General features: G+C 66.5%; 49 protein-coding genes and 2 tRNA genes (1 of these 51 cut by a window edge). 27 read left to right on the forward strand and 24 right to left on the reverse strand.

Annotation, left to right across the window (positions count from 1 at the left end):
• Window positions 1-263 precede the first annotated feature (263 nt).
• The 4 genes from ACE3P9_RS09660 (at window position 264) to ACE3P9_RS09675 (ending at window position 5,110) form a co-directional block, all read left to right on the forward strand.
• The gene (locus ACE3P9_RS09660; RefSeq protein WP_374493713.1) at window positions 264-2,165 is read left to right on the forward strand and encodes an ATP-binding cassette domain-containing protein; all 1,902 of its coding nucleotides are present in this window, start codon (window positions 264-266) and stop codon (window positions 2,163-2,165) included.
• A gap of 49 nt (window positions 2,166-2,214) precedes the next feature.
• Complete coding sequence (locus tag ACE3P9_RS09665; RefSeq protein ID WP_374493715.1) at window positions 2,215-3,819, forward strand: phospholipase D family protein; 1,605 nt, start codon at window positions 2,215-2,217, stop codon at window positions 3,817-3,819.
• A 108-nt stretch (window positions 3,820-3,927) separates the two neighbouring features.
• A tRNA-Thr gene (locus ACE3P9_RS09670) sits at window positions 3,928-4,003 on the forward strand.
• A gap of 195 nt (window positions 4,004-4,198) precedes the next feature.
• The gene (locus ACE3P9_RS09675; protein ID WP_374493718.1) at window positions 4,199-5,110 is read left to right on the forward strand and encodes an alpha/beta hydrolase; all 912 of its coding nucleotides are present in this window, start codon (window positions 4,199-4,201) and stop codon (window positions 5,108-5,110) included.
• A gap of 47 nt (window positions 5,111-5,157) precedes the next feature.
• Here ACE3P9_RS09675 and ACE3P9_RS09680 read toward each other — a convergent pair whose 3' ends face one another.
• A complete protein-coding gene (locus tag ACE3P9_RS09680; RefSeq protein WP_374493801.1) occupies window positions 5,158-5,994 on the reverse strand; it encodes a creatininase family protein in 837 nt (278 codons plus the stop codon).
• Window positions 5,995-6,228: 234 nt separating this feature from the next.
• Here ACE3P9_RS09680 and ACE3P9_RS09685 point away from each other — a divergent pair, with 234 nt between their 5' ends.
• The 3 genes from ACE3P9_RS09685 to ACE3P9_RS09695 all read left to right on the forward strand — a co-directional run bounded on the left by ACE3P9_RS09685 (window position 6,229) and on the right by ACE3P9_RS09695 (window position 9,800).
• On the forward strand, window positions 6,229-8,529 hold the full coding sequence (locus ACE3P9_RS09685) for a protein-disulfide reductase DsbD family protein (RefSeq protein WP_374493802.1): 2,301 nt from the start codon (window positions 6,229-6,231) through the stop codon (window positions 8,527-8,529).
• An 84-nt stretch (window positions 8,530-8,613) separates the two neighbouring features.
• A complete protein-coding gene (locus ACE3P9_RS09690) occupies window positions 8,614-9,060 on the forward strand; it encodes a CoA-binding protein (protein WP_374493720.1) in 447 nt (148 codons plus the stop codon).
• 5 nt (window positions 9,061-9,065) lie between these two features.
• Window positions 9,066-9,800 (forward strand): hypothetical protein, encoded by a 735-nt coding sequence (locus ACE3P9_RS09695; protein WP_374493722.1) that lies wholly within the window; start codon window positions 9,066-9,068, stop codon window positions 9,798-9,800.
• A gap of 121 nt (window positions 9,801-9,921) precedes the next feature.
• On the opposite strand, the gene ACE3P9_RS09700 is transcribed toward ACE3P9_RS09695, so the two are convergent.
• Window positions 9,922-10,428 carry a hypothetical protein gene (locus ACE3P9_RS09700; protein WP_374493724.1) on the reverse strand — a complete coding sequence of 169 codons (507 nt, stop codon included), beginning with the start codon at window positions 10,426-10,428 and terminating at the stop codon, window positions 9,922-9,924.
• Between the two features lie 284 nt (window positions 10,429-10,712).
• Between ACE3P9_RS09700 and hemE the strand changes: the two genes are divergently transcribed.
• Complete coding sequence (hemE, locus tag ACE3P9_RS09705) at window positions 10,713-11,852, forward strand: uroporphyrinogen decarboxylase (RefSeq protein ID WP_374493726.1); 1,140 nt, start codon at window positions 10,713-10,715, stop codon at window positions 11,850-11,852.
• A 1,708-nt stretch (window positions 11,853-13,560) separates the two neighbouring features.
• Window positions 13,561-15,762 carry a primosomal protein N' gene (gene priA, locus ACE3P9_RS09710; RefSeq protein ID WP_374493727.1) on the forward strand — a complete coding sequence of 734 codons (2,202 nt, stop codon included), beginning with the start codon at window positions 13,561-13,563 and terminating at the stop codon, window positions 15,760-15,762.
• 22 nt (window positions 15,763-15,784) lie between these two features.
• Here priA and ACE3P9_RS09715 read toward each other — a convergent pair whose 3' ends face one another.
• Entirely contained in the window at window positions 15,785-16,444 is a 660-nt protein-coding gene (locus ACE3P9_RS09715; RefSeq protein ID WP_374493729.1) for a LysE family translocator, read from the reverse strand.
• A gap of 200 nt (window positions 16,445-16,644) precedes the next feature.
• On the opposite strand from ACE3P9_RS09715, the gene ACE3P9_RS09720 reads away from it, so the two are divergent.
• Window positions 16,645-18,189 carry a PLP-dependent aminotransferase family protein gene (locus ACE3P9_RS09720; RefSeq protein WP_374493731.1) on the forward strand — a complete coding sequence of 515 codons (1,545 nt, stop codon included), beginning with the start codon at window positions 16,645-16,647 and terminating at the stop codon, window positions 18,187-18,189.
• Window positions 18,190-18,322: 133 nt separating this feature from the next.
• On the opposite strand, the gene ACE3P9_RS09725 is transcribed toward ACE3P9_RS09720, so the two are convergent.
• The 3 genes from ACE3P9_RS09725 to ACE3P9_RS09735 form a co-directional block, all read right to left on the reverse strand.
• The gene (locus tag ACE3P9_RS09725) at window positions 18,323-19,504 is read right to left on the reverse strand and encodes a PLP-dependent aminotransferase family protein (protein ID WP_374493732.1); all 1,182 of its coding nucleotides are present in this window, start codon (window positions 19,502-19,504) and stop codon (window positions 18,323-18,325) included.
• A 144-nt stretch (window positions 19,505-19,648) separates the two neighbouring features.
• Window positions 19,649-20,299: an SCO family protein gene (locus ACE3P9_RS09730; protein ID WP_374493803.1), complete on the reverse strand. Its 651-nt coding sequence runs from the start codon at window positions 20,297-20,299 to the stop codon at window positions 19,649-19,651.
• 109 nt (window positions 20,300-20,408) lie between these two features.
• Window positions 20,409-21,335 (reverse strand): biotin synthase, encoded by a 927-nt coding sequence (locus tag ACE3P9_RS09735; RefSeq protein WP_374493734.1) that lies wholly within the window; start codon window positions 21,333-21,335, stop codon window positions 20,409-20,411.
• Between the two features lie 121 nt (window positions 21,336-21,456).
• Here ACE3P9_RS09735 and ACE3P9_RS09740 point away from each other — a divergent pair, with 121 nt between their 5' ends.
• Window positions 21,457-22,257, forward strand: a complete 801-nt coding sequence (locus ACE3P9_RS09740) for a ComF family protein (protein ID WP_374493735.1) — start codon at window positions 21,457-21,459, stop codon at window positions 22,255-22,257.
• 15 nt (window positions 22,258-22,272) lie between these two features.
• Window positions 22,273-22,746 carry a tRNA (uridine(34)/cytosine(34)/5-carboxymethylaminomethyluridine(34)-2'-O)-methyltransferase TrmL gene (gene trmL / locus ACE3P9_RS09745; protein WP_374493737.1) on the forward strand — a complete coding sequence of 158 codons (474 nt, stop codon included), beginning with the start codon at window positions 22,273-22,275 and terminating at the stop codon, window positions 22,744-22,746.
• Window positions 22,747-22,798: 52 nt separating this feature from the next.
• Here the strand turns inward: trmL and ACE3P9_RS09750 are convergent, their stop codons facing one another.
• The 3 genes from ACE3P9_RS09750 to ACE3P9_RS09760 all read right to left on the reverse strand — a co-directional run bounded on the left by ACE3P9_RS09750 (window position 22,799) and on the right by ACE3P9_RS09760 (window position 25,173).
• Complete coding sequence (locus ACE3P9_RS09750; protein ID WP_374493738.1) at window positions 22,799-23,710, reverse strand: DUF5672 family protein; 912 nt, start codon at window positions 23,708-23,710, stop codon at window positions 22,799-22,801.
• A 34-nt stretch (window positions 23,711-23,744) separates the two neighbouring features.
• Entirely contained in the window at window positions 23,745-24,341 is a 597-nt protein-coding gene (locus ACE3P9_RS09755; RefSeq protein ID WP_374493740.1) for a malonic semialdehyde reductase, read from the reverse strand.
• 148 nt (window positions 24,342-24,489) lie between these two features.
• Window positions 24,490-25,173, reverse strand: a complete 684-nt coding sequence (locus tag ACE3P9_RS09760; protein WP_374493742.1) for an AAA family ATPase — start codon at window positions 25,171-25,173, stop codon at window positions 24,490-24,492.
• A gap of 154 nt (window positions 25,174-25,327) precedes the next feature.
• Here ACE3P9_RS09760 and ACE3P9_RS09765 point away from each other — a divergent pair, with 154 nt between their 5' ends.
• From ACE3P9_RS09765 to ACE3P9_RS09790, 6 genes are read left to right on the forward strand one after another with little or no spacing between them, the layout of a single operon-like run.
• Entirely contained in the window at window positions 25,328-25,768 is a 441-nt protein-coding gene (locus tag ACE3P9_RS09765) for a DUF1841 family protein (protein WP_374493743.1), read from the forward strand.
• Between the two features lie 44 nt (window positions 25,769-25,812).
• A complete protein-coding gene (locus tag ACE3P9_RS09770) occupies window positions 25,813-26,676 on the forward strand; it encodes a PPK2 family polyphosphate kinase (RefSeq protein ID WP_374493744.1) in 864 nt (287 codons plus the stop codon).
• A 32-nt stretch (window positions 26,677-26,708) separates the two neighbouring features.
• Window positions 26,709-27,569: a hypothetical protein gene (locus ACE3P9_RS09775; RefSeq protein WP_374493746.1), complete on the forward strand. Its 861-nt coding sequence runs from the start codon at window positions 26,709-26,711 to the stop codon at window positions 27,567-27,569.
• Between the two features lie 59 nt (window positions 27,570-27,628).
• Window positions 27,629-28,474, forward strand: a complete 846-nt coding sequence (locus ACE3P9_RS09780; RefSeq protein WP_374493748.1) for an AAA family ATPase — start codon at window positions 27,629-27,631, stop codon at window positions 28,472-28,474.
• Between the two features lie 18 nt (window positions 28,475-28,492).
• The gene (locus tag ACE3P9_RS09785; protein ID WP_374493750.1) at window positions 28,493-29,416 is read left to right on the forward strand and encodes a cation diffusion facilitator family transporter; all 924 of its coding nucleotides are present in this window, start codon (window positions 28,493-28,495) and stop codon (window positions 29,414-29,416) included.
• A 40-nt stretch (window positions 29,417-29,456) separates the two neighbouring features.
• Window positions 29,457-30,074 (forward strand): GNAT family N-acetyltransferase, encoded by a 618-nt coding sequence (locus ACE3P9_RS09790; RefSeq protein ID WP_374493751.1) that lies wholly within the window; start codon window positions 29,457-29,459, stop codon window positions 30,072-30,074.
• A gap of 96 nt (window positions 30,075-30,170) precedes the next feature.
• On the opposite strand, the gene ACE3P9_RS09795 is transcribed toward ACE3P9_RS09790, so the two are convergent.
• The gene (locus tag ACE3P9_RS09795) at window positions 30,171-30,905 is read right to left on the reverse strand and encodes a hypothetical protein (RefSeq protein ID WP_374493752.1); all 735 of its coding nucleotides are present in this window, start codon (window positions 30,903-30,905) and stop codon (window positions 30,171-30,173) included.
• A 185-nt stretch (window positions 30,906-31,090) separates the two neighbouring features.
• On the reverse strand, window positions 31,091-31,657 hold the full coding sequence (locus ACE3P9_RS09800) for a hypothetical protein (protein WP_374493754.1): 567 nt from the start codon (window positions 31,655-31,657) through the stop codon (window positions 31,091-31,093).
• Between the two features lie 300 nt (window positions 31,658-31,957).
• Here ACE3P9_RS09800 and ACE3P9_RS09805 point away from each other — a divergent pair, with 300 nt between their 5' ends.
• The 5 genes from ACE3P9_RS09805 (at window position 31,958) to ACE3P9_RS09825 (ending at window position 40,424) form a co-directional block, all read left to right on the forward strand.
• Window positions 31,958-33,142, forward strand: coding sequence for a VWA domain-containing protein (locus tag ACE3P9_RS09805; RefSeq protein WP_374493756.1), 1,185 nt, complete (start codon window positions 31,958-31,960; stop codon window positions 33,140-33,142).
• 169 nt (window positions 33,143-33,311) lie between these two features.
• Complete coding sequence (locus ACE3P9_RS09810; protein WP_374493758.1) at window positions 33,312-35,384, forward strand: autotransporter assembly complex family protein; 2,073 nt, start codon at window positions 33,312-33,314, stop codon at window positions 35,382-35,384.
• Entirely contained in the window at window positions 35,384-39,757 is a 4,374-nt protein-coding gene (locus ACE3P9_RS09815) for a translocation/assembly module TamB domain-containing protein (RefSeq protein ID WP_374493760.1), read from the forward strand. Before ACE3P9_RS09810 ends, ACE3P9_RS09815 begins: the two co-directional genes overlap by 1 nt.
• Window positions 39,758-39,821: 64 nt before the next feature.
• Window positions 39,822-39,896 (forward strand) — tRNA-Arg (locus tag ACE3P9_RS09820).
• Between the two features lie 252 nt (window positions 39,897-40,148).
• Window positions 40,149-40,424, forward strand: coding sequence for a hypothetical protein (locus ACE3P9_RS09825; protein WP_374493761.1), 276 nt, complete (start codon window positions 40,149-40,151; stop codon window positions 40,422-40,424).
• Between the two features lie 94 nt (window positions 40,425-40,518).
• Here the strand turns inward: ACE3P9_RS09825 and ACE3P9_RS09830 are convergent, their stop codons facing one another.
• Complete coding sequence (locus tag ACE3P9_RS09830) at window positions 40,519-41,172, reverse strand: DUF1345 domain-containing protein (RefSeq protein ID WP_374493763.1); 654 nt, start codon at window positions 41,170-41,172, stop codon at window positions 40,519-40,521.
• A 269-nt stretch (window positions 41,173-41,441) separates the two neighbouring features.
• Between ACE3P9_RS09830 and ACE3P9_RS09835 the strand changes: the two genes are divergently transcribed.
• Window positions 41,442-41,756 (forward strand): PsiF family protein, encoded by a 315-nt coding sequence (locus ACE3P9_RS09835; protein ID WP_374493764.1) that lies wholly within the window; start codon window positions 41,442-41,444, stop codon window positions 41,754-41,756.
• Between the two features lie 160 nt (window positions 41,757-41,916).
• On the opposite strand, the gene ACE3P9_RS09840 is transcribed toward ACE3P9_RS09835, so the two are convergent.
• The 11 genes from ACE3P9_RS09840 to ACE3P9_RS09890 form a co-directional block, all read right to left on the reverse strand.
• Window positions 41,917-42,156, reverse strand: a complete 240-nt coding sequence (locus ACE3P9_RS09840) for a DUF2789 domain-containing protein (RefSeq protein WP_374493765.1) — start codon at window positions 42,154-42,156, stop codon at window positions 41,917-41,919.
• Window positions 42,157-42,230: 74 nt separating this feature from the next.
• Window positions 42,231-43,229: an SAM-dependent methyltransferase gene (locus ACE3P9_RS09845; RefSeq protein ID WP_374493766.1), complete on the reverse strand. Its 999-nt coding sequence runs from the start codon at window positions 43,227-43,229 to the stop codon at window positions 42,231-42,233.
• 4 nt (window positions 43,230-43,233) lie between these two features.
• Window positions 43,234-43,863, reverse strand: a complete 630-nt coding sequence (locus tag ACE3P9_RS09850; protein ID WP_374493768.1) for a DUF1415 domain-containing protein — start codon at window positions 43,861-43,863, stop codon at window positions 43,234-43,236.
• Between the two features lie 30 nt (window positions 43,864-43,893).
• Window positions 43,894-45,087 carry a deoxyguanosinetriphosphate triphosphohydrolase gene (locus tag ACE3P9_RS09855; protein WP_374493769.1) on the reverse strand — a complete coding sequence of 398 codons (1,194 nt, stop codon included), beginning with the start codon at window positions 45,085-45,087 and terminating at the stop codon, window positions 43,894-43,896.
• A gap of 21 nt (window positions 45,088-45,108) precedes the next feature.
• Window positions 45,109-46,305, reverse strand: a complete 1,197-nt coding sequence (gene aroB, locus ACE3P9_RS09860; RefSeq protein WP_374493771.1) for a 3-dehydroquinate synthase — start codon at window positions 46,303-46,305, stop codon at window positions 45,109-45,111.
• Window positions 46,306-46,386: 81 nt separating this feature from the next.
• Window positions 46,387-47,001: a shikimate kinase gene (locus ACE3P9_RS09865; protein ID WP_374493772.1), complete on the reverse strand. Its 615-nt coding sequence runs from the start codon at window positions 46,999-47,001 to the stop codon at window positions 46,387-46,389.
• Window positions 47,002-47,201: 200 nt separating this feature from the next.
• On the reverse strand, window positions 47,202-49,274 hold the full coding sequence (gene pilQ, locus ACE3P9_RS09870; protein WP_374493774.1) for a type IV pilus secretin PilQ: 2,073 nt from the start codon (window positions 49,272-49,274) through the stop codon (window positions 47,202-47,204).
• Window positions 49,275-49,279: 5 nt separating this feature from the next.
• On the reverse strand, window positions 49,280-49,843 hold the full coding sequence (locus ACE3P9_RS09875; protein WP_374493776.1) for a pilus assembly protein PilP: 564 nt from the start codon (window positions 49,841-49,843) through the stop codon (window positions 49,280-49,282).
• Window positions 49,840-50,559: a type 4a pilus biogenesis protein PilO gene (locus tag ACE3P9_RS09880; RefSeq protein ID WP_374493778.1), complete on the reverse strand. Its 720-nt coding sequence runs from the start codon at window positions 50,557-50,559 to the stop codon at window positions 49,840-49,842. The genes ACE3P9_RS09875 and ACE3P9_RS09880 overlap by 4 nt, the downstream gene beginning before the upstream one ends.
• A 3-nt stretch (window positions 50,560-50,562) precedes the next feature.
• Window positions 50,563-51,183 carry a PilN domain-containing protein gene (locus ACE3P9_RS09885; RefSeq protein WP_374493779.1) on the reverse strand — a complete coding sequence of 207 codons (621 nt, stop codon included), beginning with the start codon at window positions 51,181-51,183 and terminating at the stop codon, window positions 50,563-50,565.
• A complete protein-coding gene (locus tag ACE3P9_RS09890) occupies window positions 51,180-52,262 on the reverse strand; it encodes a pilus assembly protein PilM (RefSeq protein WP_374493781.1) in 1,083 nt (360 codons plus the stop codon). The genes ACE3P9_RS09885 and ACE3P9_RS09890 overlap by 4 nt, the downstream gene beginning before the upstream one ends.
• 520 nt (window positions 52,263-52,782) lie before the next feature.
• Between ACE3P9_RS09890 and ACE3P9_RS09895 the strand changes: the two genes are divergently transcribed.
• Window positions 52,783-55,305 carry a penicillin-binding protein 1A gene (locus ACE3P9_RS09895; RefSeq protein WP_374493783.1) on the forward strand — a complete coding sequence of 841 codons (2,523 nt, stop codon included), beginning with the start codon at window positions 52,783-52,785 and terminating at the stop codon, window positions 55,303-55,305.
• A 129-nt stretch (window positions 55,306-55,434) separates the two neighbouring features.
• Here the strand turns inward: ACE3P9_RS09895 and cyaY are convergent, their stop codons facing one another.
• Window positions 55,435-55,761 (reverse strand): iron donor protein CyaY, encoded by a 327-nt coding sequence (gene cyaY, locus ACE3P9_RS09900; RefSeq protein ID WP_374493785.1) that lies wholly within the window; start codon window positions 55,759-55,761, stop codon window positions 55,435-55,437.
• Between the two features lie 23 nt (window positions 55,762-55,784).
• Between cyaY and ACE3P9_RS09905 the strand changes: the two genes are divergently transcribed.
• Entirely contained in the window at window positions 55,785-56,018 is a 234-nt protein-coding gene (locus tag ACE3P9_RS09905) for a lipoprotein (RefSeq protein WP_374493786.1), read from the forward strand.
• A gap of 39 nt (window positions 56,019-56,057) precedes the next feature.
• Window positions 56,058-56,914: the 5' portion of a diaminopimelate decarboxylase gene (lysA, locus tag ACE3P9_RS09910; RefSeq protein ID WP_374493789.1), read on the forward strand. It continues 427 nt past the right edge of the window; the window shows 857 of its 1,284 coding nt (coding positions 1-857); it begins with the start codon at window positions 56,058-56,060; its stop codon lies off the right edge, out of view.

The raw sequence follows: 56,914 nt of genomic DNA on the forward strand, positions 1-56,914 counted from the left end.
AGCCCTCTACTATATCACGCTTTCTTGATCAGTCAAGAACTTTTTGAAGATCTTGTTTTGCTGACTTGCCGCTTCGCTTGGTGCGCTGCGGCATGGGAATGAATTATGCACCTTTTTTGACAATGCGCGAGTCCTGCTCGCACCAAAGCTGGGGGAAACCCTTCTTGTTGCGCGTTGGCAACGATCTGGTTGCACTGCGATCGACAGGCAGGGGCTCCAGACCGGTGCATACAGGAAGTGATTGCCCCACGGATAATGGCGGCATGGCTCTTTTGACTCTTTTGAATGCCCATCTGGCGTATGGGCACGTGGCGCTCCTGGATGGGGCGGATTTTTCACTCGAACTGCAGGAACGGGTGGGATTGATCGGGCGCAATGGCGCGGGCAAGTCTTCCTTGCTGAAGATACTGGCGAGCCTCGAACAGGCTGATGAAGGGACTGTGCTGGTGCAGCAAGGGGTGCGTGTCACCTATGTGGCACAGGAGCCGGTGCTCGATCCGGACTGGAGTGTGTTCGAGGCGGTCAGCCGGGGACTGGAGGAGGTTCTGGCGCTGAGGGAGCGTTTTCTGCACGAGACGGATGCACAGGCTCTGGATGCTCTGCAAGGGAGGATCGAGGCGCTTGATGGGTGGAACTGGGAGCAGAGGGTGACCGAGACGCTGCAGAGGCTGCATCTGGAGCGTGATGTGCGGGTGGGTGGTCTTTCTGGCGGGACCCGCAAGCGCGTGGCGCTGGCACAGGCGCTGGTTGCGCGACCGGATGTGCTGCTGCTGGATGAGCCGACGAACCATCTGGACATGAATTCGATTGTGTGGCTGGAAGATTTGCTCAGGGGGTTCAGGGGGAGTGTGGTGACGATCAGCCATGACCGCGCCTTTCTGGATGCGGTGTGTACCCGGATGGTGGAGCTGGATCGAGGTCGGCTATGGAGCTACCCCGGTAATTTTGCGCAGTATCAGGTGCTCAAGGAAGCACAACTGGCCCAGGAGACCGTGATCCAGGGCAAGGCCGATCGGCTGCTGGCGCAGGAAGAGGTCTGGATACGGAAGGGGGTGGAGGCTCGGCGCACGCGCAGTCAGAGCCGGGTGGTGCGTCTGCAGCGTCTGCGGCAGGCGCGGGCGGAACGTCGCGAGGCGGTGGGCCGCGTGCGCATGGAGGTGGCGAGTGGGCTTCCCAGTGGGAAGATCGTGGCGGAGCTCCAGCATGTGGACAAGCGTTTCGGGGAGAAGGTGGTGGTGCGGGATTTCAGTGCCACGATCCTGCGCGGCGACAAGGTGGGGCTGATCGGGCCGAATGGCGCCGGAAAAACGACTTTGCTGAAGCTGATTCTGGGAGAGCTTGCGCCGGATGCGGGGACGGTGCGACAGGGCGCCAATCTGCAGGTGGCGTATTTCGATCAGATGCGCGAGGCGCTGGATCTGGATGCCACGCTGGAGGATTTCATCAGTCCGGGCAGCGAATGGATCGAGATCGGGCAGCGGCGCCAGCACGTGAAGAGTTACCTGGGGGATTTTCTGTTCAGTCCGGCGCGTGCGGCGTCTCCTGTGCGGAGTCTGAGTGGCGGCGAACGCAACCGGCTGCTGCTGGCCCGCTTGTTTGCGCGTCCGGCCAATGTGCTGGTGCTCGACGAACCGACGAACGATCTGGACATCGACACGCTGGAGCTTCTGGAGGAGTTGCTGCAAAGCTATGAGGGAACGGTGTTTCTGGTGAGTCATGACCGGTCGTTTCTGGATCACGTGGTGACGAGCACGATCGTGAGTGAAGGAGAGGGGCGCTGGCGCGAATACGAAGGCAGCGTGCAGGACTGGTTGACGCAGTCCCAGCGTGCTGCAGAGCTGGTGCGAGAAGACAGGCCCCGCAACGAAAAGACCGATCCTGGGGCGGCATCGGCCACCGAGGCTCGTGCTTCCGGGAAATCGCCGGCACCGCGCCGCAAGCTGAGCTACAAGGATCAGCGCGAACTCGATGCCCTGCCGGGGCGCATCGAGGCCCTGGAAGCGGAGCAGGGGGAGATCCGATCGGCTCTGGCCGATGGGAGTCTGTATTCCAGCGACCTGCAGAAAGCCATTTCGCTGCAGCACCGCGACGAGGCGATCGAGGAGGAGCTGATGCAGGCGCTGGAGCGGTGGGAGCTGCTGTCGAGCACGCAGTCTTCTTCGTGAGATGACCTGCCGGGGGTGCGGGCAAGAGCCGGACAGAGGAAGGAGCAGCATGATGCGACACCGGATGGGCTGGATGTTTCTGGGCTTGGGCATGCTGCTGCTTGCAGGCTGCGCGGGCTTGCCCGACAACCGGGGACGTGAGGCGTCGTTTGCACTTGACGCTGGCGTGGCGACTCCGCTGCGGCGCTGGGAACAGAAGGCCATGCAGGACAGCGGCGGCAGGCAGCCGAGTGCCTTTGTGCTGGTGGACAGTGCGGACGGGGCCCTGGCAAGCCGTCTGGCTCTGATCGAGCAGGCCACCCGCACGCTGGATCTGCAGTATTACGCCATCCACGCCGATGGCAGCACGCGGGTGCTGTTGCAGGCCCTGCGGGCAGCGGCTGCCCGGGGGGTGCGGGTGCGCATTCTGCTGGACGACTTCAATACCCGCGGTGCGGATGCGCAGGTGCTGCAGCTGGCGTTCGTTCCCCACATCGAGATGCGGCTGTTCAATCCGTTGCCCGGGGGGCGCGCTCTGGGAGGATGGCGTGCCATGGTGACGCTGCGGGACTTTTCCCGGCTGCAGCACCGCATGCACAACAAGCTGTTCATCGCAGACAACATCATGGGCATCGTGGGGGGGAGAAATCTGGGAGATGCGTATTTCGGCCAAGCGGAGGACAGCAATTTCATCGACATGGATGTGCTGGCCACAGGGGCCATCGTGCGCCGGATGTCGGACAGCTTTGACAGGTACTGGAACCATCCGCTGGCCTACCCGGTCCAGCGGCTGCTGAGCCGCAGGGAACTCGATCGGCTGCGAACCACCTGGCAGCCGGTTTCGACGCGGCCGTCGTTTCCACCCGCACCAGCAGAGGAGGAGCCGGCGGCGCAGGCCTCCGGCCCTGCGGAGGATGGGCATTACCCGCCCGCCATGGATATCCTGCACGCCTCGTGGATATGGGCTCCCAGCGCCCTGCTGGCCGATGCCCCTGCCAAGCTGGAAGCCGAGGATGCGGATTCCGGAGGGCGCGTCTCCACCGACGACACCGTGGTGCATGGCCTGATGGATCTGATGGGATTCGCGCGACAGCGGGTGCTGATCGTCTCGCCCTACTTTGTGCCGGGCAAGGACATGCTGGCCCGCTTTGCCGCCATGCACCAGCGAGGGGTGCAAGTGGATGTGCTGACGAATTCGCTGGCGTCGACCGATGCGCCTGCCGCACATATCGGCTATGCCCGCCATCGTCGGGAGCTGCTGCGCAGCGGGGTCGCACTGCACGAGATGCGTGCCCTGCAGAAGCAGTCGGCACGCACGGTGTTCGGCTCGGCGGGAAAAGCGGCGCGTGCGAGCCTGCACGCCAAGCTGGTGGTGATCGATGGCCGGATCGTGGCGGTGGGGTCGATGAATCTTGACCAGCGCTCGCACCTGCAGAACAGTGAGGTGGGGCTGCTGATCCGCAGCCGGACGCTGGCGCAGATGATCGAGGAGCGGGTGACTCCGATCGTGCGCGAAAGCGCCTGGACGGTGCATCTGCGCACCGATGGCTCCCTGCTGTGGCAGGCCCCTCCAGAGAGCGGGCTGAACGACCAGACAGAGGAACCGGATGCCAGTCGTCCGCTGCGCTGGATGCTTCGCCTGATGGCCCCCTTTGCGCCAGACGAACTGCTGTGAACCCAAGGCGGCTCGGGGTGCCGCGCGTGGCCCGGGAACGACAAGGCGATGTCCTGCTGGCTGCAGAACCGGGCCAGGTTGGCAAAAATACTTTACAATCCGCGCTGCGCCGACTTAGCTCAGTTGGTAGAGCAACGCACTCGTAACGCGTAGGTCGCCAGTTCGATTCCGGCAGTCGGCACCAACCTCTCTCAGAACCCGCATGGGTCCCACAAGGACTCTGCGGGTTTTGTTTTGTGTGCGCCAGATGGGACGCCCTGGACGTGCGCCGATCGGACAGAGGCCGTCATCGGGCATGATGGTGGGCATGGAGACGGCCTGGCCCCGAGGGACAGGCCGTCATGATCGGCCTTGGCCGCATGTCTGGAGGATTCCCCTCATGAGTCTGCAACGCATCCTTCTCAATGCCTGGCTGCGCCGCATGGTGAAAGGCAGCCCGTCCGTGCCGCTCGATCCCGCCATGGTGCGCCAGCGGGTGCAATGGGTGATGCGCATGGCGCCGCCGCTGCCCCGCACGGTGGTGGTTCATCCAGCACCTCGGAGCGGTCGCCTGTGCCCGGCCGACTGGGTGGAGGGGCCTGTGACCGAACGCACCCTGCTCTACCTGCATGGTGGGGGGTATTTCTTCGGCAGCCCCGAAACGCATCGACAGATTTGCGCGCGGCTCGGGCTGCTGACACGCTCGCGGGTGCTGGTGCCGGATTACCGGCTGGCGCCGGAGCACCCCTTTCCAGCGGCAGTGGACGATGCCCTGTCCTGGTACCGAACGCTTCTGGAACAGGGGGTGAAGCCAGGGCGGCTCCTGGTGGCCGGGGATTCGGCCGGCGGTGGATTGGCGCTGTCCCTGCTAGTGGCCGCTCGCGCGGCAGGCTTGCCGATGCCGGCCTGTGCGGTGGCGTTTTCGCCCTGGACGGATCTGTCGATGAGTGGCAAGAGCGTGCGGGTCTGTGCGGAGAGCGACGTGATGTTCCACGCTCACTGGCTGGAGCAGGCTGCGGCCTGGTATCTGGCTGGACACGATGCCCGGGCGACCCCGCTGGCCTCGCCTCTGTTTGCCGATCTGCAGGGGTTGCCGCCCCTGCTCGTGTTTGCGAGTGCGCACGAGATGCTGCGCGACGATGCCACCCGGCTGGTGACACGAGCACTGGAGGCTGGCGTGGAGGCCACCCTGCATCTGGAGCCCCACATGGTGCATGCGTGGCCGGCCCTGTTTGCCAAGCTGCCGGAATCGAAGCGCACCCTGCGTCAGGCAGCGGACTTCATGATGCGCCACACGCAGGGAGCTCTCTGAGTCGCCCTGCTCCTTGCCTCGTCCGGGAAAGCAGGCGCACAGTGCCCTCAGGCGACGGGAGGCCGCTCGCGCAGGGTGTCGGGAGGCAGCTGGTCGATTTCGATGAGCAGCCGGGCAAGGGCCTGCCCTGCAGCGTCGAGCAGGGCCTGTCCCTTGGCGGCCGTGGCGGCGGCGGCATGGCCGGTGGCGCCTGCAGGGTTGTAATCCTGTGCCTGCCAGGCCAGCTTGGCGCTGCGGCCATTGCCGAGCGTGGGAAAGTGGGCAGCCCGGAACTCGGAGGTGCTGACGAAGTTCTGTGCCCGATCCATGTGCACGAGGCCGGGGGCAATGGCCAGCATGAGGCTGGTTTCGATCTCGCCGCCGTGCACCCCGAAGCGGTGTTCGTGCGCATCGAAGGCGGCATCGGCCTCGCCGAGCGGGAGGTTGAACCAGCTGCAGCCATAGACCAGCATGCCGAGGCGGGTGCGCAGATCGCGTGCCACCACGTCCAGGAGGCCCACATTGCCGCCGTGGGTGTTGAACAGGAGCAGCTTGCGCACTCCGCTGCGGGCCACGCACTCGGCCAGCTCGGTCCACAGCCGCAGCACGGTTTCGGCCGACAGGGTCAGGGTGCCCTCGAAGGCGGTGTGCTCGGTGCTGTAGCCTACGGCCTGCACGGGCAGGAACAGGGCCGGCAGATCGGGGGGCAGATGGGGCAGGCTGGCGGCGATCATGGCTTCGGCCAGCGCTGCATCGACGCGCACAGGAAGGTGCGGACCATGCTGCTCGGTGGCTGCCACGGGCAGAATGGCAATGGCACGACGGCGGTCAATGCGTGCCAGATCGGTGGTGGTCCAATCGGACCAGTAGCGCGACAGGGACGGGGAAGGAGATGCGGCAACCATGGACAGCATGATAGCTGCCGCATCGCTGCCCTACCCGCCCGCGCATAATGCAGAGCCACACAGGCACCCTGCCAGACCAGCCATAGGCATGCTCGCTGGACGGCCGGGCCGAGACGGTGCAGGGCCATACAGGATGCAGGTATGAAGCAAGCAATCAGGGGATTCGCCCGAGCCGTGACCGGCTGGATGCGGATCAGTCGTGGGGGCATGGTGCGGCCCCTGCCACAGGGCCGCATGACGGCTCCGCTGGCAAAGAAGGCATGGCGCAGGAACAGCGCAGGGATGGCCCTGGCCTTGGGGGCCTGCATGGCGGGTGCACCGCTCCAGGCTCAGCAGGTATCTGGCAGCGTGAGCGCCTCTTCTGCGTCGGCCTTTGCTGCTCTGACGACGGACGCCAGCGAGGTGCGCAATGACCAGGTGGATGCACGCCTGCTGGCCTATGCCCCGGAGGGGGTGGCCGCAGGCAAGCCGCTGTGGGTGGGGCTGCAGCTCACCCATCAGCCGCACTGGCACACCTATTGGCGCAATCCCGGTGACAGTGGACAGGCCACCTCCCTGCGCTGGACGCTGCCGGCCGGCATGACTGCCGGCGACGTGCGCTGGCCTGTGCCCACCCGGCTGCCGATTGGACAGCTGGCCAACTACGGTTACGACGGCACCGTGCTGCTGCCGGTGGCGGTACAGGTGGGCCCTGCATGGAAAGCGGGAGCCCCCGTCACTCTCCGGCTGCAAGCACAGTGGTTGGTATGCCGCAAGGAATGCATTCCGCAGCAGGGACAGTTCAGTCTCACGCTGCCGACAGGACAGGCGCAAACCGCCTCGCGCCCGGCCTTCGAGGCGGCCCTGGCCCGGGTACCAGTTGAGGCACTGCCCGGAGCCAAGCCGCCCAGCGCCCATGCCCGTGTCGATGCCACGGCGCATGCGCTGCGCTACGAGGTGCAGGGCCTGCCGGCTGCCTGGCAGGGCAAGGCGCTCAACCTGTATCCCGAAACACCCACCATCACGCCCCCGGCCGATGCGGGCAAGCAAGGATGGTCGGGGGGCACCTGGTGGATGACGCTGCCGCTCGACGAGGCCCAGCGCACCGACAGCCCCGGCGCCCTGCCGATCGTGCTCGCCCTGCGGGGCGAGACGGATGCGGATGGCATCGCGCGCAATGCGGCACAGGTGCCGCCGCTGCGGCTGGTGGCTCCGGTGCAGGGGACCTGGCCGGCGCCTGCCCAGGCGCGGGCCGAGGTGTCTCCTGCCCTGCAGGCTGCCCTGCAATCGGCACAGCAGGCCGCATCCGCGACGCAGGGCCCGGCCGAAAGTGCTCTGGGGCCGGGATGGTGGCTGGCACTCGGGGCCGCGCTGCTGGGGGGGCTGATTCTGAATCTGATGCCCTGTGTCTTTCCCGTGCTGGCGATCAAGATCCTGGCGCTGAGCCGCCACGCCCACGATGCCCGGCAGCAGCGCCTGAGCGGACTGGCCTATTCGGCGGGAGTCATTCTGAGCTTCGTGCTGCTCGCTGGCGGACTGCTGGCGCTGCGCTCCACGGGGCAGCAGCTCGGCTGGGGATTCCAGCTCCAGAATCCCTGGACCGTGGCGGCGCTGGCCACCCTGTTCACGCTGCTGGGTCTGAATCTGGCCGGCCTGTTCGAGGTGGGACATGTCTTGCCGGCCCGCTGGATGCAGGCCACGGCCCGACATCCGGTGACGGATGCCCTGCTGTCGGGAGTGCTGGCCGTGCTGGTAGCCTCGCCCTGCACTGCACCATTCATGGGGGCCTCGCTCGGGCTGGCCATGACCTTGCCGGCCTGGCAGGCTCTGACGATCTTTGCCGCCATGGGTCTGGGACTGGCACTGCCTGTGGGCGTGGGGAGCTTTTTCCCCGGCCTGACGCGCTGGCTGCCCCGGCCGGGGGCCTGGATGCAGACTTTCCGCACCCTGATGGCCTTTCCCATGCTGGGCACGGTGATCTGGCTGGTGTGGGTCCTGGGGCAGCAGAGCGGCATGGATGGCGCCGCCGCCCTGCTGGCGCTGCTGCTGGCGGGCAGCGGGCTGGTATGGACCCTGACGCTGGAAGGCCGGGGACGCTGGGCGCTGCGCGGCCTGTTTGCCGCCGTGCTCATCTGGCTGATGACCGGCTACGCACCGCTGATCGGCAGGAGCTTGCCCGCCGGGGACACTGCACAGGCCACCGAGACTGCTGCCGGGTGGCAGCCATGGTCCGAAGCGCGGGTGCAGCAGGCCCTGGCCGCAGGGCAACCCGTATTCGTGGATTACACCGCAGCCTGGTGTGTGACCTGCCAGGTCAACAAGCACACCGTGCTGGAAACCGAGGACTTCCGCCGCGCCGTGCAGGCACGCCATGTGCTGCTGCTGCGTGCCGACTGGACGCGGGCCGACCCGGCCATTACCGCTTCGCTGGCCCGGCTGGGGCGCAGCGGCGTGCCCGTGTACGTGCTGCATGATCCGCGCCACCCCGACCGGCCCCACGTGCTGGTGGAAGTCCTGCGCTTGAAGAATGTGCAGGAGGCGCTATCTGCGCTGTAGGTGCCGGATGCTGCGCGGCTCTCCATAATGGTCAGTCACGCACCACCCCACCATTGATTTGCTCACCCATCAGGAGACTCTGCCATGCAGGAAAACATCACCCGCCTTCTCGAAAACAGCCATACCGTGGCGGTCGTGGGGCTGTCGGACAATCCGGAGCGCGCAAGCCATGAAGTGGCCCACTATCTGCAGTGCGCCGGCTACCGGGTGGTGGCGGTAAACCCCGTGCTGGCAGCCAAGGGTGCCAAGGTGCTCGGCGAGACTGTCTACCCGGATCTGCCGACTGCAGCCCAGGCCCTCAAGGAGGCGGGCGAGCATCCCATCGACATCGTCGACGTGTTCCGCAAGTCGGAAGATGTGCCTCCCGTGGCTGACCAGGCCATTGCCATCGGTGCACCCGCGCTGTGGCTGCAGCTGGGAGTGCACCATCCCGATGCCGAACACAAGGCCGAGGCGGCAGGGCTCACGGTGGTGCATGACAAGTGCATCAAGATCGAGCTGGGGCACCGCGGCATTGTGCGCCACGCATGATGGCCATGTCTTCCGCCGCCGAACACGCCTCGCCCCATGCCGCTCCCCTGGCGCACCGGGGCAGACGCCTGCTGCGTCACCTGCCCTATCTGGCTGGAGCGGGAGTGGCGTGTGCCCTCACTGCGGGCGTGACCTGGCTGCTCATGGGCGGCCGGATGCAGCAGGCCTATGACGAGGTGCAGACCCTGCAGCGGCAGGTCCAGCAGACCCATGCCGAACTGCTGGGCTATTCGCGCTACAGCACCTACCTGACGGTGGGCAAGCAGTCCCTGGCCGAACACCTCAAGCTTCTGACCGCCACCGTGGTGCGCGAGGAAGGGGTGACCCAGGTCGTGGAGCGCTCGGTACTGGGGTTCTCGTCCACCGGCACGGTCGCCATCTGGTATACGGTGGAGTATCCGGTGGGATATGACCTGCAGCCCGGGAGCTACGACATTCGATCGACTCCGGCCGGCATCGAGATCCGGCTGCACAAACCGGCGCTGGTGGCACAGCCTGCAGTGCGCGATCTGCGCTACAAGATTTTGTCCGGGGGACTCTTTACCGACGAAAAGGCAGCCGTGCTCAAGCTCTATGAGCAGGCATCGGCCCAGGCCGCAGCCACGGGCAAGACCATCGCCTCAGACCCGGCCGTGATGGCGCTGTGCGAGAAGAAACTCACCGAATTCCTCGCCGACTTCCTGCGCAAGCAGCCGGGAGTGACCATGGTCCCGCAGATCCGGGTGGTCTATACCTCCTGATCCGGGAGTGCTTCGGGGCAGGAGCGGCCTTGCCAGAGGCCGTTTCTGCCCCCCTCTGCTACTCGGTGCCCCATCCCTTGCAGAAAAGGGCACACGGCGGACAGAGCAGTGGTGTGTCGACTCAGTGCTTTTCGGAGTACTGCTTCATCTTGATGGCAGCAGCCAGAAGCGCCACGCTGCCCAGAGCCTTGAGCAGGCCCGAATGCTGGGCATAGAAGTCGCTGAGCTGCTGGCTGATTTCGGGCTTTTGCGCCTGAGCGGCATCCACCACCTGCGTGACCTCGGCGGGAGAGAGCTGGGCCACTTCGCTTTCGCTGACCTGCTGGGCACCGGGCTTCATGACCTTCTGCAGAATGCCGCCTGCCAGCGCACCAGCGGCAGCCGGGCCCAGCGCCTGGATGATCTGGTTGACCAGCCCTGCCTGCTGCTGGCTGCTGGACTGCCCGAACATCTGCCCCACCAGATTGCCGATGGACGGTGTGTCGGTGGCATCAAAGGCCGCCCGCAGTCCCTGGGACAGCACATCGGGCGAAGCCTGGTCGACCACCGCATCCACCTGATGCGACTGGGTGCCGCCCTGCTGGGTGGCTGTGGAAACAAGTTGCGTGAGTGCGTCGAGCAGTCCCATGGTTTCTCCTGAAGGTGGAAAAAGGAAAGAAGAAGGCGCCCCCGTGTCTGCAAGGGACACCCTTCGCCCACAGTATCGGGCATGGACAGAGCATGGCAGCCGACGTGTTGGCAACAGCTTGCAACCAAAGTCCACACCAGTGACGCAGATCACGGAGCGTGCTCCGTGCAGAGCAGCGCCGTCCCGCGCTGAGCAACAGAGTCCTGGCAGCCATGCGGGCTCTCGCTGATCCCGCGCAAGTCGGGCAGGGAGTGGAATCAGAATTCCCTGCGACAATAGCCCGCATGACTGAAGCCTCTACTGCACCGATCTCCCCTGCTGGCACGTCCTTTGCGCCTTTGCAGAACGACACTTTCCTGCGGGCCTGCATGGGTCTGGCCACCGACTACACCCCTTTGTGGCTGATGCGACAGGCGGGCCGCTACCTGCCCGAATACCGTGACACCCGCGCCCGCGCCGGGAGCTTCATGGGACTGGCCACGCAGGTGGATTACGCCACCGAGGTGACGCTGCAGCCTCTGGAGCGCTATGCACTGGATGCGGCCATCCTGTTCAGCGACATCCTGACCGTGCCGGATGCCATGGGGCTCGGCCTGAGCTTTCAGCAGGGCGAGGGACCGCGCTTTGCCCGTGCCATCCGGGACGAGGCCGCAGTGGCAGCACTGGCCGTCCCTGATCTGGAGCGCCTGCGCTATGTGTTCGATGCCGTGACCAGCATCCGGCGAGCCCTGCAGGGACGCGTGCCGCTGATCGGATTTTCGGGAAGCCCCTGGACCCTGGCGTGCTACATGGTCGAAGGGGGCAGCAGCGACGATTACCGCACCGTCAAAACCATGCTCTATGCCCGCCCCGACCTGCTGCATCGCATTCTGGAAGTGAACGCGCGCAGCGTGGCGGCCTATCTCAACGCACAGATCGACGCAGGTGCACAGGCCGTGATGGTGTTCGACAGCTGGGGCGGCGTACTGTCGGATGCCGCCTTCCGCTCCTTCAGCCTGGCCTACACGGCGCAGGTGCTGGCCCTGCTCAAGCGCAGCGGCCCCGATGGCCAGCCCGTGCCACGCATCGTGTTCACCAAGGGCGGGGGTCTGTGGCTCGACGCCATGCAGGCGCTGGACTGCGAGGTGCTGGGCGTGGACTGGACCGTCCACCTCGGCCGTGCGCGTGCCCAGCTGTGGGAGCACGGCCAGGGCAAGGCCCTGCAGGGCAACATGGATCCCATGGCCCTCTTCGCGCCGCCCGAGGCCGTGGCCGCAGAAGCGCGCCGGGTTCTGGACAGCTTCGGCGCCCCGCACCAGGGCGTCGGACGCGGCCCCACGCACATCTTCAACCTGGGGCATGGCATCAGCCAGTTCACGCCCCCGGAACATGTGTCGGCCCTGGTCGAAACGGTGCACGCCCACTCCCGCACGCTGCGGGCATAGGCGAGCCGGGCTTCTACAGAAGCCTGAGGCGTCAGCCGCCGTCCGCCCCGCATGCCCCTGCGCAGGTGCACTTGGGGCTGACTGACTCTTTGATGCGCGCCCTGCCCTTGCAGGGCTTTTTCGTTGCGCACACACGCAGGACGCATGCACACGTGCGCAGGAATATTGCGCACCTCAGCTGCAGCGCCGGGCAACGCCCCCTCCGGCAAGTCACGCACCCGAGCACAGGAAGCGTCTCGGGGCGTCACACGCCGGAAAGGCGTGCGACGCCCTGCACTTTTCCCCGATTCTTGCCCATCGGCACAGGACTTGTGCACAGAAATGGGCAAGCGAACAGACCCGCTCCTCAGGCGGCCATGCCTGGCGATGCGCATGGGCATGAAATCGTCAACCTATTGAAAAGATGCATGTTTTTTGCGAATGCCATACGCTTGTCCGTGCCACTCATCCACAGGACACGGCTGGGTTGTCCCGTGCTGTGCAGGCACTATGCACAAAGTTATCCACAGGTTTGACGAGGGGGTAAAAAAGCCTTTGGAAACCGGGGCTTGGCGCCGATCATGCGCGGTCGGGATGAAGAAACGCATGGAAGTGCACCGTCTGCTGGGGCACCTTCCCATGCGTTTCCTGTCGCCAGATCCTTGCGTGACCATTTTTCAGGCATCGTGCTGGAAGCCTTGTGCCATGCGGCTTCCAGCGGTTTCGCACGTGGGACTCCACAGCCTTGTCCCCACGATCCGGGGATGAATTCACCTGCCAGCCCTGCTCACGTGGCGCCAAGTGACACGCGCGGCACCGCAGCGCCCTGTCGGGCCGCCAATCCCGGAAAAATCTGTCCCAGAAGGCTCCAAGAAGGGCTCCAACCCGCCCCTTCTGCCCATACGGCCTCATCTGCCTGTCATTTAGGCATCGCGCTGAAAGCCTTGTGCCATGCGGCTTCCAGCGGTTTCGCACTTCCGGCTCCACACCGTTGTCCACAGAATGGAGGGACATCTGCCATGTAAGGCCTGACACGCCCTGGCACTCCCTGCACCACAGGTGCATCTCCCAGATTGCGCCCCACGATGGACGAGCAGAAAGGGGGAGGTGACAAGGTGCATGCACGCCGGGCCGTTGCCGGGGGACATGTCTGCCCCGCCCAGGGGCGTCACACCGAAACCGCAAGGGCTCACCATGCACGGTTTTTCATATGCCGGGAAGGGGATGCCCATTCCGAAGCGATGGGACTTGTACACAACAAAGGGATTCCAGTGTCAAGTCTTTTTTGGGCGCTCCTGCATGCGACATGAAGATTACACAAAAAATGCAAGTTATTGATTTTATTGATATTGCATGAGATTGCCCGAAATGGGTGCAGGCCAAGCTCCACGTGGCGTGACGCGGGGTTACGCGCTCCGTCCCAAGGTCATGCACAAAGTTATCCACAGGCTCTGTGCATGGAAAATTTCTTTCCGTCCGGCTGACGGCAGCCTCCCTGTCTGGCCCCGACATCGGCAAGGGGAAGCTCCCTGCGCTGCGTGTGCGCCGGACGCCAGGACCTCTCATGAAGGCAAGGAAGAGCTCTGTGCAGGAGCTGCCTATTTACCAGGCAGCATGGTGTGACTCCATACAAATCAAGGAGTTGCGCCTCCCTGTCACGCACGGCCCACACCTTTGTCCACAGGCGGTGGGGACATGCCCACAGACGATTGCGGGTACAGTCGGTGCCATGCAGCTCCCACCTTCCGACGAGGCCCTGTTCCCGGACCTGGAACCGCCCACCCCCTCGCCATCCCCCCCCGCTTTCCCCGGTGCGGGGGTGCGGCTCGACGTGCTGGTAGCCCTGCCGGCCCACAGTCCGCTGTCGATGGCACCGCTGCCCTACCTGCACGACACGGCTCTGCCGCCCGGCACCCTGGTTCGGGTCCCGCTGGGAGCGCGGGAGGTGCTGGGCATCGTCTGGGATGAAGCTGCCGACATGCCCGGCACCGAGGTGGCGCCCGAGGCCATCCGCCCCGTGCGCACAGCCCTCACCGACCTGCCCCCGCTCAATGCGCACTGGCGCCAGCTCATCGCCTTCACGGGGCGCTACTACCAGCGCAGCCCCGGGGAAGTGGCCCTCTCGGCATTGCCTCCGCAGCTGCGCGATCTCGATGCCGTGCAGCTCGGGCGCCGCCTGCGCAAGCTCCAGGCCACCGCCACGGCCCAGCCGCCGGACACGCCCGCCTCTGTGCCGCCTCCCCTTACCCCGCAGCAGCAACAGGCCCTGCAGGCACTCGAAACCTCGGGCGAGGGGGCTGGCGGGCAGGCTCCACGCCCCTGCCTGCTGTTCGGCAGCACGGGCAGCGGCAAGACCGAGGTGTACCTGCACGCCGTGGCACGCGCCCTGGCCGCCACCCCGCAGGCCCAGGTGCTGGTGCTGGTGCCCGAGATCAACCTCACTCCGCAGCTCCAGGCTCGCTTTGCAGACCGCTTCCCGCAGGAACGCATCGCCGCCCTGCACAGCGGCCTCACGCCTGCGCAGCGGCTGCAGCACTGGCTGGCCGCGCATACCGGCGTGGCGCGCATCGTGCTGGGCACGCGCATGGCCGTGCTGGCCTCCATTCCCCACCTGCAGCTGGTGGTGGTGGACGAGGAGCACGACCCCAGCTACAAGCAGCAGGAAGGTGCGCGCTACTCCGCCCGTGATCTGGCCATCTACCGTGCGCACCATCAGCAGGCGCGGGTACTGCTCGGCTCGGCCACCCCCTCGCTGGAGAGCTGGTACCAGAGCCGCCCGGCCGAAGGAGACGAACCGGCAGGACGCTATCTGCGGCTCGCCATGCCGGAGCGCATCGGCGCAGCACCCCTGCCGCGGGTGCGCCTCGTCGACATGGCCCATGCGCCACGGGGAGCCGTGTTCAGCCCGCTGCTGCTCGAAGCCATCGGCACACGTGCCGCCCGGGGAGAACAGACCCTGGTGCTGCTCAACCGGCGCGGCTACGCCCCCGTGCTCCACTGCCCCGACTGCGGCTGGAAAAGCGAATGCCCGCACTGCAGTGCCTATCGGGTGTTTCACAAGGCTGACCGCACCCTGCGCTGCCACCACTGCGGCTACACCGAACGCGTCCCTCGGGCCTGCCCTGTGTGCGGCAATCTCGACATCCGCACCCTGGGCCAGGGCACGGAGCGGCTGGAGGAATCCCTGGCCGAGCACCTGCAGGCCCTGCGGCGCGCCGATGGTGCCCCCCTTGCCATTGCCCGCATCGATGCCGACACCACCCGCCATGCCGGCGCGCTCGAAGCCCAGCTCGCCCGCGTGCACAGCGGCGATGTGGACGTGCTGGTGGGCACCCAGATCATTGCCAAGGGGCACGACTTCCGCCGCGTCACCCTGGTGGCGGCCCTCAACCCCGACGGGGCGCTGTTCAGCAGCGACTTCCGCGCCCCCGAGCGCCTCTTTGCCCTGCTGATGCAGGCGGGCGGACGGGCCGGCCGCGACGCGGCACTGGTGCGGCCCGACACCCCCGCCGAGCTGTGGGTGCAAACCCAGTTCCCCACCCACCCGCTTTTTGCGGCCCTGCGCGCACACGACTACCCGGCCTTTGCGGCCCGGCAGCTGGAGGAGCGGCATGATGCGGGCCTGCCCCCCTACAGCCACCATGCACTCGTGCGCGCCGAAAGCCGCAGCCAGGAGGCCGCCCAGGGCTTTCTGCGGACGGCCGCCGAGGCCTGTGGCGAGCTGGCTGCTGCCACAGGCGTGTACTGCTACCCCGCCGTCCCCATGACGCCCCAGCGCGTGGCCAACCAGGAACGGGCCCAGATGCTGCTCGAAAGCCCGAACCGCGCCGCGCTGCAGCACTTTCTGCACCATTTCTCGCAGATGCTGCACGCCCATCGGGACCGTGCCATCCTGCGCTGGGCCATCGACGTCGATCCTCTGGCCATCTGATCCCTGTCGCTGTGCGCGCGTCTCAATGCATCCAGGCTGGCGCCATCGACGCGAGCAGCAGCACCGCCATGCTCCAGTTGAAGGCCTTCAGCACGCGGGGCTGCCGCAGACTGCGGCGCAGGGCCTGCCCCATGCCGGCCCACACGCTCACGCAGGGCAGATTGATCACTCCGAACAGGGCTGCCGCCCCCAGCACCATCGGCACGCCGCTGCCGGCCGGCACATAGGTGGTGTACAGGCCCAGCGCCATCACCCAGAGCTTGGGATTCACCCACTGAAAAGCCGCCGCCCCCCAGAATCCCAGAGGCTGCGCACGCACTCCCTGCGGGGAGCTGCCCTCGCCTTCATGGCCCTCCCCTGCACGCTCCTCGGCCTCCCGAGGGGCCGGCATGCGCGTGAGCTGCCAGGCCAGCCACAGCAGATAGGCCATGCCCAACCCCTGCAGCACACCATGCAGCACCGGCCAGCGCACGAACAGCTGTGCAAGCCCCAGCCCCGTCAGGGCCACCATCACCGCCGCCCCGATCGAAATGCCCATCACATGCGGCACGCTGCGCCGCACGCCGAAGCGCACACCCGAACTCAGCAGCATGAGGTTGTTGGGCCCCGGGGTGATCGACGTCACCACGGTGTAGAGCACGATCGGGCCAGCCAGCGCCGGCGCCATGGACAGGGCAGTCATGAGGGCATCTCCGCAAAAGACAGGGCACGCGGGGGAGCAGAACAGGGCAACGGCAGAAAGTCTCCCGCTCCAGTCCGGCCAGACCCGCGACAGGACTTCATTGGACACGCCACATCCGATACAGTAGCGACACAGTTGACCGGATCACATAGCTCACTGTACTGCCGGCATCACCTCTACAGTTTCCCGATACAGCCACCATGACACCTGCTGCGCCCCCGCCTTCTTCGGATGAGTCCACAGTCCTGCGCCGCGAGTCCGGCATCGCACTGACCGACCAGCTTGCCGCCCTGTTCGGACAGCGCATCGTGGCCGGGCTGCTGGCCCCCGGCGCTCGCCTGCCCTCGGTGCGCGATGCCGCCACGCGGTATGGCGTGAGCCCCCACACCGTGGTGGCCGCCTACGACCAGCTGCTCGCGCGCGGCCTCATCGAGGCCCGCAGCCAGCGCGGCTTCTATGTGCGCGACCTCCGCACCTCGGCCGCCAGCCAAAGCGCCAGCGCCCCTGCCTCCGAAGCGGTACCGGCTGGCGTGCCCAACGACGTGGGCACGCTCATCCGCACCATGTTTCCCGCAGGGGTGCAGCTCCCCGAGGACGAGCACACGCCCACGGCCATGCATCAGGCGCCCGCCATGTCGAGCCACCACCTCGGCAAGCCCTCTCCCGCCTCGGGCGTGCTGCCACCCGAATGGCTCGATCCCTCGCTGCTCACGCGCGCCCTGCGCCGCGCCGGCAGCCAGGACATCGAGGCCAGCGGCGCCCTGTACGGCAGCCCCAAGGGCGATCCCCTGTTGCGCGCCATGCTGGTGCAGCACGTGGAGGCCTTGGGCTTTCAGGCCAGTGCCGCGCAGATCGTCACCACCACCGGCGCGACCCATGCGCTCGATGTGGTGGCGCGCACCCTGCTGCGCCCCGGCGACTGCGCCCTCGTCGATGCGCCCGGCTGGTCGGTGGAGTACGCCCGTCTGGCACGCATGGGGGTACGGCTCCTGCCGGTGCCCCGCAGCGGCGACGGCATCGACCTGGAGGCGCTCGCCCAGCTGGCGGCACGCCACCGGCCACGCGTGTATTCGCTCGTCTCGGTGCTGCACAACCCCACCGGCCACAGCCTCTCGCCCGTCGAGGCACACCGCATCCTTCAGCTGGCCGAAGCACACGACTTCCTGCTCATCGAGGACGACAGCTACGCGGCTTTTGCGCCTGCGCACAGTCCCCGGCTGGCCGCGCTCGACGGACTGCAGCGCACCTTCTACGTCACCGGCTTTGCCAAGATCGTGGCCCCGGGCTGGCGCGTGGGCTGTGTCATCTGCCCGCCCCGGTGGACCGATGCCGTGCTCGACACCAAGCTCATCGCCGGACTCAACACCCCCACCCCCACGGAGCGTGCCCTTGCGCTGTGCCTGCAGCAGGGCTGGCTCAGGCGCCATGCCGAAGCCACCCGCGCCCGGCTCGATGCCGCCCGCAGCCGCTGTGTGCGCCTGGCCCGCCAGCATGGTCTGCATCTGGCCGCACCGCCAGCAGGCCTATTCGGCTGGATCGAGACGGGCGTGGATACCGAGCGGCTCGGCCAGCGGCTGCTCGACCATGGCTGGCTCATCGCGCCCGGCCACCTCTTCTATCCCGAGCGACGCACCAGCACCTGCATGCGCATCAACTTTGCAGTGTCGCAGGAGGCTGCCTTCTGGCGCTGCCTGGCCGACGAGATCCGGGCCCTGGGAGCGCCCTCTCCCTCGACATCGGCCTGAAGCCCCGAAGCCCCGAAGCCAGACAGCGCGGGACAGCACAAGGGCAGGCACCTGGATGGCTGCCGCCCTGGGCCTGCAAAAAAGCGCCCTCAGCGCCCGGACGGACGAAGGGCTGGAGATGATGGAGTGGTGCTCAGCCTGCGCGGGCAGCGTCGATGGCCTGCGCGAGCAGCTGGATGCCGCGGTCGATCTCCTCGGCCGTGGCCGTGACGAAGCTCAGCCGCAGCGTGCGCATGTCGGGATTGGTGTCGTAGAACGCCGACCCCGGCACATAGGCCACCCCCTTCTGGATCGCCTGCGGCAGCAGCTTGACGCTGTCCATGCCCACAGGCAGGCGCATCCACAGGAACATGCCCCCGGTGGGCGTGTTCCAGGTGACGTCTTCCGGCATGTGGCGCCTGAGCGCGTCCAGCATGGCATGGCACTGCGTGCGATAGAGCTCCCGGATGCGGGCCAGATGCGCGGGCAAGAAGCCCGGCTTGGTCAGCACCTCGGCAGCGAGACGCTGGTTGAGGCTCGGGCTGTGCAGGTCGGATGCCTGCTTGGCCTGCAGCAGCTTGGGGTACACCGCATCGGGAGCCACGATGTAGCCGAGCCGCAGGCCCGGCGATAGCACCTTGGAGAGCGAGCCCAGATACAGGCTGTGCTCGGGGTGCAGGCTGCTGATGGGAGCAGGCGGCGGTGCGTCGAACCACAGCTCGCCGTAGGGATTGTCCTCGACGATGGGCAGCCCCAGGGCCTCGCAGGTCTGCCCCACGGCCTGGCGCTGCTCGGCCGTCATGGTGAGCCCGGTGGGGTTCTGGAAGGTCGGCAGCAGGTACAGAAAGCGCGAGGCATACCGCAGCTGCTCGCGCTCCAGCACATCCAGATTGATGGACCCGCCCGCGTCGTTGGGCACGCTGAAGATTTCCGGCTCGTAGGTCGAGAACGCCTGCAGCGCCCCCAGGTAGGACGGGGTCTGCACCGCCACCCGGCTGCCTTCGTCGAGCAGGATCTTGCCCACCAGATCCAGCGCCTGCTGGGAGCCGGTGGTGATGAGCACCTGGCTCGGCGAAATGTCCCACGGCAGCGATTCGGCCACCCACTCGCGCAGCGGGCCATAGCCCTCGCTGGCCGCGTACTGGAGCGCCGCGCGCGGATGCTCGCGCATCACCTTGGCGTAGGCCTCGTTGAAGGCTTCGACCGGAAAGGCCTCCGGCGAGGGCAGGCCCCCGGCAAAGCTGATGATTTCGGGCTGCTCGGTGACCTTGAGGATCTCGCGGATGACCGACGGGCTCATGGTGGCCGCACGGGTGGCAAACTGCCAGTGTTTCATGAAGGGCTCCGGATGCCGCACCCCCGCTCCGTCCGACACGGGGCGATGGGCGCAGAAGATGTGCCTATTGTGGCGCAACCCGGGCCCTGCGCCCGCACGCGGACACAGTGTCCCCCGCACAGGGCGGGACTTGCCGGCCGCGCCCTACTGCCCCTGCAGCAGGCGCCGGATGTCGGCCGCCATGGCCTCGGGCTTGGAGCCGTAGTTGCTGTGCAGGCGCACATGGCCCTGCGGGTCGAACAGGAGCACGCCGGCGGTATGGTCCATGGTGTAGCTCGTGGGAGTGCTGCCCTCGACCTTGTGGTAGTAGACCTTGAAGTCCGGGGCCACGCGGTCCCTGAGCTCCTGCGGGGTGGGCACCAGTGCGAGAAAGGTCGGATCGAAGTTGGCCATGTACTGCTGCAGCATCTGGGGCGTGTCGCGGGCAGGATCGACCGTGACGAACAGCACCTGCAGCCGGCTGGCATCGGCTCCCAGCAGGCGCTTGACCTGCACCATCTCGGACAGGGTGGTCGGGCACACGTCGGGGCACTGCGTGTAGCCAAAGAACATGGCGACCACCTTGCCGCGGAAGTCCGCCAGCGTGCGCCGCTGGCCGTGCATGTCGGCCAGGGAGAAGTCCTTGGCGTAGTTCGCCCCGCTCACGTCCAAGCTGTTGAAGCTGCCGGCACTGCCCGGCTTGCCCGCCGAGGAAGATCCGGCATCGCAGCCGGCCAGCCCCAGTGCAGCAGCGGCAGCGGCAGCCGCCGCCAGTCCCAGGCCCGGCACCATGCGCAGCACACGGCGGCGCGCCATGGCGGAGGAGGAGAAGGAAGAAAGCGGGTGTTCGCGTGTCATGCCGGCATTGTACGAAGGCCTGCTCGTCCAAGGCCACCCGGCACGTCTGTGGAACATGCAGGGGATGTCAGGGACGGTCGCGGCGCAGCATGCGGCGCATCTGGTCGAGCCCGATGGCGGTCGTGCCGTCGGCCCCCGCTCGGGGCGAGGGCTGCAGGGCATGGCCATAAATGATCTCGAACGTCAGCGCAATGGAGCCGTTGCGCTCCAGGCTGCGCAGCCCCTCGTGCAGCCGGCCCAGCCAGGCGCGGCCATGCGTGACGCCATCGCGGTCCACGGCCAGATTGCGCCCCAGCTCGCGCAGCTCCTGCAGGGCGCGCTCGGGAGTGGCAAAGGTGAGGGTGATGCGTTCCATGTCCATCACCGGCTCGGCAAACCCGGCCCCGACCAGCATGTCGCCCCAGTCGTGCATGTCGGTATAGGTGTGGGTGGGGGCTGGCCAGCCCAGCCGGGCATACAGGTCGCGCAGCTCGCGCAGCGTGTCCGGCCCCAGGGCCGAGAACATCACGAAGCCGTCCACGGCCAGCAGCTCGCGCCAGCGGGCGAGCAGGGCCTGCGGATCGGCGGCCATGTGCAGCGCCATGTTGGCCCACAGCATGTCCATGCTGCCAGGCTGGGGGGCTTCAGTATGGGTGTGCGGCCCGCGCAGACGGCTCCAGGTGCGCTGCAGCCAGCCGGAAGACGCCTCGGCCGCTGCAGCCGGGGCGTCGAGCGCCTCCGCCAGCCCCGCCGCCCGCGCCGGCGGCAGGCCCGGCTCCAGCGCCCAGGCTTCGGCCTGCGGATAGTGCCCGCGCACGAGCGCATGCGCGGCGCGCCCGCCCTTGAGCGGCGCCCAGTGCAGCCACTGCCGGGGCTGCAGGGTGATGACGTCGAGGCGCTCCTGCATGCGGCGCGCCACCTCCTCGTGCAGCCAGGGGCTCTGGGGCAGGACAAGCTGCTGCCAGCGCCGCGCGGCACGGGGATCGATGCTGGGGGGAAGATCCGGGGTACTCACGGGGCCGCAGTATAGTGGCAGCCATGCATCTGCCTGCCCCCTGCCCCTCCATGCCCATGCGCGCCGTCCGTGATCGGAAGGTGCCGCATGCCGTGTGCGGCGGGGCTGACGGAGCCCCTGCATGAGCCTGTTCCCGACCTCGATCTCCCGCAGCACCGCACCCCGTGGCTGGCTGCAGCGGCTCCTGACACCGCGCACCCTGCAGATGCCTTCCGTGTGCAGCATCTGCCATGCGTGGCCCGCCCGGCTGGTGTGCCAGACCTGCGTGGAGCGCTTCGGTGTGCCGGTGCGGCGCTGCCGGGCCTGTGCCCTGCCCCTGCCCGCTTCCGACCCCGATGCCACGCTGTGCGCCAGCTGCCTGACCGCACCGCCTGCCGCACTGGCCGGCTGCCACGCAGCCCTTCCCTATGCATGGCCCTGGAACGGCTGCATCGACCGCTTCAAGTTCCATGCCCAGCCGGGGCTGGCCACCGCCCTGGCCGAGCGCATGGCTGCCCACTCCGGCATCGCGGACGCACTCCGGCAGGTCGATCTGCTCGTGCCGATTCCCCTGTCGGCCGACCGGCTGGCCCAGCGCGGCTACAACCAGTCCTTGCTGCTGGCTCGCGCCCTGCGCCGCCTGTGGCGCCATGACCTCGGCGGGGCAGACGACCGTGCCGTGCTGCGCCCGCAGGCCCTGCAGCGCGTGCGCTCCACCCTGCCCCAGAGCACCCTGAACCCCACCGACCGCCGGCGCAACGTGCGGGGCGCCTTTGCCGTGCCTGCCGGCCACACCGGCGCCGATCTGCAGGGGCGCCATGCCCTGCTGCTCGACGACGTGATGACCACCGGCCACACGCTGCAGGAAGCGGCGCGCGTGCTGCGCCGGGCAGGCTGTGCCTCGGTGCAGGCCGTGGTGCTCGCCCGTGCCGACCGTCCCTGAAGGAAACCGTCCCCCATGTTCCACGTCGTCCTCGTGCATCCCGAGATTCCCCCCAACACCGGCAACATCATCCGCCTGTGCGCCAACACCGGCTGCGACCTGCACCTCATCGAGCCGCTGGGCTTCAGCATGGAAGACAAGCTCATGCGCCGCGCCGGGCTCGACTACCACGAATACGCCGACGTGCGCCGCCATGCCGACTGGGAACAGTTCCTGCGCAGCGCGCACCCGGAGCCCGCCCGCATGTACGCTTTCACCACCCGGGGGGCGCGCCCGGTGCACAGCGCCACCTTTGCCCCGGGAGACTGGTTCGTCTTCGGCTGCGAAACGGCCGGACTGCCCCCCGAGCTGCGCGACCGGTTTGCACCGGAGCAGCGTCTGCGCCTGCCCATGCGTCCCGGGCAGCGCAGCCTCAACCTGAGCAATGCCGTGGCCGTCTCGGTCTACGAGGCCTGGCGCCAGTGTGGCTTCGAAGGCGCCACGGCATGATGTGCCTGCCGGCGTCCCCGGCCCCGCAGCCATTCTCGGGCTGCGGGCCCTGTCAGCCGGCGGAGGCTGCGCCCCCCTCGTCCGCAAAGCCCACCCGATAGCCTCGCCCCTCCAGAAGCGCGACCATGGCCGCCTCGCCATGAATCCGCAGGGCCTGTGCCCGTGTGCAGGCGTAGCGCACCGTGGGCGGCCGCAGGGACACGAGCTTGCGCAGCGGCGCATGCTGCCCGAACAGCCGGCGCACATCCATGCCTGCATGCAGCGCAGGGGCAGCGTATTCGATGGCAAAGTCCCGCGCCAGCTCCAGCGTGGGGTAGCGCAGGCCACAGGCTTCCAGCGCAGGCCGGAGCACGGCGGTGAGCTGCACGTCCTCGTTGAGCGGGTCATGCATCCAGTGCAGCGCCAGCGGCTGGTCTTCTCCGGCACGCCACAACCGGTCCGGCGGGTCGATCGTCACCCGCACGCGGTCCCGGTAGGTGTGCAGCGCACGCAGCATGCGCTGGCTGCGCAGGGAAAATCCCCCATTGAGCACGGGCAGGATGCGCGCGCCGTCGGGCAGCGCCGCCTCGGTCCACTCGAAGCCCCGCATCCACTGCTCGCGGCCTGCCTGCAGCACGCGTGCGAGGTGGATCGGCGCGCCCAGATAGTCGCAGGCATAGAAGGCATCCTGCCAGTTGGCGGCATCGAGCACCCAGCCATCCTGCTGCACGATGAGCGCGAATTCCGTCTGCACCAGCGGGCCGAGCGCATACAGCACAAACCACGAATAGCCCTGGTAGTCCAGCGGCGCCACGGGCACATGGCGAATCGAGGCGGGCAGCTCCGCAGGACGCTGCGGACTGCACAGCAGCGCGGACGCGCCCGGCATCTGCTCCAGGCTCCACACCAGCCCCAGCGCCGTCCCCGCCGCATCGGCTCTGCCATCGACCGCCACCAGCGTGAGGGGCGCAAAGGTGCCGCTCACGGCCGGGCCTCCACCATCGTGTGCACCCCGCGCCTCACAGCACGCGGCAGGCGTCGTCGAACGACAGCCGGTGCTGGCGCGGATGGGTTTTGGCCGGATCGGCGTAGCCCAGATTGAGCAGGAAGTTCGCCTGCCAGCGTCCATCGGGGAAGAACGTGCGGTTCACCCCTTCCGCATCAAAGCCGCTCATGGGACCGCAATCGAGCCCCAGCGCCCGGGCGGCCAGCAGGAACCAGGCGCCTCCCAGGGTGCCGTTGCGGCTGGCCGTGGCCTGTGCCAGGGCCGGCTGGCCGGCGAACAGCTCGCGGGCCGAGACGTCGTGCCACACCTCGGGCAGATGGTCGTAGAACCGGGTATCCGTCGCCACGATCACGCAGACGGGGGCTTCCGTCACCTTGGAGCGGTTGCCCTCCTTGAGATGCGGCAGCAGCCGCTCCCGGCCCTCGGGGGTGGTCAGCATCACGTACCGCGCGGGCTGGGAATTCATGGCCGTGGGGCCCCAGCTCGCCAGCGCGTAAATGCGCCGCAGCATCTCCAGAGAGACGGGCCGGTCGAGAAAGCCACTGGCCGTGCGGGCCTCGGCAAAGAGCTGGGCCAGCGCAGCGGCTTCCAGTGGGGCATGGGTATGCATGGCAATGTCCTTGTGTGAGGGCTGCATCGCCGCATGGCGGTGCAGAAAATGGCAGTGTGCGTGGGGCGCCGGTGGATGCGCCACGCACACCCGCCTGTACACCGCCGCAGAGGCATGGATGGGCATGGATCAGCCCCGATTCCTGGCATCAGTACCAGACTTCGGGTGCCTCGGGCGAAGGGGCTTCCTCCAGGCTCGGCTGCGACGGTGCATCGAGCCAGCGGCACAGCGGCTCCCACTGTGCCAGATCGCGCTCGAACCGCCGTACCGTCCCGGCATCGAACAGCGTCAGCCCCTGCGCGGCCAGATGCACGTAGTTGTGGGTATCCCGGATCACCGCCTGCAGCGGAAACGGCAGATCGGCCACAAAGTCGCGCAGCTGCGCCAGCGCGATCGTGTGCTCCTTCACCCGCATGCCCACCAGCCCCACATCGAGCTGGCGCAGCAGCTTGCGATGCTCGGCGAGCTGCTGCAGAAAGTCGCGCGTGGCCATCATGTCGAACACGCTCGCCTGCAGCGGCACCACCACCTTGGTGGCCATGCGCAGGGCTTCGCGCAGCGGCTTGCCGTCGAAGCCTGCGGGAGTATCGAGCACCACATGCGTCACCCCGCGCGGCACCTTGAGCTTGCGCGCCTCGGGATCGAGCTCCCAGGGCAGGATGGGCGCCGCCGAGGACGGCCGCAGCGCGAGCCACTGGCGCCCCGACTGCTGCCGATCCAGGTCTCCGAGCATCACCGACGCCCCCTGCGAGGCAAAGTACCCCGCCACCTGGGTTGCCAGCGTGGACTTGCCCACGCCTCCCTTGGGATTGATCACGACGATGACCGGCACATCCGCTCCTTCCGCAGGCCGCACAGGCCTCCTGTCCCATATGGGGCCCCGGCACGGGCCGGGACGTGACCGACTGCACGCCGGAACAGCCTGCGGACGGCCACCCTGCACCTCCCGTCGCCCTGCCCGCGCACAGATCGCTTATATTTCTCCCATGTTAATGCAACCCAGCCAGGCCGACGTGCGCCGCTACTTCTGCGCCGTCCACGCCAAATCCCAGACCGGCGCCACGCTCGACCCCATGGAATCCCTGATCGCCGGATGGATCGCGGAACACCCCGAGTTCCATGCAGCGCTCGCCGACACCGACGCAGCCCTCGCCGCCATGCACGTCCCGGACACCGAAGGTGCCACCAACCCCTTCCTGCACCTGTCGATGCACCTCACCATCAGCGAGCAGTGCAGCATCGACCAGCCCCGGGGCATTCGGCAGGCCGTGGAACTGCTCGCCGCCCGCCGCAAGGACCTGCACGAGGCCCACCATGCCGTCATGGACTGTCTGGGACGCATGATCTGGGAGAGCCAGCGCAGCGGACGCCCGCCCGACGGCCAGGCCTACCTCGACTGCGTGCAGCGCAAGGCCACCCGCGACTGACCAGCCGCCCGCTCTCCATTCCGATTCCATTCCGATTCTTCCCCATGTCCAGCACCGCCCACAAGTCCGCCAGCCGCTTCGAGAACTGGCAGCCCCGCACCAGCGAGGCCGACCTCCGCTCCACCAGGTCTTCCCCCATCCGGCTCGACCACTTCGATCCCGATGCGCGTCCGTTCTCGACCGGCGACAAGGCCACCGACCGTGCCGCCCTTGAAGCGCTGGCCGAGGACATCAACTCCCTGCAGGAACTGCTCTACGCCAGCAAGTCGCACAAGGTGCTGGTGGTGCTGCAGGGGCTCGATGCCGCCGGCAAGGACGGCACCCTGCGCGGCGTCTTCAGCCGCACCAGCCCCCTCGGGGTGCGCACCGTCGGCTGGAAGGCTCCCAGCGACCTCGAACGCACCCACGACTACCTCTGGCGCATCCATGCCGCCATGCCGCACGACGGCGAGATCATGCTCTTCAACCGCAGCCATTACGAGGACGTGCTCGTGCCCGTGGTGAACCACCAGATCGACGACAGAACCACCCGCCAGCGCTACGCCCAGATCAACGACTTCGAGCGCATGCTCACCGAGAACGGCACCGTCATCATCAAGTGCATGCTGCTCATCAGCAAGGACGAACAGCGCCAACGCCTGCAGGCCCGCATCGACGACCCCACCAAGAACTGGAAATTCAACGTCGACGACCTCGAGACCCGCAAGCACTGGGACGACTACATGGCCGCCTACGCCGCACTGCTCGGTGCCACCAGCACCCCGTGGGCGCCGTGGACCATCGTGCCGGCCAACAGCAAGACCCATCGCAACCTGATGATCGCCACCCTGGTGCGCGACGTGCTCCAGAGCCTCGGGCTGCACTATCCGCCGGCCATCCCCGAACTTCGCAATCTGCACATCGACTGACCTCCCTCTCCCCTGCCTCTTTTTCACTCACCATGCTGCCCGTCTCCGCCCTGCGCGACTTCCGCCCCCTCGTGTGCACTCCCAGCCATGACGGCAAGTACTTTCACAACTACATCGTGAGCCTGCTCAACCTGCAGGCCCACAGCGTGCGCCTCGGGCTCGACCTGCAGATCAGCCTGCACGCGGGCGAGAGCCTCATCACCCGCGCACGCAACAACTGCGTGGCAGCCTTTCTCGCCAACCCGGCCTGGACGCACCTCATCTGGATCGACTCCGACATCGGCTTCTCGCCCGACGCCGTGTTCCGCCTGCTGCTCTCCAACCACGACATCGCTGCCGGCGTCTACCCGCTCAAGTACGAGAACTGGCCCGCCGAAGGCGTCCCTGCCGGCACGACCCGCGAGGAATTCAACGCCCGCCATGCGCGCTACACCGTCAACACCGACGCCAACACCGATGGCAAGGTGGTGCTCGACATCGACGAGGACGGATTCCTCACCGTCACCGAGGCCCCCACCGGCTTCATGGCCATCCGGCGCGAAGTCTTCCTGGCCATGATGCAGCACTACCCCGAGCTGCGCTACGTGCCCGACAGCATCGGCCACGAGGACCAGGGCCTGCACTACCGCTTCTTCGACGTGATGGTGCACCCCGTCTCGCGCCGCTACCTCTCCGAGGACTACGGCTTCTGCTGGCTATGGTCGCAGATGGGCGGCAAGATCCACCTCGACGCCAACTCCAACCTCAGCCACCAGGGCCAGAAGCTCTACCGGGGCGACTTTGCCGCCTCCCTCGCCGCCAACCTGCCCGGAGCCGTCGGCGCGCCGGTCGGCCTGCCCATGGAACTCCACGGCATGCAGTACCTGCACGCCAACCCCGCCGGTCCGGCCTGAGGCCTCCGGCACATCCTCCCTGCACTGCTCCGCCGCTCCTTTCCTTTCCGTTCCACGCCATGAAATTCCAAGGTTCCTCCCACTACGTCGCCACCGATGACCTCCGCCTGGCCGTCAACGCCGCCATCACCCTCCAGCGGCCGCTGCTGGTCAAGGGCGAACCCGGCACAGGCAAGACCATGCTGGCAGAGGAAGTCGCCCGCGAGCTCGACATGCCCCTGCTGCAGTGGCACATCAAGAGCACCACCAAGGCCCAGCAGGGCCTGTACGAATACGACGCCGTGAGCCGCCTGCGCGACTCCCAGCTGGGCGAGGACCGCGTCCGTGACATCCGCAACTACATCGTCAAGGGCGTGCTGTGGCAGGCCTTCACGGCCGAGCAGCCGGTGGCGCTCCTGATCGACGAAATCGACAAGGCCGACATCGAATTCCCGAACGACCTGCTGCGCGAGCTCGACCGCATGGAGTTCTACTGCTACGAGACGCGCGAGCTGGTCCGCGCCAGGCACCGCCCCCTCGTCTTCATCACCAGCAACAACGAAAAGGAGCTGCCAGACGCCTTTCTGCGCCGCTGCTTCTTTCACTACATCCAGTTCCCCGACACACCCACGCTCGAAAAGATCGTGGCTGTGCATTTCCCCACCCTGCACCAGGACCTGCTCGCCGCCGCGCTGGAGGCCTTCCAGACCCTGCGCTCCGTGCCCGGCATCAAGAAGAAACCGAGCACCAGCGAGCTGCTCGACTGGCTGCGCCTGCTCATGGCCGAGCACATCCCCCCGGAAGCCCTGCGCACCGGCGAAGGCGGCAGCATGACCACCCCGCCGCTGCTGGGTGCCCTGCTCAAGAACGAACAGGATCTCTCCCTGTTCGACAAGCTCGTCGCCATGCAGAACCGCCGCCGCTGAACCTCCTCCGCCCCTGCCATGGACAAACATCCCTCTCACTCCACTGCCTCCCTGCCTGCGGACGAACCCGTCAGCAGCGCCGAGCGCGCACGGGCCGCCAGCCGCAGCACCTGGGTCAGCGTCGGCGTCAATCTCTGTCTGTCGTGCGCGCAGATCCTGGTCGGCCTCGTGGCCCATTCCCAGGCCCTGGTGGCCGACGGGCTGCACTCGCTCTCCGATCTGTTCGCCGACTTCGTCGTGCTGGTAGCCAACCGCTTCAGCTCCGCCGCCTCGGACGAGGACCACCACTACGGCCACTACCGCTACGAGAACGCCGCCTCGCTCGTCATCGGCCTGCTGCTGCTGGCCGTGGCCACCGGCATGCTGTGGTCCGGCGTGCACAAGGTGCTCGCCCCCGAGGCCATCACGCCCGCCCACGCCAGTGCGCTGTGGGTCGCGGGGGCAGCCCTGATCGCCAAGGAACTGCTCTTTCGCTACATGCTGGCCGTGGCCCAGCGCGTGCGCTCGACCCTGCTGGTGGCCAACGCCTGGCATGCCCGCTCGGACGCCGCCTCCTCGCTGATCGCGCTCGTGGGCATCGGGGCCAGCCTGCTTGGCCACCCCGTGCTCGACCCCGTTGCCGGACTGGTAGTGGGGCTGTTCGTGCTGCGCATGGGCTTTTCCTTCACCTGGGCGGCGCTCAGCGACCTCATGGACCACTCGGCTGACGCGGCGGACAATGCCCGCATCGAAGACCTCATCCGCACCACGCCCCAGGTGGCCGGACTGCACAATCTGCGCACCCGCAAGATGGGCGACCTCATCCTCGTGGACGTCCACGTCGAGGTGGCCGGCACCCTCAACGTGCGGGAGGGGCATGACATCGCCCTGCGCGCGCGCGACCGCGTGCTCGACGCGATGCCGCAGGTGCTCAACGTCATGACCCACATCGACCCGGTCTGAGGCCGGGCACCGGCCCTCTCCCGTTTTTTTCGCTTCTGCCATGTCCCAGCCCCGCCCCATCGATCCCGTTCCAGTCACCCTGCGCCTGCAGGGCATCCGGCTCGAACCGCTCGCTCCCACGCATGCCCCGGGACTGGCCGCAGCCGCCGCCGATGGCGCGCTCTGGGAGCTGCGGGTGGCCAGTGTGCCGGCTCCGGGAGACGAAGCCAGCTACATCACCACGGCGCTGCGCATGCAGGCCGCAGGAGAGCGCCTGCCCTTTGCCGTGATCGACGAGGCCAGCGGGCGCGTGCTGGGCTCCACGGGCTACCACGGCATCCTGCGCGACATCGGACGGCTGGAGATCGGCTACACCTGGTACGCCCGCAGCGTCCAGCGCAGCCATGTCAACACGAGCTGCAAGCTCATGCTGCTTGCCCACGCCTTCGATACGCTGGGAGCTGCCGTCGTGGGATGGCGCACCGACATCCTCAACACGGCCAGCCAGCAGGCCATCGAACGGCTCGGCGCCCGCAGGGACGGCGTGCTGCGCCAGCATACCCTGCGCCGCGACGGCACCGTGCGCGACACCGTCATGTACAGCATGCTCCGCGAGGAATGGCCGGCAGCCCGCCCCCATCTGCAGGAACGGCTGACCCGCCACGCATCCGGGCTGTAGAGCCGCTGCTCAGTCAGGAGCGGACTGACTGCGGCCGTGTCAACTCAAGGCAGAACCAGTCCGGTCGACTGCCGCCGTCCGCACCCACTCATTCCTTCACTGCAGGCTGGCGAGCCGGGGCAGGTGTTCTTCGGGCAGCACTTCGGAGAGGCGCTCCTGCACCTTGGCGGCATACGTGGGGTTGGTCGCCTCGGCAAAATGGCGCGCGCCCCGCAGCAGGTGCCCCACCAGCTCGTTCTCATCCGCGCTGGTCTGAATGTCCACCGCCAGGGCAGAGGCCTCCATGCTGCGCACAAGCTGGAGCATGTCGAGGATGTACATCTTGGCTGCCACGATGGACCGCCGCGCGGCCGGGCGTGTCCGGGCCGGCTGCGCAGCCGCAGCCACGGGCTCGGTCTCTTCGCGCGTGACGATGGGAGCCACGGCAGGCGTCGTGTCCTTTTCGACCGGGCGGGCCGCACGCTCGGCCACAGGCTCTGCCACCGGAACGGCAGGCCGGGTCACGATGGGCGCAGGCGCCTGCGATGGGATGGGCGTGGCCTCGCGGGCGCCAAAGAGCCGACTGAGGAGGGAACGCTGATCTTCCGGCCGCTCCTCAGAAGCACTCGGCGGAGCCGCATGCGGAGCGGATGCACCGGGCGTGCGCACCGGACGGATCAGCCCCATGTCTTCGAGCTTGATGAGAATGTGCAGCGCCTCCTCGCCCATGGTCTGGAGCATGCGCCGGCTGGCATCCGACCCCGTGGCCAGCACCATGATCTGACGCTCCCGCACCGTAAGCGTCTTGCTGCGTGACTGCAGAATTTCGAGCCCTGCTGCCGTGTATTCCATGACTTCCTCCCCGGTGGCACGTCACCACCCGCGCTGACAACCCTACGGGCGCGACTATAGGAAGTCTGTTTGACAATACGATGAAACATCTCCCCTGTGCACGTGGGGAGATGGGCAGTTTCACACGGGTGCAGCTCCCGCAGACGCAGGCCCCTGCGATGGACGCAGGAGATCCACCGGCTCGATCAGTCGTCCTTGAGGAGGCTGGCCATGCGTTGGGTGTATTCGAGCGGAAGGATGTCGCGCAGCTTGGTGCGCATGTGGCCCGCGCGCTCCTCTCCCGCCATGCGCAGGAAGTACCCTGCCCCTTCGGTGAAGGCCCGCAGAAGGTCGATCGGCTCACTGGCAGCTCCGATCTGGAGGGCCAGTTCCTCGGCTCGCGGCTGCGCCAGGGTCCGCAGCATCGCCTGCAGGTAGAGCTGCGTGGCCTTGGCCGAGCGCACGGGGCTGCTGTCGGCAGCATCCGGGGCTGCCGGCTGAGCCTCGGGGGCAGGCGCCATGGCGGCTGCATGGGCCGTCATGTCCGACAGGCTGCGCAGGGCCTCTTCGGCGGCACGGCGCTCCTCTGCGCTCTGGGGCTTGGCCGCCGCATAGAAGTCGGCATCGAGAAAACTCCCCATCACCGCCTCAGGTGCACCCGGCACCTTCAGGAACCCCCGTGTCTGCAGCTCGCGCACCAGATGCTCGCCCTCTGCACCCATGGCTTCGAGGAGCTTGATATTGCATTCAGCATCGCTGGTGGCGAGCCGCATGATCTGGCGTTCCCGCACGGACAGTACACGCGAACCGTTTTTGAGAGCTTGCCGGCCAGCCTCTGTGCATTCCATCAACATCCGTATGCTTTCTGCTATAACTTCAACGATCTCCCTGCCACCTGAACTTCTCTTTCGGCAGAAAGTGCATGCTGCGTCATGCCCCTGACACCCGGGTATGCATGTATGCGCAGTTTTGGAGTTATAGCACGCAGCTTTTCTGTGCACCATAGGGTGGTGGGTGGTTTTTTTGCCTTACAGGGCGCCGAATACCGCTGTTTTGATGGAAGTCAATCGTTCATGCTGATCCCCTTTTTCCAGGCTCTGCGCCAGGCAGGCGTCCCGGTGTCGGTGCGGGAGTTTCTCTCCCTGCTCGAAGCCCTGCAGGCGCAGGTGATCGGCCCGGAAGCCGATGCCTGCGGCATGGACGATTTCTACCACCTGGCCCGCACCTGCCTCGTCAAGGACGAACGCCACTACGACCGCTTCGACCAGGCGTTTGGCCTGTACTTCCAGGGCATCGAACAGGTGTCGGATGTGCTGCGCGAGCTGCCTGACGACTGGCTGCGCAAGACGCTGGAGCGTCACCTGAGCCCGGAGGAGCGGGCCGCCATCGAGGCCATGGGCTGGGACGAGCTCATGGAGACGCTGCGCAAGCGCCTGGAGGAACAGAAGGAGCGCCACGCCGGCGGCAACAAATGGATCGGCACCGGGGGCACATCGCCCTTCGGGCATGGCGGCTACAACCCGGCCGGCATCCGCATCGGGGGGCCGGGCCGCAACCGCAGCGCCGTGAAGGTGTGGGAGCAGCGTACCTTCCGCGACTACGACGACACCCAGGAGCTCGGCACCCGCACCATCAAGATGGCGCTGCGCAGGCTGCGCTCCTTCGCACGGCGGGGCGCAGCCGACGAGCTGGCGCTCGACGAGACCATCCGTGCCACGGCAGCCAATGCCGGCTGGCTCGACATCCGCATGCGCCCCGAGCGCCGCAACGCCGTCAAGGTGCTGCTGCTCATGGATGTGGGTGGCAGCATGGACGACCATGTGCAGCGGGTGCAGGAGCTGTTCAGCGCCGCGCGCGCCGAGTTCAAGCATCTGGATTTCTTCTACTTCCACAACTGCGTCTACGACCACGTGTGGCGCAACAACCATCGCCGCTACGCCGAGAAGTTCTCCACCTGGGACATTCTGCGCACCTACAACAAGGACTACCGGCTGGTGTTCGTGGGCGATGCCACCATGAGTCCCTACGAAATTCTCCAGCCCGGCGGCAGCGTGGAGTACACCAACGAAGAGGCCGGCGCCGTGTGGCTGCAGCGGCTGCTGCAGGGGTTCCCCAAGTATCTGTGGATCAATCCCGAGCCGCAGGATGTGTGGCCCTACCGCCCCAGCGTCGACCTGATCGGCCAGATCATCGGCCATGACCACATGGTGCCGCTGACGCTCAAGGGACTTGAACAGGGCGTGCAGCTGCTGACCTGAAGCAGGGCGCACCGTACCGGAATCCGCTACAGTCGGCAGGTCACGATGCGCATGTTCCATGAATTCTCCGCGACCGCTTGCCCGCACTGACAGGGCTGTCTCCCCTCTCCTGTTCCCCCGCGCGGCGGGACAGGGTCTGCGTGCGTGCCTGGCAGGGTGCCTGGGGGCCATGCCCCTGGCCTGGGCCGCCAGCAGTGCGGCTTCGGGCACCGTCCCTGCTGCTGCCGCATCGGCGGTGCTGCCGTCTGCACCGGCATCGGTTCCGCTGTCTACCTCGACGCACGCTGCGGCCTCCGCTGCGGCATCTCCCGCGTCCTCTGCGTCTGCCTCGGAGCCCGGCTTTGCGCCGGTGGCCCAGGGGCAGACCTTCACCATTCGCATCGAGGCGCCAGAGGACATCCGCACTTTCGTGGACCGCTACCTGGAGCTGCACAAGTACCAGAAGGTCAGCGACCTCGACGCGGTCGAGCTGCAGCGCCTGCTCGACCTGTCCGACACCAACATCCGCCAGCTGCTGGGCACGCAGGGCCACTTCACCCCCACCATCACGCAGAAGCTCGAACCGGCATCGGCCACGCCCCCCGCAGCCTCCGCGTCAGCCCCTGCGGCAGCGCTGCCTGAGGTGCACATCACCATCGATCCCGGCCCCAAGACCACCATCGGCGCGGTGGATCTGGGCTTTGCGGGCGCCATTGCCTCCGCTCCCACAGCCGCCCGGCAGCTTGCCTCTGCACGCACGCGCTGGTCCCTGCCCACGGGCAGCCCGTTCACCCAGACGGCCTGGAGCACGGCCAAGGCCGAGACGCTGCAGCGCCTGCAGAACCGGCGCTTTCCCACGGCACGGCTCGTGCAGAGCCGCGCCGAAGTCGATCCCGACACCCACACGGCGCACCTCGTGGTCGATTACGACTCGGGCCCGCTCTACCGCTATGGCCCGCTGCGCATCCAGGGCGCCCAGCGGTACGACCCCAAGATCATCGAGCGTCTGGTGCGCCTGCCGGTCGGCTCCGAATACCGCCAGCGCGACCTGCTCGATGCCCAGCAGCGCCTGCTCGACAGCGGCTACTACAACAGCGCCTTCGTCACCCTCGATACAGACGCCCACACCGATCCGGCCGCCGCGCCGGTGACGGCACAGGTGCGCGAGGCCAAGCTGCAGCGCGTGGTGCTCGGGGTGGGTGTGAGCACCGATCGTGGGCCGGGCGTGACCATGGACCACACCCACAACCAGCTCCCCGGCCTCGGCTGGCGCGCCCTGACCAAGCTGGAAGTCGACAAGAAGCTCCAGACCTTCAGTACCAGCCTGCTGTCGCCGCCGGATGACGGGCTCTGGCACTGGATGACCAATGCCACCGCCTCGCACGAGCATCTCACGGACCATACCCAGACCACCCAGCAGCTCAAGTTCGGCCGCACCAAGACCGACCGGGAGATCGACCGCACCGTGTATCTCGCCTACGACCGCAGCAAGGCCGACTACACGGACGGCAGCCGCATCAACGCACAGGCACTGAGCGCGAACTTCATCTGGACCTATCGCCGCTTCAACAGCACCACCTTTCCCACGCGCGGCTATGGCGTGGGCATCGAGGTCGGCGGCGGCATGACGCTGCATCCGCGCCGCATTCCGTTCACGCGGGTGGTGGGGCGGTATCTGGGCTTTCTGTCCCTCGACGACAGCCTCGGGCAGGGCCTGCGCGACGCCCTGCCGCTGCCCTCGCAGATCAAGGCGGCCGCCACGGGTCAGGCTGCCGCCGCGAGCGACGCCTCCGACGACCTGCAGCGGCAGGCGGCGGCTGCCCTGCGCCAGCGGCAGCGCCGCAACGGCGAGCTGGTGTTCCGCATCGAAGGCGCCGGGGTCTACACCAAGAGCGATGCCGTGATTCCGCCGAACCTGCTGTTTCTGGCTGGCGGCGACACCACGGTGCGCGGCTATGGCTACCAGGAACTGGGCGTCACCAACGCCAACGGCATCGTGGTGCCGGGGCGCTACCTGGTCACCGGCAGCGTGGAGTACCGGCGCCCCATCTTCCGCGCGGGCAAGCGCACCAGCTGGGACAGCGTGGCCTATGTCGACGCCGGTGCCGTGGCCGATGCGCCATCGGGCCTGCACCCGCTGCGCATCGGCATCGGCACGGGGGCGCTGTATCGCAGCCCGGTCGGGCCGATCCAGATGTCGGTCGCCTACGGGCTCTATACCCACAAGCTGCGCCTGCACCTCAACCTGGGATTCACGTTCTGATGCCGGCCTCCGATCTCCCGCCCTCTTCCGATTCGCAAGCGCCCCTGACGCCCGCCCTCGGGGAGGCGCCAGCCGCCTCTCCTGAGCCATCCACCGCTCCCGCACGCCCCGTGCCACCCACCCGCTGGCAGCGTGCACGGCGCGCGGCACGCCGCACCGTGCGCTGGAGCCTCTGGTCCCTGCTGGGGGGAGTCGTGCTGCTGGCGCTGGCACTCGGCGGACTGTGGGCCTGGTCGGCGCGGGATCAGTCCCTCGCCACCGTGGTACGCATCGTGCAGGGCTACCTGCCTGCCACCATGTCCCTGCAGGCCGAAGGCGTATCGGGCACCGTGCGCCACGGGGGACACATCAAGCGGCTGGTGTACACCCGTACCGGCACCGATGCGGACGGCTACACCGGCGGCACGCTGGTGGTCACGCTGGACCGGATCGACGTGGCCTGGGAGCTGGCCGCCCTGTGGGATCGGGCCACCCGGTTCAGCCAGGTCCATGCACGCACCGTGACCTGGCAGGACACACGGGTGAAGAAGCCCCTCACGTCCCCCACGCAGCCCCTGCAGTCGCTCACGCTGCCCATCGGGGTGGAGCTGCCCTTCTCGATCGATACCCTGCGCCTCGTGGGCAAGCCGCAGGAGCAGGCCGACATCCGCGCCGACACCCCGGCCGAGGCGGCTTCTGCTGCAGCATCGGCCCAGCGCGCGCAGACTGCACGCACACAGGCCACTTCCCGCTCCACGCCGCCGGCACAGGTCCCGGCCTCGCCGGACACAGTCGTCACCCAGCTGCGCGGGCGCTATCGCTACGACCGGCTCACCACCCATCACCAGCTCCAGATCGATGCGCTCACCCTCGCGCAGGGGCATTACCGCGCTGCCCTCGACCTCCAGGGCGCTGCCCCCATGGCCCTGCAGGCGCAGGCCTCTGCCGTGCTCGATCTGCCGGCAAGTGCCAACCGCTCGGCCCAGCGCCTGCTTGCGGCCCTGGGTGCAGCAGGCACCCTGTCGGGCACGGACGCCCTGCTGGCCGTCGAATCCCATGTGCGCCCCGTGGCGATCCCCGCCGCATCTTCTGCCTCTGCCCCCGGCCGCGCGCACACCACGGCCGCAGCCAAGTCAGGTTCCCGCACGACTGCCCCTGACGTGCCGACACAGCTCGACCTGCGCGCGCGCCTTTTCCCCTGGCAGACCCAGCCCATCGCCAGCGCCCAGGCCCAGTGGCAGGCACTGGATCTGCAGGCTTTCTGGCCTGCCGCACCACGCACCCGGCTGCAGGGCCAGCTGGATCTCCAGCCCCTCGCCGGCAGTGCCTCCGCCGCCAGCGGGGCCAGCCCCACCGCCACCACCCCCGGCATGCTGGGCGCACTCGGCCCCGCGCACTGGCAGCTCAAGGCCCAGATCACCAACCAGGGCAGCGGCGCCTGGGACCGGGGACTCCTCCCGCTCGACCGGCTCGACACCCTCATGCAGTACCGTGCCGGCTCCCTCGACATGACCCGCCTGGCCGTGCAGATCGCCAAGGGACAGATCGAGGGACACGGAAGCTACCGCCCCCGGACCGGCTGGCTGGGCGCCCTGTCCATCCGCCATCTCGACCCCGCCCTGTTCGACAGCCATCTCGCCGCTGCACCAATCAGCGGCACGATCGAGGCACACAGCACCGCCGCTGCCGCCGCCTCGGCCCAGGCCCCCATCGCCTTCAAGGCACGGCTGGCCTCGGACGGCGGCAGCCGCACAACCCGCCGTGCAGCAGACCGCCAGCTCGCGCTCGACACCGTGACCGTGCAGGGCAGCTGGAACGGCCAGGTACTCGATCTTCCGACCCTCGACATGCGCGCATTCGGCGCCACCCTGCAAGGCCATGCCCGCTACACCCCGTCCTCTCCGAACGTGTCGGGCCGACTTGCCCTGGCACTGCCCGGCGCCACGGCACAAGTCGATGGCGCACTCGGCGCCTCCACCGGACAGGGCACCCTGCGCGCCACCATCACCGACCTGCACCGGCTCTCCTCCTGGCTGACCCAGTGGCCAGGCACCGATGCCCTGCGCCGGCAGACGCTCACCGGGCAGGCCACTCTGGATGCCAGCTGGACGGGCGGCTGGCAGAACCAGGGACGAGCCCTGCAGCTCAAGGCCCGGCTCGCCGCCCCGACCTTGTCCATGCAGGCCCAGAGCCCTGCCACCGCTCCCCGCACCGAGGTGCGCCAGATGCAGCTCGCAGCCAGCGGCCCTCTGTCCCGCCTTGTTCTGCAAGCCTCTGCCGAGGCCCAGCAGGCCACCCACCACCTCACCGTGGCCCTCGACGGCACCGCCGGCCTGCTCTCCAGTGGCTGGGCGGCCCATCTGCGTGCCACCCGACTCCTCCTGCGCGAAGACCGCACAGGTGCCGCCCCCTGGACCGCCACCCTCACCCAGCCCGTGACGCTGGACCTCACCCGCGACGCCCAGGCCCTGGACCTGCGTACCGGCGCCTGGCATGTCGTGCTGGCAGGAGCGGCCTCCGGACAGCCCCGCCTCGATGCCGACCCCCTCCATTTCCGGCTGCAGGGACAGGGCTATACCCTCAGCAGCAAGGGCCGACTGGCCGACGTCCCCCTGAGCTGGCTAGATGCCCTCAGCAACCACGCCCTCAGCGGCAACAGCCTCGCCGGAGATATGGTGCTGGCCGGCCAGTGGGACGCCCAACTCGACCAGGGGCTGCGCCTCACCGCCACCCTGGCCCGCTCCCGGGGAGATCTGGTCGTGCTCGGCGGCAGCGCAGGCACCGGCGCACGCATGGCTGCCGGCGTCCGTGACGCACGCCTCACCCTGCAGGGCAGTGGCAACGCCCTCCATGCCGCCCTGCACTGGGACAGCGCCAACGCCGGCACCGCCGACCTCCAGCTCGCCACCCGGCTCGTGTCGCAATCGGGCGGCTGGAGCCTGCCCGGCACCGCCCCCGTACAGGGCACCATCCGTGCGGACCTCCCCCAGCTCGGCATCTGGAGCCTGTTCGCCCCTCCGGGCTGGCGCCTGCGCGGCACCCTGCAGGCACGGGCCACCGTCGGCGGCACCCTGCAATCCCCTACCCTGCAGGGCACCCTGAATGCCGACGAACTCGGCGTCCGCTCGGTCGTCGACGGCATCGAATTCAACCACGGCACCCTCCGCACCCGCCTGTCGGGCAACCGCCTCGACATCGACACCTTCACGCTTCAGGGCGCCCCCCAGCAGGGCCAGTCCGGCGGCAGCCTCCGCATCAGCGGCAACCTGCAGTGGGGCGACGGCGGCCAGCCGCTCCTCCACACCCTGCGGGCACAGCTTGCCACCCACCTCGACCGCCTCCAGCTCTCCACCCTGTCGGACCGGCAGATCGTGCTCTCGGGCGACATGCAGACCCAGCTCGCCGCCCTGCGCCTCACCATGCGCGGCGCGCTGCGCGTGGACCACGCCTACTTCGTCCTGCCCACCGACACCGCCCCCAGCCTCGATGACGACGTCATCGTCCTGCCCAGCAAGCGCCACCCCCGCGCCACGCAGGCCACCGCCCGAGACAGCTCCTCTACCTCCAGCGCCCCCGCGGCCACCCCGGCCCAGACCGCTCCATCCTCCGGATCGGCCTCCGCGCAGAACAACGGCATCGTGCCCGACATCCACGTCACCCTCGACATGGGAGACGACCTGCGCGTGCGCGGCCGCGGCCTCGACACCCGTCTGCGCGGCCAGCTCACCATCGACAACGGCCCCACCCTGAACGCCCTGCCCCGCCTCAACGGCACCATCCGCACCGACCGTGGCACCTTCCGCGCCTATGGGCAGGAGCTCACCATCAGCAGCGGCCGCCTCATCTTCACCGGCGCCGCCAGCAACCCCACCCTCGACATCTCCGCCGTGCGCCCCAACCTGTCCACCGACGTGCAGGTCGGCGTGCGTGTGCGCGGCACCGCCCAGCACCCCACGGTGCAGCTCTTCTCCGACCCCGAGATGACCGAGCCCGAAAAACTCTCCTGGCTCGTCCTCGGCCGCTCCTCCAGCAGCACCGCCGACACCGCCCTGCTCCAGCAGGCCGCGCTCGCCCTGCTGGCCGGACAGGACGGCAAGGGCCTCACCGGCGAACTCGCCGACGCCCTGGGCCTCGACCAGCTCTCCTTCGGCAACACCACCAGCAGTACCTCGTCCAGCAGCACCACCTCCAGTGGCCTCGCCGGCAGCAGCGTCACCCTCGGCAAGCACTTCAGCCGCAACTTCTCCATGGCCTACGAACGCTCCCTCGACGCCACCATGGGTACCCTCTACTTCTTCTACGACCTCACCCGCCACCTCAAGCTGCGCGGAGAGACCGGCACCGAAAGCGCCATCTCCTTCATCTACACCATCAGCTACGACCACCTTCACTGACCTGCCCAGCAAACGCTCTGGGGCTACAATGGCGGCACATCGCACAGGCCCCTGCCGCGCGACAGCCGCCGTAGTTCAATGGATAGAACGAGCGCCTCCTAAGCGCTAGATACAGGTTCGATTCCTGTCGGGGGCGCCACCCATCTGCCCGCATGCCGCCTCCGGCATCGCGGGTTTTTTGTGGTCCTTGTCACGGGCCCGACTTGGGCCACGTGACATTGTCAACACACAGTGACAAATACCTGACATTGGTTGCGCACGCGCGCGGTTTTTTCGGGCTGTTCCTGTCGCACAATGCATCCAGACAGTTCCCCCACCGCAGGGTTTGCGGTTTTGATGACTTGGAGAAGGTCAGATAAAGAAATTCCTCGCTATCGCATGTGCTGCCGTCGTGACGGCCCTGAGCACTCCCAGCTTTGCCCAGATGCCCGCTCCGGCTGCCGCTCCCGGCATGGCCCGCGCCGAAGCCGCCCACCAAGCCCATCGCGACGTGCGCCAGCAGCGCCGTATGGAACGCCGCGAAATTCACCGCGAACGCCGTGAGCTGCGCCGTGAACACCGCGCCGAACGCCGTGCCCTGCGCCATGAGCGCCGGGCAGAACACCGCGCCATGCGCGCCGAACACCGCCCCGGCATGGGTGTGGGCATGCCCGCTCCCCGTCCGTAAGGCACTGGCCCAGGGAGCTGCGCACGCTGCTGCCAGCCCCCTGTTGCCACTCCTCCACAGGCCGCCACCAGGCGGCCTTTTTCATGCCTGTCGCTCAGAAAAAGCTGGCGGCGATGTTGATCGTCATGGCCAGCACCACGGCATTGAAGGCATAGGCAATCACGCAGTGCACGAGTCCCGTGCGCCGCATGTGCCGGTTGGAAAACTCCACATCGGCCGTCTGCCCTGACGTGGCGATGATGAAGGCACAGTAGAAGAAGTCCATGTAGTCCGGCAGCGGCGTACGCGGGAACTCCAGCCCCGGATTGGCCTTGCAGTCGATGCGCAGGGCCTCGTAGTAGTCATGCGCATAGATGAGCGCATACATGGTGTGGATGTAAAGCCAGGCCATGCACACCGTGACCGCCGTGAGGCCCACATGCGCCACCCGGGAAATGCCGTGCATGTCCTTGGCAGTGGCCAGCTGGGCCACCACGGCCACCAGCGCAAGCACGATGGCCACGGCCGACAGCGCCACGGTCACCCCCCTGGCCTCCGACTGGAGCTTGGCGTGTCGCCGGATGCGGTCCACGCTCGCTCCCCAGCACATCTGCAGCACCGCCAGCAGATACACCAGCACACCCGCGTTCCAGGCCACCAGAAAATGCGTGCTCGGACGGGCATGCCACACATAGGGCAGCAGCCCTCCCACGGCCATACCCAGCGCAATGCTGGCAAAAAGGCGGGGATGCGAACGCAGGGTCTTCATGATGTTCCTGAAAGCACGGGCACCCTGCCTCGGCCGTGCGATACGGCAGACGACAGGCCCTTCGGAGAAGCCTTCATTGTCCTGCAGGCAGGGCCTTCATTTTTTGTCATTTCGCCACACTTGAGCCGGGCCGAGACAGGCCCGACAGCTCCTGTGCGGGAATTTTCGACAGTCTGTCGGACTGGGCCTGTCTCCTGTCACGGACTTGTGGTGCAATCGAACTGCCCGGAAGTGAGGGCGTTTCCATCCATCTACAAGGAGCATGTTCCATGCGTAAAGTGATTCTGTTGGGCGCACTCGCCCTGGCCATGTCCGGCAGCGCCTTCGCCCTGACGCCCCAGCAACAGCTCATGGGCACCTGCAACGCCCAGGCCAAGGCGGCCAACAAGACCGGCGAAGCACGCAAGGCCTTCATGAAGTCCTGCCTGTCCGCCAAAACTGCCACCCCCATGGCCGCATCGGCTCCCGCTCCGGCAGCCAAGCCCCTGACGCAGCAGGACAAGATGAAGGTCTGCAACAAGAACGCCGCCGGCAAAAAGGGCGACGAGCGCAAGGCCTTCATGAAGTCCTGTCTGAGCAAGTAAGCCCCTCTCCCGGCATTCCTCGATGCCGGGGCAGGGTCTCGGGCGCGCACATGGTCCTGCCGCCCGAAACACAAAGAGCGCCTCGCAAGAGGCGCTCTTTGTCATGGCGAGCATGATGGGCGTGGCCGGCGGTGTGCCGGAACATGCCCGGCGCAGAGGCTCACGCGCTGCGGCGCAGACGCTCCGAGAGCTCATCGACCACTTCGGCCCATCCGCCGTCCCGGCACAGCTCCTCGCGCAGAAAGCGTGCCTGGCTGGCAGTCCAGAAGGGAGCTTCATGAAGGTGAACAAAATTGCTCAGCGTGCGATGCTTGGCAATGAAGGTCTCGATACCCTCGGGACTGGCATCGAGCCCCAGCTGCTCGAACAGGGCGGGCATATCGTAGTTACCGGTATACATGGTGTGCTCCTCGGAAAAGGGAAAGATCCGCATCGCCTGCGCGGCGGATCAGCAAAAAGCGAACTGCCTCTGCATCATATCCGGCCGTCTTCGGGAACCTGCGGGGACAGCCCAGGCTCCGGAGCGGAGGCGGCATGTGCGGCATCTGCGGTCAGCACTTCGGCCACCCGGGGATAGCGTCTGGCCAGCAGCTCATGCAGCCCGAACTCCTCGGCAATGGCCTGCATGCGTTCGGCCGCACTGCGCTTGCGGTGGCCGGTGTAATGGGCCAGGATCAGCTCGTTCTTGAGGCTGTGCTCCCAGCCCACGAGCTCCGTCACGGTGACGCTGTACCCCTGCGATTCGAGGTAGAGACAGCGCAGCACGTTGGTGATCTGGCTGCCGATTTCGCGCGTGGGCAGCGGATGCCGCCAGAGCTCAGCCAGCGGAGTGCGTGCCAGCTGCAGGGCCTTGCCCTGTCGCAGACACGAGGCCACCTCTGCCTGACAGCAGGGCACGAGCACCATGTCGCGCGCATGCTTGGCCAGCCCGAACGCAATGGCATCGTCAGTGGCGGTGTCGCAGGCATGCAGGGCCGTCACCACGTCGATCTGCTCGGGCAGCTCCGCGCTGTGCTCGGACTCCTGCACGGTCAGCGGCAGAAAGGCCATGCGCTCGAATCCGAGTCGGCGCGCGAGCTCCTGCGACCGCTCCACCAGCTCGCGTCGAGTCTCGATGCCGTAGATCGTGCCACCCGTGCGCTGCGAGAAATACAGGTCATAGACGATGAAGCCCAGATAGGACTTGCCTGCCCCGTGATCGGCGAGCGTGACCTCCTGCCGTCCCCCTGCCTCCAGATCCTGCAGGATCTTCTCGATGAATCCGTAGAGGTGATAGACCTGCTTGAGCTTGCGCCGCGAATCCTGGTTGAGCTCGCCTTCGCGGGTCAGGATGTGCAGCTCCTTGAGCAGCTCGATCGACTGCCCCGGCCGCAGGGCCTGCCGCACCTGCTCCTGCCGTGCCTCGGCCTTGCCAGCCGCCGCGTGGCGAGAGCGCTCCTGTCCGCGTGGGCGGACAGTCCGTGTGTCATTCATGCGTTCATTCCTGTGTATGCCCATGCACCGGGCAGCGGGACACCCACTCCTCCGGGGTCACATGGGCCGTGATGCCCAGCTTTTCCCAGCCTTCATGCCCCATCTCCTCCAGCAGAGCCATGTTGCGGTCCGGTATGCCTTCGACATCCGGATAGGTATCGACCGCCAGATCGATGCTCTCCTCGCGCAGCAGGTGCAGCGTGGGATAGGGGGCCTGGTTGGTGGCATTGCCGATGTCGTCTTCCTCGGTGCCATCGAACTGGTAGCGCGGATGGAAGGTGGCAATCTGCAACACCCCCTCCAGCTCCAGGTCCGCCAGAATTTCCTCTGCTGCCCCGGCAAAGTCGTTGAAATACAGAAAATCGTCGAACATGGCCGGAAACACCAGCAGCGTCGTCTCGCGCTCTTCCAGTGCGCAGGAGGCCAGTGCCACCAGCTCGTCGTGCACGGCCTGCAGCGCCTCCTCCTCGGTCTGGGCGACGCTTACCGTCACCTGCAGCCGCCCCTTGCCTACCGATCCCTTGGCAAACGGACACAGGTTGAGGCCGATCACGGCCTTGTCCACCCATTCGAGCGTATCGGCACGCACCTGATCGGTCAGGGGATGGGCAGGATGCGAAACATTCTCGGACATGACAAATTCCTCCAGATCCAGGGCGGGGATTCAGGCCACCTGCCACTCGCGTCCGGTGAGCTCCTGATGGGCCCGGAGCGCAAAGCGGTCGGTCATGCCTGCAATATAGTCCGCCACGGCCCGTTCGGTATCCTGGCGGCATGCAAATTCGGGTTTCATGGCTTCGGGGTGTGCACGGTAATGCGCAAACAGATCACGCACCACCTGCTGCGCCTGCTCCATGGTGTGCATCACATGCGGATGGCGATAGAGCGAATGCAGCAGCACCTGCTTGAGCCGCGCCGACTCCTCCCGCATGGCGGCACTGAAGCCGACCAGCGGCGGGCACTGCCGCACGTCGTCGATCGACATCGGACGGTATTCCTTCAGGGCCGCCTGGGTCGCGTCGATCACGTCATACACCTGTTCGCTGAGCATGCGCCGGATGGTTTCGTACAGCACCCTGCGTCCTGCCAGCTGCGGCCACTCGCGCACCACCCGCGCATGGTGGCGAGCCACCAGTGGCACCTGCAGCACGTGCTCCCATTGCAGCAGCCCGCTGCGCAGACCGTCGTCGATGTCATGGGCGTTGTAGGCGATCTCGTCGGCCAGATTGCACAGCTGCGCTTCCAGCCCGGGGCGTGTGCCATCGACAAAGCGCCGCCCCACCCCACCCGGCTCGCGCTCCTCCAGCCACCGGGCGTTGCGGGCCGAACAATGCTTGAGAATGCCTTCGCGGGTCTCGAAGCACAGATTGAGCCCATCGAAATCCGGATAGCGCTGCTCCAGCACGTCCACCACCCGCAGGCTCTGCATGTTGTGCTCGAACCCGCCGTGGTCCTTCATGCACGCATGCAGCGCATCCTGCCCCGCATGCCCGAAGGGGGTATGCCCCAGGTCATGCGCGAGCGCAATGGCCTCTGTGAGGTCCTCGTCGAGCCCCAGGGCGCGGGCGATGCTGCGCCCCAGCTGCGCGACCTCCAGGCTGTGCGTGAGCCGGGTGCGAAACAGATCCCCTTCGTGGTTCAGGAACACCTGCGTCTTGTACACCAGACGCCGGAATGCCGACGAGTGCACGATGCGATCCCGGTCACGCTGGAAATCTCCCCGCGTCGGGGCCGCCGGTTCGGCATGTCGTCGCCCACGCGAATGCAGGGGATGCGCAGCCCAGGGCGCATGGCCCTCGGGCGCCACCCCCAGCGCCTCGCGCACCTCGTCGTGCAGATCAGGAATGTAGACCGCCATGCGCGTGCCCTGTGCCGCGCCTCAGCGGGGTGCCGAACAGGCTGCGATGACCTCGGCCACCATGGCATCGGGGGCGGTGGCCAGCGCAGCTTCCCCAGGATGGGCCAGCACCACGAAACGGATATGCCCGGCCTCCGCCTTCTTGTCCACCTGCATGTGATGCAGCCAGGCCTGCACATTGGCGTCCTCCGCCTCCGCCAGACGGGGTGCCACCACCGGCAGACCTGCCCGCTCCACCAGCGCACGCAGTCGCTGCACGAAGGCCGCATCCACCAGTCCCAACCGGCAGGACAGCTCGGCCCCCATCACCATGCCGCATCCGACCGCCTCGCCATGCAGCCATACACCGAACCCCAGACCAGCCTCGATGGCGTGTCCGAACGTATGGCCAAAATTGAGGATGGCCCGCATGCCGCCCTCCTGCTCGTCCTGCCCCACCACCCAGGCCTTGATCTCGCAGCTGCGCCGCACTGCCACGGCCAGCGCCTGGGCATCGCGCGCGCGCAGGGCTTCGACATGCGTCTCCAGCCACTCCATGAAGGCCATGTCCGCGATCGGTCCGTACTTGATCACTTCGGCCAGCCCGGCGCTCAATTCGCGGTCCGGCAGCGTATCGAGCGTGCGCATATCCGCCACCACCCTGCGGGGCTGGTAGAACGCCCCGATCATGTTCTTGCCCAGCGGATGGTTGATGGCGGTCTTTCCCCCCACCGAGGAGTCGACCTGGGCAAGCAGCGTGGTAGGCACCTGCACAAAAGGCACTCCCCGCATGTAGCAGGCGGCGGCAAATCCGGTCATGTCCCCGATGACGCCCCCCCCGAGCGCGAACAGCACCGTCTTGCGGTCACACTGCCGTGACAGCAGGGCATCAAAGATCTGCTGCAACGATTCCCAGGTCTTGTACGCCTCGCCATCCGGCAGTTCCAGCACATGCACGTGGGCATAGTGCGCTGCGAGTTGCGCCACGAGCGCATCGGCATACAGGGGAGCCACCGTGGTGTTGCTCACGATCATGGCATGACTGGCCCTGGGCAGCCCCTCCCAGGTCTGCGGGCTGCACAGCCCCCCGCTGGAAATATCGATCGCATAGCTGCGATCCCCCAGCGCAATCGGCACCTGGGCGCTGACGCCTGCACCACCCGCCTGCCATGCGGGCAGCGGCACAAGGGTCTCGAAACGGGAGAGGGAAACAGTATCGGAAGCAGTGGAGAGGGTCATGCTGGCATTGTGACGCAGGAACGGCCCTTTCCCATCACGACACCCTCGCGGGGCCCATTGCACCCGCGTTTTTTCCGGTGCTCAGCGCACTGCCTGCTGCAGGTGTTCCGGCGAGGAGCAGGAGCTGCCCCCTTCTGATCGCTGGGGCAATGCCTCCGGAGGCTCGTCGCCCCCATCCTGCGGAGCCATGCCGGCCATTTCCAGCTGCATGGCAATGTGATTGACCAGCGTCTGCACCGGCGTCCGGGTCGTCTCGATCACATAATGCGCTGCATCACGGTACTGGGGATCGCGTGCCTTGAACATCTGCTGCAGCTTGCCGCGCGGATTGCCCACCTGCAGCAGCGGCCGCTTGGTATCGTGTCGCAGCCGCCGGAACAGCTCGTCGGGCGTGGCGCGCAGATACAGCACCGTACCTCCCTGACGCATCAGCGCACGGTTCTCGGGCCGCAACACCGAGCCCCCCCCGGTGGACAGCACGCACGGGCGGCCCTCTTCCACCAGCCGGCGCAGCATCGCTGTCTCCAGATTCCGGAAGGCCTCCTCGCCCTCGGCCTCGAAAAAAGTCCGGATCGACATGCCGATCTCCTCCTCGATGGCCTGGTCGGTGTCGATGAAGGGCAGCGCAAAGCGCCGGGCCACATGTCGGCCCGCCGAGGACTTGCCCGAGCCGGGCATGCCGATGAGAATGATCACGACGTTCGCCTCACAATGCATGAAGATCGATGGACAGGGAGAGTCGGCATTCTAGAACGACACCTCTGGCCAGAACAGCGCCCCCGTGCAAGGACAGCATCCGTCCCCTCACATGCACCTGAAACGAAACGCTCGCCGCCCCATAGAAAAAGGGGCCGGTTCCCCGGCCCCTTTCTGCGGTCGCAAGTGCTTTCGGTCTCTCACTGCATCGCAGCCCGCGAGCTGACGATCTTGGGAGAGATGAAGACCAGCAGTTCCGTCTTCTTGGTCGACTTGGTCGTGTTCTTGAAGAGGTTGCCCAGGATCGGGATGTCGCCGAGCAGCGGCACCTTGGTCACGTCCTTGTTGTTGGTCATGGTGTAGATGCCGCCGATCACCACCGTGCCGCCATTCTCGACCAGGACATTGGTCTGGACATGCTTGGTGTTGATGGCGTAGCCATCGGTCGTGGCCTGTCCGACCGAATCGTTGGTCACGTCGACATCCATGATCACATTGCCTTCGGGCGTGACCTGCGGCGTCACCTCCAGCTTGAGGTTGGCCTTGCGGAACTGCACCGAAGTGGCACCACTCGACGTGGCGGACTGGTAGGGCAGCTCCGTACCCTGCTCGATGATGGCCTTGGTCTGGTCCGCCGTCACCACACGGGGGCTCGACACCACCTTGCCCTCGCCGTCCGCTTCCAGCGCAGAGATTTCCAGCGTCAGGAAACGGGAGGCACCCGACGAGAAGATCGACACCGCCATGGCTGCCGCACTGTAACCGTTCTGTGCCGTGGCCGGCAGATTGAACAGCGTGCCGCCGTTGGTGGAGTTCGTGGTGTCGATGCCAATGCCACCGCTGGTGCCGGACCGCCCCGTTCCTGCCGTGCCATTGATTCCCAGCTTGGCCCCCAGCGAACGCCCCCAGCTGTCGGTAGCCTCCACGATGCGTGCCTCGATCATGACCTGGCGCACCGGCACATCGAGCTTCTGCACCAGGGCCTGCACCTGCTCCAGCACCGAAGGCACATCCGTCACGAACAGCTGGTTGGTCCGCGATTCGGCAATCACCGATCCCCGTGCACTCAGCATCTTGGTCGAGTTGCCCGAACCGCCCGAACTGCTCTGTCCGCTCAGCCCCTTGGCGATGTCCACGGCCTTGGCATAGTTGAGCTGGAAGGACTGGGTCTGCAGCGGCTCGACATCCGAGACCGCCTTGCGGTTTTCCAGTTCCTGCTTTTCCTTGGCGGCCAGCTCGTCCTTGGGCGCGATCCAGATCACGTTACCGCTCTTCTTCATGCCCAGACCCTTGGCCTGGAGAATGATGTCGAGTGCCTGATCCCACGGAACGTCCTTGAGCCGCAGCGTGACGCTGCCGTTGACCGAGTCGGAAGTCACGATGTTGAAGTTCGTGAAGTCCGCAATGACCTGCAGCAGCGCCCGGATCTCTATGTTCTGGAAGTTGAGCGACAGTTTCTCGCCGTGATAGCCACGCCCCTGGGTCAGCTTGTTGGGATCGGTCTGCAGCGGATGCACCTCGATGACCAGCTGGTTGTCGCTCTGGTAGGCAGAATGCTCCCACTCCCCGCGCGCAGCAATGACCATGTGCACCCGGTCGCCGGTCTGGGTCGTGGTCACGCTCTGCACCGGGGTGCCGAAGTCGGTCACGTCCAGACGCTTGCTGAGGGAAGGCGGCAGCGAGGACTTGAGAAAGTCCACCACCAGATTCTGGCCTTGCGGCTTGATGTCGACGCCCACCTGGCTGCTGGGCAGATCCACCACGATGCGGCCGCTGTTGTCCGAGCCACGGCGGAAGTCGATGTGCCGCAGCCCCATCACATGCCGGTTGACGCTGGGGGCAAAGGTGCGGGGAGCCACATTCGCAACCGTGGCCGCTGCCACGGGATCGAGCGTGATCAGCACCGTCTTGCCGCTGATGGTGGCGCGGTAATTGGTGGCCTGCTTCAGGCTCAGCACCACACGGGAACGCTCACCGCCCTGCACGACCTGGGCAGACCGCAGATTGCCCTGGTTGAGCTCGATCATGCCGCGCGGCAGCTTGCTGCCCACGCCCGGAAAATCGAGTGCAATCCGTGCCGGACTCTGTACCACAAAGCCTTCCGGCACCTTGGACAGCGGCTCTGCCATGTCGATGCGAACCACTTCGGTACCGCCCTGCAGGGAGCCAGAGACGTGTTCGATGGCATTCTGTGCCATGGCTGCCGCGCTGGCGACGACTGCAGCCAGCCCCACCAGACAGCGCATGCCCAGCCTGCCAAAAGGATGACGCATGGTTTTCATTTCTTGGTTCCCTCTTTGGTGCCCTCTTGCAGATCCAGCGTGGTTGTGCGCTCGATCCATTCACCGGCCGCATCCTGCGCGATTTCGTGCAGCGTGACCTGATTTTCCTTGATTTCAGTGATGCGCCCGTAGTTCTGGCCCATGTAGTCTCCCACGTGCGCCTGATACAGAAGGGTATCGACCTTCACGAGTGCGATCGGCTGGCCGTTCTTCTGCAGCATGCCCACATAGGAGATCGTGTCCAGCGGATAGGATTCGAGCGGCTGCTTGCGCCGGTTCTGCTCCTTGAGCAGCAGGGGGTTGTTGGCTGCTGCTGCATTGATGCCGAGGGCGTTCGCCAGACGGTCGAAACTGAAGGGATCGGCCCCCTGCTGGGGCGCCTTGTAATCCAGGGCCGCATAGGGCTTGGGCTCGGGCAAGGGCCGCACCGACGGACGGGCTGCACGCTGCTGCTGCTGCATCCACTCCTTGGTGCCGTCGATGGTGGAATTGCTGCATCCCACCAGCGCCAGCGAAACGCCCAGCACGCTCAGCGACGCACGGAACAGGGTGTGGTTCATGGCTTGCCTCCTGCGGGTTGCGAGGCGGATGCAGCCGGTGCACCGCCCTTCTTGCCCTTGGCGTTCTGCTGCTGCACGGCCATTTCGCTCTTATCCAGATAGCGGTAAGTATTCGCCGTGGCATGGAGCCCCAGTGCACCGCCTTCCTTGGCCTGTGTGACCTCGATGTTGCTGAGGGTCACGATGCGCGAAAGATGGGCAATGTCTGCCGCAAATCCGGCCACGTCAGGGAAGCTGCCGGACACCTTGATGTCGACGGGAAGCAGGGCATAGTAGTCCTTGATTTCTTCCTTGGCTGGCTTGAACAGCTCGAACTGCAGGCTCCGCCCCACACCGGCCTGGTTGATGTCGGAGAGCAGTGCATCCATTTCGGCACGGCCCGGCAGCTGCTTCTCGAGCTGCACCACATACTGCTCGACCTGCTGGCGCTGCTTGCGCAGCGGCTCCAGGTTGACGACCCTGGCGTACTTGTCCACGTAGTCCTTCTTGAGCTCGGTCTCCTGCTTCTGACGCTTGGCCAGTTCATCCATCTGGTCGTTGATGAGGAAATACCAGGCCCCGGCAAACACCACCAGTGCCACGCCCACGCACAGCAGGATGCGCGGCAGAAGGGGCCAGGACGAAGGATTGCTGGTGTCAAGGCCACGGAACTGTTCCGCGATCCGCTCGCGCAGCTCGACGAAATCGATGTCCTTCTTGATTTTGAGTGTTGCCATGCCTTACCCCTTGTTCGCACTTGCAGGCGCCCTAGGCTTGCCAGCCGGTGCATCCTTGGTTTCTGGCTGCTTGAGCGTCAGGGTCATCTTGAAGCCATAGGCCTTGCTCTTGCCCTTGTTGTTGGGCAGCGTGACGTCCTGCACCGTGGTTTCTTCCAGCTGGGGGCTCTTGGCCAGCAGCGTGGAATCCCTCAGGTTGCGCAGGAACTCGGACACCCGTTCATTCGACTGCGCTACACCGGCAATGGCCACCGTGTCCTTGGTCTGCTTGATGCTGGTGAGATAGGCGCCGTCAGGAAGCTTGGCTGCCAGCTCATTGAAGAGCTGCACCGGATCGTTGCGCTGCTGCTGCAGACCTTCCACCGCCTGCTGCCGCTCGTGCAGGGCGGCAATCTCGGATTCCAGGTTCTGGATGTCCTTGATCTTCACATCGAGGGCGCTGTTTTCCGCCTTGATGAAGGTATTCACCCCTTCCTGCTGGGAAATGAGGATCTGGTAGTAGGCATAGACCAGCCCGGCCAGTGCCAGGCCAGCCACTCCGGCCATGCCCAGCACCACATTGAACATCTGCTGGCGACGCTTGCGCGCCGCCTCGCGATGGGGAAGCAGGTTCACCAGAATCATGATGCGAATCTCCGCATGGCCAGACCACATGCCGTCAGGAATCCAGGTGCATCACGACGCAGCTTGCGGTCCTTGAGCGCCGGGCCCATGGTCATGCCGTCAAAGGGGTTGACCAACAGGCAGGGCACATCGGCTGCCTCGGTAATGACCTCGGTGAGCTTGGGCAATGCGGCAGATCCTCCTGCCAGCATGATGTAGTCCACCTTGTGATAGGGCGTGCTGCTGTAGAAGAACTGCAATGCCGCCTGCAGCTCCTGGGCCAGCCGCTCCATGAAGGGCTGAAGCACCACATGCGAATAATCGTCGGGCAGCTGGGCATTGACCTTCTTGGCCTCGGCTTCCTCGAAGGTCATGCCGTAGTACTTGGCAATGTGCTGGGTCAGCTGGATGCCCCCGAAGGTCTGCTCGCGCTCGAACAGCACCTCATCGTTGCGCATGACATACACGGTGGTGCTTTCGGCTCCGACATGGGCCAGGGCAATCAGCGCGTCGCGCCCGCCTTTGGGCAGGGTCGACACCAGCCGCCCGCCGGCCAGCTGTGCGGCGTAGGCCGTCACGTCGAGCACCTTGAGCTCGACCCCGGCGGCGCTCATCACGGCCTGCATGTCATCCACACGCTCGCGGCGCGCCGCCACGATCATCACGTCCACGTCGCCGGCCGACACCATGGAGGGCCCCATGATGCAGTAGTCAAGACTGACATCCTCCAGCGGGAAGGGAATGTATTGCCCCGCCTCGCCTTCGACCTGCTGGTCGAGCTCATCTTCGCGCAGCCCTTCGGGCAGCACGACCTTCTTGGCGATGACGGCGGAGGCCGGCAGGGCTGCCGCAACCTGTCGTGCCTTGGTGCCGGACTTGAGAACCACACGGCGGATGGTGTCGACCACCACATCGAACTGCTCGATCTGGCCGTCGGCTCCCACAGCCCCCTTTTCGAGGGGCTCGGCCAGACAGCGCTCAAGTACCCAGTGGCCGGCGGCATCACGATCCAGCTCCACCAGGCGCACGCTGGCGGAACCCACGTCCAGTCCGAGCATGGCCGGCGGTTTTCTGCGAAGCAGATTGTCAAGTATGCTCAACGGAGCCCCCCTGCTGCTGCGGTGTTTTGAAAAAAGATATCAGGACACAATGCAGCAGATTATGACTTTTGCTTACACTCTGCCACCGCCACATCGTAGCAGCGCTGATCCGGGCCCATGGTGCCGCCCGGGACATTCGCCGCCTTTTGTTGTCAAAAAAGTACGCTTTATTATCACTTTGCTTCTTGCCTGAAAATTGCGGTAGCGGTTTCAGTGGGAGGCTGTTACACCATGAACACCACATGAAACATGCGCCGGCGGTGGAGGTGGTGCACAATGTGGCGCGACCCTTCGGGGGCCTGCTCATGGAAGTGGCCCAAGGCACGGGTTTCGCCGCGCTGAGCGGAGAAAATGGCCCATGATTCCCAGCAGCGATGCCAGCCGGCTGCCCATGTCGACAGGCACGGTGCTGAAATCCCTCCCGACAGGCCCCTGATCTGACAGAATCCTGAATCCCTCGCGGAAGTCCCAAGCTCCTGCTCCGTTCCCTTTTCGCTGGCCTCATTTCACGAGCCACTTCATGACGCGCATGCCCACAGACCACGCTGCCCCTCAGCCTTCCTCCACGCCCCCTCAAGCTCCCCGCCCTCCCGCAAGGAAAGGCTGGTTTTCCCGGCTTGTGCTCTGGGTGCTCGGCCTTGTTTCGGCGTTCGTGGTCACGGGCGCGATGCTGCTGATGGTGGCCCTTGCGGTGGCCTACCCCAACCTGCCCGACATTTCCAGTCTTCAGAACTATCAGCCCAAGCTGCCGCTGCGGATCTACACGGCAGATGGCGATCTGATTTCCGAATTCGGCGAGGAAAGACGGAGTTTCGTGCCATTCAACGAAATTCCGAAGAGCATGAAAAACGCCGTGCTCGCCATCGAGGATGCCCGCTTCTATGAGCACGGAGGCATCGATTTCACCGGTGTGCTGCGCGCGGGTCTGGCCAACTTCAGCCGCTCCAAGAGCCAGGGCGCATCGACGATCACGATGCAGGTGGCACGCAATGTCTACCTCTCGTCGGAGAAGACCTTCACCCGCAAGATCTATGAGATGCTGCTGGCCTTCAAGATGGAGCATGCGCTCACCAAGGACCAGATCCTGGAGATCTACATGAACCAGATCTACCTCGGGAACCGTGCCTACGGGTTCGCGGCCGCCTCCGAGGCCTACTTCGGCAAGCCCCTGCAGCAGATCAACCTGGCCGAGGCCGCCATGCTGGCCGGTCTGCCCAAGGCGCCTTCGCAGTACAACCCGGTCGTGAATCCGAGTCGGGCCCGCATCCGCCAGCTCTACATCCTGCAGCGCATGGTGGAAAACGGCTTCATCACGCCGGCACAGGCCGAGGAGGCCAAGAACACCCAGATCGTGCTCAAGCACGCCACGAAGGGCGAGACCGTGCACGCCGAATATGTCGGCGAGATGGTGCGCCAGCTCATCTATGCGCAGTATGGAGCCGAAGCCTATACCCGCGGCCTGGATGTCTACACCACGATTTCCACCAAGGACCAGAATGCGGCCTATGCAGCCGTGCGCGCCGGCATCCTGCGGTATGACGCCCGCCGCCCATACCGCGGCCCTGAACATTTCGTGAATCTCCCCAGCGATCCCGCCCTGCTCGACGACGCCGTGGTGGATGCCCTGGCCGATTACCCCGATGCGGGTGACATGCTGTCTGCAGTGGTGATCTCAGCCTCTCCGCGCCGCGTGGTGGTTCGACGCAGCGACAACGACGACATCACCATCGCCGGCGATGGTCTGCGGTTTGCTGCCTGGGCCCTGTCGGGCCGTGCAGGATCGGCGCAGCAGATCCGGCGCGGAGCCATTGTCCGCATCGTCAAGGCGCCTGGTGGTGGCTGGTCCATCCGGCAGCTGCCCGAGGTGGAGTCTGCGCTGGTGGCCATGGATCCCCGTACCGGCGCCATCCGTTCGCTGGTGGGTGGATACGATTTCGCCAAGAACAAGTTCAACCACGTGACCCAGGCGCTGCGGCAGCCGGGGTCGAGCTTCAAGCCCTTCATCTACTCGGCCGCACTGGAAGCCGGCGTGAGTCCCAGCACGGTCGTGAGCGACTCGGAACTGGTGTTCGATGCAGGGGTGACGGGCGGACAGCCCTGGGCTCCGAAGAACTACGATGGCTCCTTCGGACCGCCGCTCACCGTGCGTCAGGCCCTGGCCAAGTCCAAGAACCTGGTGTCCATCCGCATCCTGCAGACGGTGGGAACCCAGAAGACCCAGGAATGGGCAGGCCGCTTCGGCTTTCCTCCTGACCGCACGCCGCCCTACCTCACCCTGGCGCTCGGCGCGGGCACGACCAATCCGCTGGAAATGGCGGTGGGCTACTCGGTGTTCGCCAATGGAGGCTATGCCGTCAACCCCTACATCATCTCCCTCATCAAGGACCAGCGCGGCAATACCCTGCTCGAAACCAAGCCTGCTGCCCCGAACGAGGCGCGACGCGCCATTCCCACGCGCAACGCCTTCATCATGGACAGCCTGCTCAACGAAGTGGCCACGCATGGCACGGCTGCCCGCGCCACACAGGCCCTCGGACGCCCCGACCTCTATGGCAAGACCGGTACCACCAATGACTCCAAGGATGCATGGTTTGCAGGCTTCCAGCCGTCGCTGGTGACGGTGGTCTGGTTTGGCTTCGACAATCCGCGCAACCTGGGCGATGGCGAAACCGGCGGGGGCCTGAGCCTGCCGATCTGGATCGACTACATGCGCACGGCGCTCAAGGATGTGCCCGTGAACGAGATCCACGTGAAGCCCCCTCTGGGCGTGGTGCGCTCCAATGGTGACTGGGCCTATGAGGAGTTTGCCGGTGGCCGCGGCATCTCTCGCATCGGCGTGTCCGATCGCCCCCGTTCTGCCGCCGTTCCATCTGCAAGCGACGGCACCGATGCAGCCAATCCGGTAGATGGCAGCCAGGGCGCAGCGGCAGGAACTCCCCCTGCCGCCGGCGGCACGGGTGGAGGCGGATCGGGTGGCGGAGGCGGAGCAGCCCCAAGCACGCCCCCCGGTACCCGCAGCGAAGACATGTTCCGCGGAAACTGACGGGCTCCCGCTCAGGTCACGTCTCCTTCATGAACACCAAGGCCGTGCCGCATGTCTCCCATGCTGCACGGCCTTTTCCTTGCTTGCTTGTCTGCCTGACGACAGGGTGTGACGACTGTCTGTCCAGACTCAGGCAAAGTGCAACGGCATGCCCGACTGCTCGGTGGCGCAGCGGCTCAGGTGGTCGAAAAATTCGCCGTGCCCCTTGGTATCGACCCATTGCTGGCCATCGAAGGTGTAGTGGAAGCCCCCCGCCTTGGCAGCCATCCAGATTTCGTGGAGCGGCTTCTGCAGGTTGATCACGATCTGGCTGCGGTTGGGAAACACCAGCGTCACCATGCCGCCCACGCGCTGGTTGTCGATATCGGCATCGGTTTCATCGTTGATGCGGTCGCATGCTGCTTCAATGCGCTGCAGTACCTGCTCAGCCGCATCCATGTATTCCAGGTCAGTCATTACAATTCCAGCCTATGATGAACATGCGAATCATTGTAATGAGCGGCCTCGCGGCCTTCGGCATCGTGGCGGCAAGCGGCTGCGGCCAGAAGGGGAATTTGTATCTCCCCACCGCTCCGGAAGCGGCCCATCGAGCTCCGCTGCATGCGCTGCTGCTGGGGCCTCTGCGTCCAGCCTCTGCTGCATCGAGTCCTGCGGCCACCGCTGCTGCGCTGCCGACCGCCGGCAATCCTGTCGATGCCGTGCCCGCGCACTGAGCTCCCTGTGCCTCCTCCCTCTTTCGGACCCCTTTCTTCATGACACATCCCGTTCTTCCTGGCCATCCCTTCTTTGCACGCAACACCGCCGGAGCGCTGTGCGTGGAAGGTCTTCCCCTTGCCGAGCTGGCCCGGGAACATGGCACGCCGCTGTTTGTCTATTCACGCGCAGCCATGCTCAAGGCCCTGCACGCCTACGAGGAGGGATTCCGTGGCCGAGATGCCCTGATCTGCTACGCCATGAAGGCCAATTCCTCGCTCGCCGTGCTGCAGGTCTTCGCGCAGGCCGGATGTGGATTCGACATCGTCTCAGGCGGGGAGCTCCAGCGCGCCCTGGCTGCAGGCGCCCCTCCGGCCAAGATCATTTTCTCGGGTGTCGGCAAGACCCGCGCCGAAATGCGCCTGGCCCTGACGACGGGCATCGGCTGCTTCAACGTGGAAAGCCTGCCGGAGCTGCATGTGCTCAACGAGGTGGCAGTGGCCATGGGCACACAGGCGCCCGTCAGCATCCGCGTCAATCCCAATGTGGACCCCAATACCCATCCCTACATTTCCACGGGGCTCAAGGGCAACAAGTTCGGCATCGCCCATGAAGAGGCCCTGGCTGCCTACCGGCTGGCTCGCGACCTGCCGGGGTTGCGCGTCGTCGGCATCGACTGCCACATCGGGTCGCAGATCACCCAGATGAGTCCCTATCTGGACGCCATGGATCGCATGCTTGATCTGGTGGAACAGATCGAGGCCGAAGGCATCCGGCTGGAACACTTCGACTTCGGCGGAGGCCTGGGCATCACCTACACCGATGAAACGCCCCCTTCGGCCCATGCCCTGTGGCATGCCCTGCTCGCTCGCATGGATGCACGCGGCCTCGGTCAGCGCAGACTGCTCATCGAACC

It is taken from the genome of Allobrachymonas sp. (genome assembly GCF_041912815.1).
Taxonomy (GTDB): Bacteria; Pseudomonadota; Gammaproteobacteria; order Burkholderiales; family Burkholderiaceae_C; genus Brachymonas.

Coding starts and splice junctions, on each gene's coding strand:
- ACE3P9_RS09795 (WP_374493752.1), bottom strand. CDS start 30,905: ATGGAATACACGGCAGCAGGGCTCGAAATTCTGCAGTCACGCAGCAAG.
- ACE3P9_RS09905 (WP_374493786.1), top strand. CDS start 55,785: ATGCGAATCATTGTAATGAGCGGCCTCGCGGCCTTCGGCATCGTGGCG.
- ACE3P9_RS09755 (WP_374493740.1), bottom strand. CDS start 24,341: ATGCATACCCATGCCCCACTGGAAGCCGCTGCGCTGGCCCAGCTCTTT.
- ACE3P9_RS09740 (WP_374493735.1), top strand. CDS start 21,457: ATGAGCCTGTTCCCGACCTCGATCTCCCGCAGCACCGCACCCCGTGGC.
- ACE3P9_RS09800 (WP_374493754.1), bottom strand. CDS start 31,657: ATGCGGCTCGCCACCAGCGATGCTGAATGCAATATCAAGCTCCTCGAA.
- ACE3P9_RS09720 (WP_374493731.1), top strand. CDS start 16,645: ATGACACCTGCTGCGCCCCCGCCTTCTTCGGATGAGTCCACAGTCCTG.
- ACE3P9_RS09665 (WP_374493715.1), top strand. CDS start 2,215: ATGATGCGACACCGGATGGGCTGGATGTTTCTGGGCTTGGGCATGCTG.
- ACE3P9_RS09770 (WP_374493744.1), top strand. CDS start 25,813: ATGTCCAGCACCGCCCACAAGTCCGCCAGCCGCTTCGAGAACTGGCAG.
- priA (WP_374493727.1), top strand. CDS start 13,561: ATGCAGCTCCCACCTTCCGACGAGGCCCTGTTCCCGGACCTGGAACCG.
- ACE3P9_RS09725 (WP_374493732.1), bottom strand. CDS start 19,504: ATGAAACACTGGCAGTTTGCCACCCGTGCGGCCACCATGAGCCCGTCG.
- ACE3P9_RS09780 (WP_374493748.1), top strand. CDS start 27,629: ATGAAATTCCAAGGTTCCTCCCACTACGTCGCCACCGATGACCTCCGC.
- ACE3P9_RS09790 (WP_374493751.1), top strand. CDS start 29,457: ATGTCCCAGCCCCGCCCCATCGATCCCGTTCCAGTCACCCTGCGCCTG.
- ACE3P9_RS09875 (WP_374493776.1), bottom strand. CDS start 49,843: ATGAACCACACCCTGTTCCGTGCGTCGCTGAGCGTGCTGGGCGTTTCG.
- ACE3P9_RS09690 (WP_374493720.1), top strand. CDS start 8,614: ATGCAGGAAAACATCACCCGCCTTCTCGAAAACAGCCATACCGTGGCG.
- ACE3P9_RS09660 (WP_374493713.1), top strand. CDS start 264: ATGGCTCTTTTGACTCTTTTGAATGCCCATCTGGCGTATGGGCACGTG.
- ACE3P9_RS09885 (WP_374493779.1), bottom strand. CDS start 51,183: ATGATTCTGGTGAACCTGCTTCCCCATCGCGAGGCGGCGCGCAAGCGT.
- hemE (WP_374493726.1), top strand. CDS start 10,713: ATGACTGAAGCCTCTACTGCACCGATCTCCCCTGCTGGCACGTCCTTT.
- ACE3P9_RS09765 (WP_374493743.1), top strand. CDS start 25,328: ATGTTAATGCAACCCAGCCAGGCCGACGTGCGCCGCTACTTCTGCGCC.
- trmL (WP_374493737.1), top strand. CDS start 22,273: ATGTTCCACGTCGTCCTCGTGCATCCCGAGATTCCCCCCAACACCGGC.
- ACE3P9_RS09730 (WP_374493803.1), bottom strand. CDS start 20,299: ATGGCGCGCCGCCGTGTGCTGCGCATGGTGCCGGGCCTGGGACTGGCG.
- ACE3P9_RS09835 (WP_374493764.1), top strand. CDS start 41,442: ATGCGTAAAGTGATTCTGTTGGGCGCACTCGCCCTGGCCATGTCCGGC.
- ACE3P9_RS09850 (WP_374493768.1), bottom strand. CDS start 43,863: ATGTCCGAGAATGTTTCGCATCCTGCCCATCCCCTGACCGATCAGGTG.
- ACE3P9_RS09845 (WP_374493766.1), bottom strand. CDS start 43,229: ATGAATGACACACGGACTGTCCGCCCACGCGGACAGGAGCGCTCTCGC.
- ACE3P9_RS09775 (WP_374493746.1), top strand. CDS start 26,709: ATGCTGCCCGTCTCCGCCCTGCGCGACTTCCGCCCCCTCGTGTGCACT.
- pilQ (WP_374493774.1), bottom strand. CDS start 49,274: ATGCGTCATCCTTTTGGCAGGCTGGGCATGCGCTGTCTGGTGGGGCTG.
- ACE3P9_RS09675 (WP_374493718.1), top strand. CDS start 4,199: ATGAGTCTGCAACGCATCCTTCTCAATGCCTGGCTGCGCCGCATGGTG.
- ACE3P9_RS09810 (WP_374493758.1), top strand. CDS start 33,312: ATGCCCCTGGCCTGGGCCGCCAGCAGTGCGGCTTCGGGCACCGTCCCT.
- ACE3P9_RS09830 (WP_374493763.1), bottom strand. CDS start 41,172: ATGAAGACCCTGCGTTCGCATCCCCGCCTTTTTGCCAGCATTGCGCTG.
- ACE3P9_RS09840 (WP_374493765.1), bottom strand. CDS start 42,156: ATGTATACCGGTAACTACGATATGCCCGCCCTGTTCGAGCAGCTGGGG.
- ACE3P9_RS09895 (WP_374493783.1), top strand. CDS start 52,783: ATGACGCGCATGCCCACAGACCACGCTGCCCCTCAGCCTTCCTCCACG.
- ACE3P9_RS09700 (WP_374493724.1), bottom strand. CDS start 10,428: ATGGGACTGCTCGACGCACTCACGCAACTTGTTTCCACAGCCACCCAG.
- ACE3P9_RS09685 (WP_374493802.1), top strand. CDS start 6,229: ATGACGGCTCCGCTGGCAAAGAAGGCATGGCGCAGGAACAGCGCAGGG.
- ACE3P9_RS09855 (WP_374493769.1), bottom strand. CDS start 45,087: ATGGCGGTCTACATTCCTGATCTGCACGACGAGGTGCGCGAGGCGCTG.
- ACE3P9_RS09805 (WP_374493756.1), top strand. CDS start 31,958: ATGCTGATCCCCTTTTTCCAGGCTCTGCGCCAGGCAGGCGTCCCGGTG.
- ACE3P9_RS09680 (WP_374493801.1), bottom strand. CDS start 5,994: ATGGTTGCCGCATCTCCTTCCCCGTCCCTGTCGCGCTACTGGTCCGAT.
- cyaY (WP_374493785.1), bottom strand. CDS start 55,761: ATGACTGACCTGGAATACATGGATGCGGCTGAGCAGGTACTGCAGCGC.
- ACE3P9_RS09815 (WP_374493760.1), top strand. CDS start 35,384: ATGCCGGCCTCCGATCTCCCGCCCTCTTCCGATTCGCAAGCGCCCCTG.
- ACE3P9_RS09695 (WP_374493722.1), top strand. CDS start 9,066: ATGTCTTCCGCCGCCGAACACGCCTCGCCCCATGCCGCTCCCCTGGCG.
- ACE3P9_RS09785 (WP_374493750.1), top strand. CDS start 28,493: ATGGACAAACATCCCTCTCACTCCACTGCCTCCCTGCCTGCGGACGAA.
- aroB (WP_374493771.1), bottom strand. CDS start 46,305: ATGACCCTCTCCACTGCTTCCGATACTGTTTCCCTCTCCCGTTTCGAG.
- ACE3P9_RS09715 (WP_374493729.1), bottom strand. CDS start 16,444: ATGACTGCCCTGTCCATGGCGCCGGCGCTGGCTGGCCCGATCGTGCTC.
- ACE3P9_RS09880 (WP_374493778.1), bottom strand. CDS start 50,559: ATGGCAACACTCAAAATCAAGAAGGACATCGATTTCGTCGAGCTGCGC.